Origin of the sequence: uncultured Kordia sp. (assembly GCF_947489565.1) — a bacterium.
In the GTDB taxonomy this organism is placed as follows: Bacteria; Bacteroidota; Bacteroidia; order Flavobacteriales; family Flavobacteriaceae; genus Kordia.
Genome location: NZ_CANLEA010000017.1, coordinates 57,672 through 115,342, shown reverse-complemented (window position 1 = coordinate 115,342; position 57,671 = coordinate 57,672). Strand labels below are relative to the sequence as shown.

54 protein-coding genes (2 of these 54 cut by a window edge) are annotated in these 57,671 nt (G+C 34.2%); 37 read left to right on the top strand and 17 right to left on the bottom strand.

Annotated elements, in window-relative coordinates; genetic code table 11:
- The 7 genes from Q0845_RS20830 to hemH form a co-directional block, all read right to left on the bottom strand.
- On the bottom strand, positions 1-35 hold the 5' portion of the coding sequence (locus tag Q0845_RS20830) for a T9SS type A sorting domain-containing protein (RefSeq protein WP_298517287.1). Its footprint begins 1,000 nt before the window's first position; only the first 35 of its 1,035 coding nucleotides appear in the window; it begins with the start codon at positions 33-35; its stop codon lies beyond the left edge, outside the window.
- Between the two features lie 218 nt (positions 36-253).
- Positions 254-1,036: an enoyl-CoA hydratase-related protein gene (locus tag Q0845_RS20825; protein ID WP_298517285.1), complete on the bottom strand. Its 783-nt coding sequence runs from the start codon at positions 1,034-1,036 to the stop codon at positions 254-256.
- An 8-nt stretch (positions 1,037-1,044) separates the two neighbouring features.
- Complete coding sequence (locus tag Q0845_RS20820) at positions 1,045-2,505, bottom strand: ATP-binding protein (RefSeq protein ID WP_298517284.1); 1,461 nt, start codon at positions 2,503-2,505, stop codon at positions 1,045-1,047.
- Between the two features lie 46 nt (positions 2,506-2,551).
- A complete protein-coding gene (locus tag Q0845_RS20815; RefSeq protein WP_298517282.1) occupies positions 2,552-3,106 on the bottom strand; it encodes a CopD family protein in 555 nt (184 codons plus the stop codon).
- Positions 3,107-6,193 carry a glycosyl hydrolase gene (locus Q0845_RS20810; protein WP_298517329.1) on the bottom strand — a complete coding sequence of 1,029 codons (3,087 nt, stop codon included), beginning with the start codon at positions 6,191-6,193 and terminating at the stop codon, positions 3,107-3,109.
- Between the two features lie 361 nt (positions 6,194-6,554).
- Positions 6,555-7,895: an MATE family efflux transporter gene (locus tag Q0845_RS20805; protein WP_298517280.1), complete on the bottom strand. Its 1,341-nt coding sequence runs from the start codon at positions 7,893-7,895 to the stop codon at positions 6,555-6,557.
- Entirely contained in the window at positions 7,895-8,932 is a 1,038-nt protein-coding gene (gene hemH / locus Q0845_RS20800; RefSeq protein ID WP_298517278.1) for a ferrochelatase, read from the bottom strand. Before hemH ends, Q0845_RS20805 begins: the two co-directional genes overlap by 1 nt.
- A 213-nt stretch (positions 8,933-9,145) precedes the next feature.
- Here hemH and Q0845_RS20795 point away from each other — a divergent pair, with 213 nt between their 5' ends.
- Both Q0845_RS20795 and Q0845_RS20790 read left to right on the top strand, forming a co-directional pair.
- Complete coding sequence (locus Q0845_RS20795; protein ID WP_298517276.1) at positions 9,146-12,595, top strand: TraB/GumN family protein; 3,450 nt, start codon at positions 9,146-9,148, stop codon at positions 12,593-12,595.
- A gap of 72 nt (positions 12,596-12,667) precedes the next feature.
- Positions 12,668-12,991 carry a hypothetical protein gene (locus Q0845_RS20790; RefSeq protein WP_298517274.1) on the top strand — a complete coding sequence of 108 codons (324 nt, stop codon included), beginning with the start codon at positions 12,668-12,670 and terminating at the stop codon, positions 12,989-12,991.
- A gap of 36 nt (positions 12,992-13,027) precedes the next feature.
- Here Q0845_RS20790 and Q0845_RS20785 read toward each other — a convergent pair whose 3' ends face one another.
- Positions 13,028-14,518, bottom strand: a complete 1,491-nt coding sequence (locus Q0845_RS20785; protein WP_298517272.1) for an aminotransferase class V-fold PLP-dependent enzyme — start codon at positions 14,516-14,518, stop codon at positions 13,028-13,030.
- A 626-nt stretch (positions 14,519-15,144) separates the two neighbouring features.
- Positions 15,145-16,029 (bottom strand): helix-turn-helix transcriptional regulator, encoded by an 885-nt coding sequence (locus tag Q0845_RS20780; RefSeq protein WP_298517270.1) that lies wholly within the window; start codon positions 16,027-16,029, stop codon positions 15,145-15,147.
- A 203-nt stretch (positions 16,030-16,232) separates the two neighbouring features.
- Here Q0845_RS20780 and hemA point away from each other — a divergent pair, with 203 nt between their 5' ends.
- The 4 genes from hemA to hemE all read left to right on the top strand — a co-directional run bounded on the left by hemA (position 16,233) and on the right by hemE (position 21,045).
- Positions 16,233-17,492 (top strand): glutamyl-tRNA reductase, encoded by a 1,260-nt coding sequence (gene hemA / locus Q0845_RS20775; protein ID WP_298517268.1) that lies wholly within the window; start codon positions 16,233-16,235, stop codon positions 17,490-17,492.
- On the top strand, positions 17,489-19,066 hold the full coding sequence (gene hemC / locus Q0845_RS20770; protein WP_298517266.1) for a hydroxymethylbilane synthase: 1,578 nt from the start codon (positions 17,489-17,491) through the stop codon (positions 19,064-19,066). Before hemA ends, hemC begins: the two co-directional genes overlap by 4 nt.
- A gap of 232 nt (positions 19,067-19,298) precedes the next feature.
- Entirely contained in the window at positions 19,299-19,811 is a 513-nt protein-coding gene (locus Q0845_RS20765; RefSeq protein ID WP_298517264.1) for an alpha-ketoglutarate-dependent dioxygenase AlkB, read from the top strand.
- A gap of 211 nt (positions 19,812-20,022) precedes the next feature.
- Positions 20,023-21,045: a uroporphyrinogen decarboxylase gene (hemE, locus tag Q0845_RS20760; RefSeq protein WP_298517262.1), complete on the top strand. Its 1,023-nt coding sequence runs from the start codon at positions 20,023-20,025 to the stop codon at positions 21,043-21,045.
- 200 nt (positions 21,046-21,245) lie between these two features.
- Here the strand turns inward: hemE and Q0845_RS20755 are convergent, their stop codons facing one another.
- A complete protein-coding gene (locus Q0845_RS20755) occupies positions 21,246-21,521 on the bottom strand; it encodes a beta/gamma crystallin-related protein (protein ID WP_298517260.1) in 276 nt (91 codons plus the stop codon).
- 275 nt (positions 21,522-21,796) lie between these two features.
- On the opposite strand from Q0845_RS20755, the gene Q0845_RS20750 reads away from it, so the two are divergent.
- The 11 genes from Q0845_RS20750 (at position 21,797) to Q0845_RS20700 (ending at position 28,206) form a co-directional block, all read left to right on the top strand.
- Positions 21,797-22,321, top strand: a complete 525-nt coding sequence (locus tag Q0845_RS20750; RefSeq protein WP_298517258.1) for a GNAT family N-acetyltransferase — start codon at positions 21,797-21,799, stop codon at positions 22,319-22,321.
- Positions 22,322-22,366: 45 nt separating this feature from the next.
- Complete coding sequence (locus Q0845_RS20745) at positions 22,367-22,909, top strand: GNAT family protein (RefSeq protein ID WP_298517256.1); 543 nt, start codon at positions 22,367-22,369, stop codon at positions 22,907-22,909.
- Between the two features lie 145 nt (positions 22,910-23,054).
- Positions 23,055-23,798 (top strand): EI24 domain-containing protein, encoded by a 744-nt coding sequence (locus Q0845_RS20740; protein WP_298517254.1) that lies wholly within the window; start codon positions 23,055-23,057, stop codon positions 23,796-23,798.
- A gap of 89 nt (positions 23,799-23,887) precedes the next feature.
- Positions 23,888-24,061, top strand: a complete 174-nt coding sequence (locus Q0845_RS20735; protein WP_298517252.1) for a hypothetical protein — start codon at positions 23,888-23,890, stop codon at positions 24,059-24,061.
- Between the two features lie 127 nt (positions 24,062-24,188).
- The gene (locus tag Q0845_RS20730) at positions 24,189-24,371 is read left to right on the top strand and encodes a hypothetical protein (RefSeq protein ID WP_298517250.1); all 183 of its coding nucleotides are present in this window, start codon (positions 24,189-24,191) and stop codon (positions 24,369-24,371) included.
- A gap of 77 nt (positions 24,372-24,448) precedes the next feature.
- Positions 24,449-24,649: a hypothetical protein gene (locus Q0845_RS20725; protein ID WP_298517248.1), complete on the top strand. Its 201-nt coding sequence runs from the start codon at positions 24,449-24,451 to the stop codon at positions 24,647-24,649.
- Positions 24,650-24,772: 123 nt separating this feature from the next.
- The gene (gene hemF / locus Q0845_RS20720; protein ID WP_298517246.1) at positions 24,773-25,675 is read left to right on the top strand and encodes an oxygen-dependent coproporphyrinogen oxidase; all 903 of its coding nucleotides are present in this window, start codon (positions 24,773-24,775) and stop codon (positions 25,673-25,675) included.
- Positions 25,666-26,463, top strand: coding sequence for a site-2 protease family protein (locus Q0845_RS20715; protein ID WP_298517244.1), 798 nt, complete (start codon positions 25,666-25,668; stop codon positions 26,461-26,463). The genes hemF and Q0845_RS20715 overlap by 10 nt, the downstream gene beginning before the upstream one ends.
- A gap of 54 nt (positions 26,464-26,517) precedes the next feature.
- Positions 26,518-27,513: a DUF4421 family protein gene (locus Q0845_RS20710; RefSeq protein WP_298517242.1), complete on the top strand. Its 996-nt coding sequence runs from the start codon at positions 26,518-26,520 to the stop codon at positions 27,511-27,513.
- A gap of 19 nt (positions 27,514-27,532) precedes the next feature.
- The gene (locus tag Q0845_RS20705; RefSeq protein WP_298517239.1) at positions 27,533-27,964 is read left to right on the top strand and encodes a PaaI family thioesterase; all 432 of its coding nucleotides are present in this window, start codon (positions 27,533-27,535) and stop codon (positions 27,962-27,964) included.
- 107 nt (positions 27,965-28,071) lie between these two features.
- Positions 28,072-28,206, top strand: coding sequence for a hypothetical protein (locus Q0845_RS20700; protein WP_298517237.1), 135 nt, complete (start codon positions 28,072-28,074; stop codon positions 28,204-28,206).
- Positions 28,207-28,416: 210 nt separating this feature from the next.
- Here Q0845_RS20700 and Q0845_RS20695 read toward each other — a convergent pair whose 3' ends face one another.
- Positions 28,417-28,677, bottom strand: coding sequence for a hypothetical protein (locus tag Q0845_RS20695; RefSeq protein ID WP_298517235.1), 261 nt, complete (start codon positions 28,675-28,677; stop codon positions 28,417-28,419).
- Between the two features lie 233 nt (positions 28,678-28,910).
- Here Q0845_RS20695 and Q0845_RS20690 point away from each other — a divergent pair, with 233 nt between their 5' ends.
- From Q0845_RS20690 to Q0845_RS20670, 5 genes are read left to right on the top strand one after another with little or no spacing between them, the layout of a single operon-like run.
- Positions 28,911-29,402 carry a hypothetical protein gene (locus tag Q0845_RS20690; protein WP_298517233.1) on the top strand — a complete coding sequence of 164 codons (492 nt, stop codon included), beginning with the start codon at positions 28,911-28,913 and terminating at the stop codon, positions 29,400-29,402.
- A gap of 8 nt (positions 29,403-29,410) precedes the next feature.
- Entirely contained in the window at positions 29,411-31,138 is a 1,728-nt protein-coding gene (locus tag Q0845_RS20685) for a tetratricopeptide repeat-containing sensor histidine kinase (protein WP_298517231.1), read from the top strand.
- 1 nt (position 31,139) lies between these two features.
- Positions 31,140-31,874: a LytTR family DNA-binding domain-containing protein gene (locus Q0845_RS20680; RefSeq protein ID WP_298517229.1), complete on the top strand. Its 735-nt coding sequence runs from the start codon at positions 31,140-31,142 to the stop codon at positions 31,872-31,874.
- A 30-nt stretch (positions 31,875-31,904) separates the two neighbouring features.
- Positions 31,905-33,197, top strand: coding sequence for an AAA family ATPase (locus tag Q0845_RS20675; RefSeq protein ID WP_298517227.1), 1,293 nt, complete (start codon positions 31,905-31,907; stop codon positions 33,195-33,197).
- Complete coding sequence (locus Q0845_RS20670; RefSeq protein ID WP_298517225.1) at positions 33,197-34,423, top strand: tetratricopeptide repeat protein; 1,227 nt, start codon at positions 33,197-33,199, stop codon at positions 34,421-34,423. The genes Q0845_RS20675 and Q0845_RS20670 overlap by 1 nt, the downstream gene beginning before the upstream one ends.
- A 13-nt stretch (positions 34,424-34,436) precedes the next feature.
- Here the strand turns inward: Q0845_RS20670 and Q0845_RS20665 are convergent, their stop codons facing one another.
- The 3 genes from Q0845_RS20665 to Q0845_RS20655 form a co-directional block, all read right to left on the bottom strand.
- The gene (locus Q0845_RS20665; protein ID WP_298517223.1) at positions 34,437-35,039 is read right to left on the bottom strand and encodes a DUF1877 family protein; all 603 of its coding nucleotides are present in this window, start codon (positions 35,037-35,039) and stop codon (positions 34,437-34,439) included.
- A 28-nt stretch (positions 35,040-35,067) separates the two neighbouring features.
- Positions 35,068-36,012, bottom strand: coding sequence for a hypothetical protein (locus tag Q0845_RS20660; RefSeq protein WP_298517221.1), 945 nt, complete (start codon positions 36,010-36,012; stop codon positions 35,068-35,070).
- A gap of 136 nt (positions 36,013-36,148) precedes the next feature.
- Entirely contained in the window at positions 36,149-38,803 is a 2,655-nt protein-coding gene (locus tag Q0845_RS20655; protein WP_298517219.1) for a DEAD/DEAH box helicase family protein, read from the bottom strand.
- A 121-nt stretch (positions 38,804-38,924) separates the two neighbouring features.
- On the opposite strand from Q0845_RS20655, the gene hemB reads away from it, so the two are divergent.
- Genes hemB through Q0845_RS20640 form a run of 3 tightly spaced genes read left to right on the top strand, consistent with a single transcriptional unit; the run spans position 38,925 to position 40,821 of the window.
- The gene (hemB, locus tag Q0845_RS20650) at positions 38,925-39,899 is read left to right on the top strand and encodes a porphobilinogen synthase (RefSeq protein WP_298517217.1); all 975 of its coding nucleotides are present in this window, start codon (positions 38,925-38,927) and stop codon (positions 39,897-39,899) included.
- Positions 39,868-40,308, top strand: coding sequence for a cytochrome c (locus tag Q0845_RS20645; protein ID WP_298517215.1), 441 nt, complete (start codon positions 39,868-39,870; stop codon positions 40,306-40,308). Before hemB ends, Q0845_RS20645 begins: the two co-directional genes overlap by 32 nt.
- Before the next feature lie 6 nt (positions 40,309-40,314).
- A complete protein-coding gene (locus Q0845_RS20640) occupies positions 40,315-40,821 on the top strand; it encodes a DinB family protein (RefSeq protein WP_298517213.1) in 507 nt (168 codons plus the stop codon).
- Positions 40,822-40,884: 63 nt separating this feature from the next.
- On the opposite strand, the gene Q0845_RS20635 is transcribed toward Q0845_RS20640, so the two are convergent.
- Positions 40,885-42,786 (bottom strand): T9SS type A sorting domain-containing protein, encoded by a 1,902-nt coding sequence (locus Q0845_RS20635; RefSeq protein WP_298517211.1) that lies wholly within the window; start codon positions 42,784-42,786, stop codon positions 40,885-40,887.
- Between the two features lie 248 nt (positions 42,787-43,034).
- Between Q0845_RS20635 and Q0845_RS20630 the strand changes: the two genes are divergently transcribed.
- From Q0845_RS20630 to Q0845_RS20595, 8 genes are all read left to right on the top strand, one after another.
- Positions 43,035-44,114: a CNNM domain-containing protein gene (locus Q0845_RS20630; RefSeq protein ID WP_298517209.1), complete on the top strand. Its 1,080-nt coding sequence runs from the start codon at positions 43,035-43,037 to the stop codon at positions 44,112-44,114.
- Between the two features lie 216 nt (positions 44,115-44,330).
- The gene (locus tag Q0845_RS20625; RefSeq protein WP_298517207.1) at positions 44,331-44,816 is read left to right on the top strand and encodes a methylated-DNA--[protein]-cysteine S-methyltransferase; all 486 of its coding nucleotides are present in this window, start codon (positions 44,331-44,333) and stop codon (positions 44,814-44,816) included.
- A 146-nt stretch (positions 44,817-44,962) separates the two neighbouring features.
- Positions 44,963-46,588: an AraC family transcriptional regulator gene (locus Q0845_RS20620; protein ID WP_298517205.1), complete on the top strand. Its 1,626-nt coding sequence runs from the start codon at positions 44,963-44,965 to the stop codon at positions 46,586-46,588.
- Positions 46,589-46,700: 112 nt separating this feature from the next.
- A complete protein-coding gene (locus Q0845_RS20615) occupies positions 46,701-46,859 on the top strand; it encodes a hypothetical protein (RefSeq protein WP_298517203.1) in 159 nt (52 codons plus the stop codon).
- A 134-nt stretch (positions 46,860-46,993) separates the two neighbouring features.
- A complete protein-coding gene (locus Q0845_RS20610; RefSeq protein ID WP_298517200.1) occupies positions 46,994-47,212 on the top strand; it encodes a hypothetical protein in 219 nt (72 codons plus the stop codon).
- Between the two features lie 87 nt (positions 47,213-47,299).
- Positions 47,300-47,827 (top strand): DUF4442 domain-containing protein, encoded by a 528-nt coding sequence (locus tag Q0845_RS20605; protein WP_298517198.1) that lies wholly within the window; start codon positions 47,300-47,302, stop codon positions 47,825-47,827.
- Positions 47,828-47,864: 37 nt separating this feature from the next.
- Positions 47,865-48,578, top strand: coding sequence for a 3'-5' exonuclease (locus tag Q0845_RS20600; protein WP_298517196.1), 714 nt, complete (start codon positions 47,865-47,867; stop codon positions 48,576-48,578).
- 94 nt (positions 48,579-48,672) lie between these two features.
- Positions 48,673-49,437, top strand: a complete 765-nt coding sequence (locus Q0845_RS20595; RefSeq protein ID WP_298517194.1) for a hypothetical protein — start codon at positions 48,673-48,675, stop codon at positions 49,435-49,437.
- Between the two features lie 4 nt (positions 49,438-49,441).
- Here the strand turns inward: Q0845_RS20595 and Q0845_RS20590 are convergent, their stop codons facing one another.
- Both Q0845_RS20590 and Q0845_RS20585 read right to left on the bottom strand, forming a co-directional pair.
- On the bottom strand, positions 49,442-49,795 hold the full coding sequence (locus tag Q0845_RS20590; RefSeq protein WP_298517192.1) for a hypothetical protein: 354 nt from the start codon (positions 49,793-49,795) through the stop codon (positions 49,442-49,444).
- 183 nt (positions 49,796-49,978) lie between these two features.
- Positions 49,979-53,839: a S8 family serine peptidase gene (locus Q0845_RS20585; protein ID WP_298517190.1), complete on the bottom strand. Its 3,861-nt coding sequence runs from the start codon at positions 53,837-53,839 to the stop codon at positions 49,979-49,981.
- Between the two features lie 357 nt (positions 53,840-54,196).
- Between Q0845_RS20585 and Q0845_RS20580 the strand changes: the two genes are divergently transcribed.
- The 4 genes from Q0845_RS20580 to Q0845_RS20565 form a co-directional block, all read left to right on the top strand.
- Positions 54,197-55,867 carry an ABC transporter ATP-binding protein gene (locus Q0845_RS20580; RefSeq protein ID WP_298517188.1) on the top strand — a complete coding sequence of 557 codons (1,671 nt, stop codon included), beginning with the start codon at positions 54,197-54,199 and terminating at the stop codon, positions 55,865-55,867.
- Between the two features lie 94 nt (positions 55,868-55,961).
- Positions 55,962-56,159 (top strand): hypothetical protein, encoded by a 198-nt coding sequence (locus Q0845_RS20575; protein WP_298517186.1) that lies wholly within the window; start codon positions 55,962-55,964, stop codon positions 56,157-56,159.
- 48 nt (positions 56,160-56,207) lie between these two features.
- Complete coding sequence (locus Q0845_RS20570) at positions 56,208-56,435, top strand: hypothetical protein (protein WP_298517184.1); 228 nt, start codon at positions 56,208-56,210, stop codon at positions 56,433-56,435.
- 105 nt (positions 56,436-56,540) lie between these two features.
- Positions 56,541-57,671 carry the 5' portion of a class I SAM-dependent methyltransferase gene (locus Q0845_RS20565; RefSeq protein ID WP_298517182.1) on the top strand. The gene runs 429 nt beyond the window's last position, so 1,131 of the gene's 1,560 nt are visible here — the first part of the coding sequence; the start codon lies at positions 56,541-56,543; the stop codon falls past the right edge of the window.

Here is a 57,671-nt window from a genome sequence, read left to right as displayed (position 1 = left end):
ATACAAAATGCAATCGTGAGTAGTAGTTTTTTCATATTGGTTGTTTTAGTAAATCGGTTTAGAGGGATATTATAATAACATCAAAGTCAGCATTTTACCCTACTGAAATTTAGTGTTTTTTATAGTTAGTATCAAAAAAATCGTATTTGTTAACCCAAAACACGAAGAAATACCTGTATAAAACTTAATTAGAAAACATAAAAAAAGTCGTGATTGTACAACCACGACTTTATCAGCTATCATTTTGTCTTATTTATTTTCCTGGAAAATCGGCTTTTCTTTTCTCTAAGAAAGCTGTCGTTCCTTCTTTGAAGTCTTCCGTTCCAAAACAGTTTCCAAATTCTTCAATTTCTGTTTCGTATCCATTCACTCCATCGGTATAATTTGCATTAATTGCTTTGATAGCTCCACGAATGGCTACTAAAGAGTTTCGCATTATTTTGCTTGCCAATTTATACGCTAATGGTAACAATTCTTCTTGCGTTGTTACATGATTTACCAATCCGCATTGTTTGGCTTCTTCGGCACCAATCATTCCTGCTGTCATCACCATTTCCATTGCTTTTCCTTTTCCAACCAATTGCGGCAAACGTTGCGTTCCGCCATATCCAGGAATTACACCAAGAGATACTTCTGGCAAGCCCATTTTTGCATTATCACTTGCTACTCTAAAGTGTGCAGCCATGGCCAATTCCAATCCGCCACCAAGCGCAAATCCATTTACAGCTGCAATTACGGGCGTAGTTAAGTTTTGTACAAAATCAAACAATAATTCTTGTCCTTTTGCCGCTAACTTTCCTCCATCTTCTACAGAAAAATGTGCAAACTCACTAATATCTGCTCCAGCAACAAAGGCTTTTTCACCACTTCCTGTCAATACAATTACTTTTGCATCAGCCGAAGCATCTAAGGCTTCAAAAGCAGTGTGCAATTCTTGAATAGTATCTTTGTTAAGTGCGTTTAATTTTTTTGGACGATTAATTGTAATCGTTGCAATTCCGTTATCTTCTTGTACTAATATGTTTTCGTAGCTCATGGTTTTATTTAGTTTTTTGGAAATGACACCCTAAATGTTGTGCCTTTATTTTCTTCGGATGTAAAAGTAATACTTCCTTCGTAAGTTTCTACAATATTTTTTACCATTCCGAGTCCTAATCCCATTCCACTGGTTTTTGTGGTAAATTTTGGCTCAAATATTTTTGGTTCATTTTCTTTGGTGATCCCAATTCCATTATCTTTTACCGTAATGGTCACCATATTATTTTCTTCAAACACACGAACATCAATGCGCGGCGGACGATCATTTGAAATGGCTTGTATGGCATTTTTCACCAAGTTGGTAATTACTCGAATCAGCTGTGTTCTATCAAATTTTGCAATGATTTCTGCTTCTTCGTACGAATAGTTGATATAGTTTTCATTAAAAATTTCCATTGCCAAACGTGTAATTTCAACCACATTCAACATTTCATTTTGCTGCGCTGGCATTTTGGCAAAGTTTGAAAACGCCGAAGCAATATTACTCATGGTATCAATTTGCTGAATGAGCGTTTTGGTGTATTCATTTACTTTTTCATGAATTTTTGGATCATTCGGATCAAATTTTCGTTGAAAACTTTGTACACTCAAACGCATTGGTGTCAACGGATTTTTGATTTCGTGGGCTACTTGTTTTGCCATTTCGCGCCACGCTTGTTCACGTTCGCTTTTTGCTAGTTTTACAGCACTTTCTTCCAACTCATCAATCATACTATTGTATGCCGTAATTAAGTTGTATATCTCTTCTCCCGCATTTTCTACTATAATCTTTTCATTGCGTTTGTTAAAGCGTGTTTGATCTAACTTTTCGCCTATTTTCTTCAATGATTTTGTAATGTATCTCGATATATAATATGCAAATACAATGGCGATCACAAACATAATGAGATACGCAAATGCCAAACGTCCTAAAAACTCGTTTAATTCTTTCTCAAATGAATCATCTACTTCAAATTGTAGATTGATAATTCCTAAAGGTTTAAATTTTGAATCTGTAATAATATTATACGAAGATTGGTATTCTTTATCATTTAGGACAATTTTACTATCAGCAAACTTTTTCTCAGGACTGTTTCGCAAACCATTCAAAACTTCTGCTGTCAAACATTCTAAAATGCTTTCACTTCGTATTGAAGTATCTGAAGTAATGATAAAATCACCTTCAAGACTGTATAAATTAATCTTTAATTTAAGGATATCTGCAATTTTATAGATTGCATCTCTATCTTTAAAGATAAGTCCCAAGTTCTCCGTATTTACAATATAAGTGGTTTCTTTATTGATTAAATATTCTACGTGCGATTGTACTTGTTCTTCTTTTCTATCTAATCTTCTATCATGATATTCCTTCGATTGTTCTCGATATTGATTAATGGTAACGATGGCAATCAAAATAGACGCAACAAGAATCAAAAGAATCATGTAAGCAAATATTCGAGAACGTAATGAAAGTCTAGCTGGTTTCATGAATGTGGGTTTATCTTCCTTGCGTTTGCACAATAATCAAGCCAAATTATGCCTCCGGATTTTTCTCGCGTATGCGTTTGTACAGCTTAAATCCTAACATCAATAAGATTCCTAATACAAAGATTCCGATGACGCCAAAAATCCAATTGATGGAGCTTTTCAAAATCACCAAGAAAATTACGGCAAATAGAATAAAAGTAGCACCTTCATTCCACAATCGCATAAAAGTAGAACTGTATCGCACATCATCATGCTGCAGCTGCTTGTACATTTGGTGTGTTTTTAGATGATATAAAATTAATAAAAACACAAATGCAAGTTTTACATGCATCCAACCCAATTGCAATAGTGCTGAATTGGCAATGAGCAATAAAACTGCAAAGAAAGTTGCCAAAACTGCTGACGGCCATCCAATGATAAACCACAATCGTTTTGCCATAAGTTTGAGTTGTTTTCCTAAAATTTCCTTTTCAGGAGATGGTTTATGAAAGGCTTCTATTTGATATACTAGCAAACGTGGCATGTAAAACAAAGCCGCAAACCATGAGACTACAAATATTAAATGCAGTGCTTTTATGTAACCGTAATATTCTAACAACATTTAGTCTTCTATAAATAAATAATTGAGTTTTTTCGCATTAAAAGCTTCGTTAAAGTTTTTGATTTCTGTATCTACCAAGTTATTGAATGCATTCAACTCTTTATTGATTTTTTGTGTCAACTCATTTTTTACCGCAATATCTTGTTCTGTTGGCGCAAAATCGCCCATACTTACCAGTGAATTTAAATGTCCTAATTTGTTAGTGAGACGAATTGGGAAATTCAACGGATCTTGTCCACTACGGTTTTTGGTTTGATACAAAGCTTCTTCAATAGTTGTGAATTGTTTTTTCAATTCTTTTGCCTTTTCCACCAAATCTTTTACGTTTTCATCATCTTTATACTGCGTTGCAAAAGAACTCAATTTTGCGTTAATTTTTCTAATTTTTTTGATGGATTTGTGTGCGTTGTCCATGGTTGCATTGACATCTTTGATGAAATCAAATTGCTTTTGCATATCTGCCAATGTACTTTCGGCTCTTTTATCTGCTAAAATGGTAAATGGTTTTGTAATTTCTACAGCATCAGCACCTTCTTTTTTTACGGTTAATTTCACTTTGTATTCACCTGGTACTGCTCTTGGACCTTGTAAACTTGCCCACCATAAAATCATACCTTTTAAACGCTCTGTTCCCGTATACGTCATGTTCCACACAAACTGATTGCCTCCTTTTTCAACTGTAAGCTTGTCTTTCTTTTTATTTTTTGTGCTGAATTTTTTAATCACATCACCATTAGCTTCCATATACGTTAACGAAACCTCATCTGCTGCATCGTAATCGTTCAAATAGAAATAGGTCATGACACCATTTGGATGGTTTGTCCCATCAGTTTTACTACCTTTTCGAGAACCGCCACGCATTCTATACGAATCTTTTGGTTGGTATAAAATGTTTTCATTTTTTGTGATGTTGTATTGTTGATGAATCACGGTTAAATCGTCAATAATCCAAACACTTCTTCCTTGTGTTGCTACGACTAAATTGTTGTCTTTTATCACTAAATCTGTGATAGGAACAATAGGGAGATTTAACTGAAACGATTGCCAGTTTTTCCCATCATTGAACGAAATATACATGCCTGTTTCCGTTCCTGCATATAGCAATCCTTTACGTTTTGGATCTTCACGAACCACACGTGTAAAGTGTTCTGAGTTGATTCCGTTGGTGATTTTTGTCCAGGTTTTTCCGTAATCGGTTGTTTTATAAATGTATGGATTAAAATCGCCTGTTTTGTATTTTGTTCCAGCTACATAACAAGTTCCAGCGTCAAAAACACTTGGTTCAATACTGTTGATCATCATCCATTCAGGCATTCCTTTTGGTGTTACATTTTCCCAGTTTTGTCCACTATCTTGTGTAATGTGAATCAATCCGTCATCACTTCCAACCCATAACAAACCTTCTTTCAAAGGTGATTCTTGGGCAGCAAATATGGTACAGTAATATTCCACGGAAGTGTTATCCTGCGTAATTGGTCCACCAGAAGATTTCAATTTTTCTGGATCATTTCTTGTTAAATCTGGACTGATAATATTCCATGATTGTCCTTCATTTTCCGTTACATGTACACGGTTTGAAAAAGTATACAATCGATTTGGATTGTGCTTTGAGAAAATGATAGGGAAATTCCACTGAAAACGATATTTCATGCCTTCTGCGCCATGTCCCATCGGATTATCTGGCCAAACATTGATAGCTCTTACGGTTCCTGTTCTGTGATTTTTTCGTGTGAGGAAACCATCATAGCTTCCACCATATACGATGTCATTATTTTTTGGATCTACCGCAATATGTGCTGATTCTCCACCAGCTGTGCTTTCCCAATCGTCATCTGAAATTGAAAAACCATCGGTTCTATGCGGAATTCGTATGGTAGAATTATCTTGTTGTGCTACATAAATTCGGTATGGAAAACTGTTGTCCGTTGTGACTCTATAAAACTGCGAAGTTGGTTGATTGTGATAGGTACTCCAAGTTTCGCCGCCATCATACGTCACTTGTGCGCCACCATCATCACCAATAATCATACGTTTTGGGTTTTCTGGTGCAATCCATAAATCGTGATGGTCACCATGAGGTGCATTGTACGTACTAAATGTTTTTCCTCCATCGGTACTTTTATGATAGCGTACATTTAATACGTATACAACATCTACATTTTCAGTATCTGCATACAAACGTGTGTAATACCATGCACGCTGACGCAATTTACGTTCGCTATTTACTTGTTTCCATGTTTCTCCGCCATCTTCACTTCGGTATAATCCACCTTTGTCTTTGTTTTCTATAATTGCCCAAACACGTTGGTTATTTAATGGTGAAACGGTAACTCCAATAATTCCTAACGTTCCTTTTGGAAATCCTTTTTTGGTAGAGATTTCTGTCCAAGTTTCACCACTATCTGTACTTTTCCACAACGCTGAACCGTCGCCACCAGAACTCAAACTATATGGAGTTCTTCGAACGCGCCAGGTAGAAGCGTATAAGATTCTTGGATTTGTTGGATCGATTAATAAATCAACAACTCCTGCATCGGCATTGGCAAAGAGTGTTTTTTTCCACGTTTTTCCGCCATCAATACTTTTATAAACACCTCTTTCATTGGAAGATTTGTAAATATTTCCCATGACACCAGCGTATACAATATCTGGATTTGTTGGATGTACCGCCATTCTTGGAATATGTCTTGAATTTTTTAATCCAGATGCTTTCCATGTTTTTCCTGCATCGACACTTTTCCAAACGCCATATCCTGAAGATACATTTCCGCGCACGGTTTTTTCTCCACCACCAACATAGATAACATTCGGATCACTTTTAGAAACTGTGATCGCTCCGATACTTCCTCCAAAGTATCCATCGGAAATATTTTCCCAAGCACGTCCGCCATTGGTTGTTTTCCAGATTCCGCCACCTGTTGCTCCAAAATAGAACAAATTTGGCTTGTTAGGAACGCCCGTTACAGCCGCACTTCTCCCACCACGAAATGGCCCGATAAGTCTGTATTCTAGGTTTTTATAATAGGTTTCGTCAAACGTTTGTGCTTGTGCTTCAAATTGGCTGGCTACGGTAAGAAATAGCGCCATTACAATGGTTAGGATTCGCATTTTTTAGGTTGGTTTGGTTTTAGCTACTAAAAATACGGATTATTCTTTTTATTGTATGATTGTTGGTTGTTAAATTGTTTGATAGCACGAGTTTGGAAACTTACGCTAGCTTTATTATTAAATTCTAATCGTCATATCGAGTGGCTTTTCGTAATGAAATGAAGAAAAATTGTATCGAGATATACTAAGAAAAAGAGAAGTTCCAAATCTATTTTTTGTTTGTTTGTTGGCACGAGTTTGGAAACTCGCGCTAGCGTTTTTAGAAACTGTATGAATATCAAAATATTCTCGACTGCGCTCGAATTGACATTTGAAACATCTCAATACTAATATCTCAAATCTATTTCAACGTACGTCTCACTTCTCGATTTAGATACCAACCTGTAACAATCGTAGCTAATAAATCGGCAATGGGAAAGGCAACCCAAACACCAAAGATTCCGTAGTATTTTGGTAAGATTAAAATTAATGGAATGAGGAAAAAACCTTGTTTTGTAAGCGTCAATAATAATGCAGGAATTGCTTTTCCAATGGCTTGAAAATATCCAGAACCAATCATTTGTACTGCAATTAATGGTGTGACTAAGAAAACCCAGCGCAATGCATTTGGCGTATCGCGAATGACTACATTATCATTTGTAAAAACGGCTGTAATTTGTTCTGGAAAAATCATGATGATTGCAAAAATGATCAGTGCTAAACCTGTTCCGTATTTTATAGAAATATTAATGCTTTCCCGCACACGTTCTAACTTTTTTGCACCATAATTGAATCCCGCAATTGGCAAAAATCCTTGCGAAATTCCCATCACAGGAAATAAAGCAAACATTAACATTCTACTGATAATTCCATAGATAGTTACCGACGTTTCTCCTCCATAAGCAAATAGTGTATGATTGAGAATGATCGATAATATACTCACCATTCCTTGTCTTGCTAAGGTTACGCCTCCTAATTCTGTAATTTCCCTCACAATGACACGTTCTAACCTAAAACAACGCAATCTGATTTTAAGCTCACTGTGTTTTGAAAGAAAGAACCAGTAAATAAATAGAAAGCAGATAAAGTATGAAATAGACGTTGCCCAAGCCGCGCCAGCCATGCCCATATCCAACACATTGATAAATAAATAATCGAAAAATATGTTTCCGATTGCAGGTAAAATAAGCGCTACCATAGCAAATTTTGGTTTGCCTTCTGCGCGTACCACGGGATTTCCTGTCATACATAAAGACAAAAACGGAATTCCATACATGACAATTACATAGTAGGTTTCCGCAGGAGCGAGAATTTCACCATTCGCACCAAAGAGTGCCAACGCTTCTTCTTTAAAAATTAATCCGATAATGACAAAGAAAACTGCCAAGCCAAACGACATGACAATTTGGTTTCCAAAGGTTCGTTGTGCTTTGTCATGATCTTCTGCTCCTAAAGCTCTGGAAATAATGGATGCACCACCAACTCCAATAGCCATTCCAATGGAAGCAATTAAAAAAGTAAGTGGTACCACTACCGTAATTGCTGCAATTGCCATAGCTCCGATCCATTGTCCTACAAAAATGGTATCGACTACCATATTTAAAGACATGACCAGAATTCCTATCGATGCAGGTAAGGCTTGCGCAATGAGAAGTTTTCCAATAGGCGCAATACCAAGTTCGGCAGATTTGTTAGTTGCCATTAGGCAGTTGCTTCCTCTTTAGAAGCTACACTCCATTCATTGATCCAACGTGTCATTACTTTAACCCATTCGTCATCGTCATTTAAACAAGGAACATGCTGATATTGTTCTCCGCCAGCTTCCTTGAATTCTTCTTCACCTTCCATAGCAATTTCTTCAAGCGTTTCTAAACAGTCTGCTACGAATGCTGGTGTGATGACAACTAAATTCTTTTTTCCTTCTTCCGGGAAACGTTCAAATTCTTTATCTGTATATGGTTTTAACCAAGGATCGCCGCCCAAACGAGATTGGAATGAGTTGCTGTATTTACCTTCTGGCAAATCCAAATATTCGCCCACTAACTTTGTGGTTTCAAAACATTGATGTCTGTAACAAAATTCATGTGCTTTAGATGGTGTATTGCAACAACTTCCATCTATTTTGCAATGTGATTTTGTTGGATCTGTTTTACGAATATGTCGTTCTGGAATTCCGTGATAGGAAAACAGAATGTGATCGTAATCAATGTCTTTGATGTGTGATTTTATTTTTTCAGATAATACGCGAATATAATCTGGATGATTGTAGAAAGATGGCACAAACGTCAACTTCATCTCTGGAAAATGCTTTTGTTGCTCTTCTTTTGTTTTTACAATTACGGTTTCCGAAGAAGACATCGCATAATGCGGATATAATGGCACCACCAATACTTCATCTACATCTTGATCATGCAATTCTTTCAATCCTTTTTGAATACTCATGGAACCGTAACGCATTCCTAGAGCTACAGGCACTTTAGCACGCGCTTGTATTTTTTCTTGAAAACGCTCCGAAATGATGATTAAAGGCGAACCTTCTTCCCACCAAATTTTTTGATATGCTTTTGCTGATTTTTTTGGACGCGTGTTTAAGATAATTCCTTTTACCAAAAATGTTCTGAGCCATTTTGGAACATCAATTACACGTTCATCCATCAGGAATTCTGCTAAATATTTTTTTACGTCTTTTGGGTTGGGACTATCTGGCGAACCAAGATTAATGAGTAATACACCTTTCATCTGTTTGTTTTATTTTTCAATCTTTTTCTTCAACACAAAAATACGACTCTATCTTCAATAATTACACAGACAAGCATAGGAAATCTTTATACACTCATTAAAAAGTCTTTTTTACGCATTATGATTCTGTTAACACGATAGAATTTATATCTTTAGTACATTAGTTGACATTTTACCGATGACGCGATTACCTTTAAATTTTCTACCCATTTTATGAGAATATATATATCACTCTTATTTCTGTGTTGCACATCCATTTTAATTGCTCAAGAAGAAAAGCAAAGTCTTCTTTGGGAAGTTTCTGGAAATGGTATGGAAAAACCTTCTTTTTTGTACGGAACCATGCATGTAAGCAAAAAAGTAGCCTTTCGCTTGGACGATGTTTTTTTTAAAGCCTTGGAAGAAGCGGAAACTGTTGCTTTAGAATCTGATCCAACAACATGGCTGGCGCACAATTATGAACAAATGTCTGATTCTGATGCTTCTCCTAGAAGTTATGGTGGCGAGAATTTTTACAATCGAAATTTTAATCCACAGTTTTCAGAAAAAGAAGCCGTACGACGTATTATTCGATTTGACAATAGAATCATTAATGGATATTTATACCGAAAACAAGCTGGCGCAGATGATTTTGAGGAAGAAACTTATTTAGACATGTTTATTTATCAGGCTGGAAAAAAGAATAACAAACCAATTATCAGCTTGGAAGACATCAAAGAGTCAAAATATCTTACTTCGCGCGCTGCTTATAATATTTTGAAGAAAAGACCTGATGAATGGGTTCAAAAAATGTTTAAAGATCAAAATCGATATACGGTTCAAGAAGATGCGTATAGAGATCGAAATATATACTTACTAGATTCTATTGGAGCTGCGGTAAATACCGATTTTTATCGCGAACACATGTTGTACAAACGCAACGAAAATATGGTGATTGTGATGGATTCTTTGATGCAACACAAAACTGTTTTTGCTGGTGTTGGTGCCGCTCATTTGGCGGGCGAAAAAGGCATGCTTCAAATGCTAGAAGATCGTGGATATAAGGTAAGACCGTTGACTTCAGAACAAACCGATTTTGCGCTAAAAGCCAAAGTGGAGTTAGAAGATTTGCATGTACAACCGTATTTGAATAGTTATAGTACTCCTGATGGTTTTATTACGATAAAAACCTTTGACGAACTCCGAGAATTCGTTTATAAAGAACAAAAATTTTATTTGGCACCTGACATGACAAATGGTGCGTATTTGACAATTACCCGATTGAATACCTACGATCAGTTTCCGAATGAAGAAAAAATTACTTTGGAAGAAATTGATCCGTTGTTGTATGAAGATATTCCTGGCGATATTATTTCAAAAGAACCATTGACAAGTCCGTTTCCAGGATTTAGTATTGTCAACAAAACCAAAAAAGGCGATTACCAAAAGTATCATATATACAAAACACCGCTGGAAATGATCATTATTAAGTTTGGCGGAAAGAAGGATTTTGTCTTGCAGTACGAAAAGGAAATTTTTGACTCTATTAAGTTTCGTGAACCTTCCAATGCATTGAACACATATACGTCTGAATATGGAAAATACGAGTTTTTATTTCCTGTGAATTACATTTCAGATAATACTAAAAATGTAGGGAATAAATTGCTACAAGCTGCGGTAAATGACGAATATTATTTCTTTAAAGAAGTGTTTAATAATGATGTTGGATATATTGAAGAAGATGCTTTTGAAGCTTCTTATATTCACGATAATTTCTACAAAAAGTTAGATGTAGAAAAGATGGATGGCAAGTTTGTAAATCACACATACAAAAGCTATGAATCGTCTGCTATTATTGATACAGCTTCGCAGAAAAAAATATACTTAAAATCCATCATAAAAGACGAAAGTTACTATGTGCTTGGTTTTATTGGCGATGATGAAAAAAAGGCGAAAACCTATTTCAATTCGTTCAAAATTAAAGCACCAAAATACAAGCGATTTAAAACGGTTATTGATACGTCCTTACACTTTTCTGTGCTGACAAATACAAAACAACCTTCTACAGGACCGTCGTACAGTTCGCGTTATAACTCCGATAAAAAAGCATACGATCAAGAAAAAAAATACATTGCATATACTTCCAAAAGCAATGAAAAAATCTTGGTGCGAAGAATTAAATATCACGACTTACAGATGTTTCATAATATTGATAGTTTATGGGATGGTATGGAGCGTTTTTACGAGTATAATTTTGTGATTGAAGATAAAAAATTGGAGCAAAAAGACGACGTATACTACAGTACTTATGTTTTAAAAGATACGGCAAGTGCGAAACGTGTGTATCGAAAAAACATCCTCAAAAAAGGAGTTTTATTTAGCCTGTCTACCTTAGAAGATTCTATCGCTGAACCTTCTGAGTTTGTGAAAAATTTCTATGAAACTTTTACTCCGCTCGACACCTTACTTGGAAAAGATGTGTTTGTCGATAAAACTAATATTTTCTTTGATGGAATAAAGAATAATGACAGTATTGTACTGAAATCATATGCGAAAATTAAGTTTATGGATAAGCATGCAAATCCAATTATTTCCATATTGAAAGAACATGAATTTCCAGAAGATCGCGAAAACATTAAAAACTATTTAATCTCTTCTTTAGGAAAGCTTGAAAATCCACGAATTTTTCCATTTTTAAAAGAATTATATGTGGAAGCATACGATAAACCAAAAACACAAACTGCCATATTAAGAACGTTGTTGAAACATAAAGAAGAGACTTCATACGAAATGATTCTTGAGTTGCTAGAAAAAGATTTTCCATTAGATTCTAGAGGCACAACACGACTGTTTAAAACAGGAAAAGACAACTTGGTGTTGAAAAAAGAATTGTTCCCTGAATTACTGAAATATTCAAGCATACAAGAATATAAAACTCCTATTTATGAGTTATTAACGCAATTAAACGATAGTAGTTTAATCAAACCAAAAATCTATAAAAGATATAAAAGTCAGTTGTTGAATGATGCCAAAATTGAAGTCAAACGAAACTTAGGAAAATCATCCTACAACTATAAAAGTGGATTAGCGTTAGAGCGTTATGTAAAGTTGTTATTTCCGTTTCGAAAAGATAAAAACATCAAAGATTTCTACAACAAATTGATCAAAACGGAAGCAAGATCGGCATTGACAACCTACGTGGCTTTGTTAGTAGAAAACAATGAGCAAATTCCGCAAGAACTCAAAGAAAAAACATTTTTTGAAGATAAAGCTTTAGCGCCTACATTGTGGAAATTAGCCCAAAAAGACTTGCTCGCTATTGTGCCCGATTCTTTAAAAACACAACAACGATATGCCAAAGCAGGATTGATCAGTCGTATCGGACTTGACAAGGAGAAAGACACGATTTCTTTTGTAAAAACGATCAAAGTCCATAACGAAGACGGCGACATTACTATTTACTTTTTTAAAGTACAAGAAGAAAGTCGTTACGGTGAATCGAACAAACTGTATCATGTTGCCTTTGTAGATAAACCAAAACTGAGTACAGAACCGTATCTTTTAACGAAAACAAGAGGCGAACGAATTTACGGTGACGAAATTGATGAAGAAATGTTTGAAAAAGCTGTAGACCAAGTAAAATACAAACGACGAAAACGCATCAGTGGACGATCGGGATATTGATTTTTTTCTAGACTTTCTTAGATTTTTAGACTTGGTTAGACTCTTTTAGACTTTTTCAATAATATAATATCAATGATCAACATATTCTCCAACATAGACTTTCGTGATGGAAAATTATCTACCAACAAAGCTATATTGCTTTCAGATACTCCTTTAGAAGATCAAAAACAGCATTTATTCGAAGATATTTTACAAATCACTTATAAAAAATGTACGCTTGATATTGGCTGGTATTTTGAGGATTTCGAAATCTCTAAAGACAGCTTTTTTTGGGTGAGAGTTATTGTAAATGAAGACTGGTCTAATTCAGTATTTGATAAAAAAACGAACAACGTAACTGAATTGAAAAAATTCATAGAAGAAGCTATTAATTTGATCACAAAACAGCTAGCGTGAGCTTGAAACTCACGCCATACCATCTATATCTTAAATTTAAAGCTCATACGCTTTCACACCTAAAGCATTTAATTCTTCAACCGTTATATCATGACTTTTGAAAATGAAATTTGCAATTTTAGTAACCACCGAAGAAATCTGCGTTGGTAAATTCATAATATGTGGACAAATTCTAAGTGCTTCAGGATGTGGATTATCACCTTTTCTTTCTGGAATAAAACCTACCGCAAAACGATTTCGCTCACCTTTTTTCCCGTATAAATAATTATACAAATCCTTATGATTTATTGTTCTATTGGGAGCAACAATTGTAAACACCGTAACTCCATTTGAAAATTTTCGAGAAATAGGTGTTGTATATATAATTTTTAAACCCAATCGTTCTGCCAAAAATTTCAGTTTCTTTCTTAAATCATCTTGAAGAAATTTAACTCTTGTTTCAACACGTTTAGGATCGTTTCCGTTAATTTTATTATGCTCTGCAATAGTTTGTCCAAGTGCATAAATATTGGCTTCATCTCGTTGTCCAAGCAATTCAAATCTCGATGTATCAGCAGGTAATTTATCTTCAAAACCTATTTTACCATCGTAGGCATGAATGCTGATATCAAAATTTTGAGCGCGTTCAGGTTTCATATAAAAAATACCTGTTTCAAAAGGTCCCATTAACCATTTGTGCGAACTCGAAGAAAAACTATCGCAATCCACTCCTTTGATTCCGTTTTTCTCGATCAGATTTATTTCCAAGCCGCCCCAACTTACAGCACCATCAACATGTATATGAATGTCTGGATATACGGCGCGTACTCTTTCTACAATTTCTTTGGAAGGCATACAAATTCCTGAAATATTAGAGACTTCCGAAAAACTTAGCATAACTGTTTTCCCTTCTATATTTTTGATGGTTTCTATGATTATATTGCAGATTCCGGCAACAATTCTTTCATCATTCCAGTTCTGAAAATCAATTGTTTTGAGCGAAAACATTTTCACTTTTTTCGTTGCTGTAGCTCTCAAATGCCAAACATTATTATTCGTTGGATGATTTTCGTCCCATAAAAGAACAGTATTGCCTTCCCAAAATTTATATCCTTTTGAAAGTTGATTATTTGCTTCACTCGTATTGCGCACCAAGGCAATATTTTTGATATCTGACTCAGAAACAGCACCAACATGTTGCGCAACCACTTTTCGGATGGCTTCTAAAATAAGTCCGTATCGTTCTTGTCGCGATTGCATAGAAATGTCTGCATTAAACTGAAAACGCAACGAATTAATGCTATTGATTACAGACACAAACGTAGGACATAAATTTGCGGAATTCATTGGTTCTACTTCAAAAACAGGATCAACACCTCTATTGAAAAATAATTTTCGAACCTCTAGCCAATCTACATGTGTTTTTCGAAATAGATTTGTATCAAAATCTTGTTGTAAGGTTTGGTATTGTTCGTTGGTGATTAATGATTTTTGCTCCAACTTTTCAATAAGTTCAAGCATTTCGTTTTGAATTGCACTAGTTTCCATCGTTCTACTATTTAATTGTGTTTCTTACTCGTTTAAGGTTTTTCAGATTTCACCTTTTTATTAAAACACAAATTTGAATGAAAATTAGTCTCAAAAACAGCCCATAAATACGGAAACTACCTTTGCGGATAGTACCCAAATAGTAGCGTATTTATACGGTAATAACTCATGAAAATTTCTTTATAGAAGAACAGATTACTTCGTCATACTTTCTTGTAATGACGTTTTTTATGATAATGGAAAAAATATTTCAACAGAAAGTATTTCAGAATTTCACTCGAAGTGACTTTTGTAGTATAAAAGAAGCATTACGAACCTACCAAAATACCAAAAGCGAAGCGATACCAAAGCGAAGCGTGTCTAACAATCTAAAAGCAAAGTTTCTAAAGTCGAACTTTTTGATTGAAGATTTGAAACAGATGAATTTGTTTGTTAGAGAACATTCTAACTTGTATAAGATACCTTTAAAGTAAAAACAAAGATGAGCTATTGCCAAAGAAACAGATTGCCACGTCGCTATGCTTCTCGCAATGACGTATCAATAAGTCTAAAATCTAGTAGCGAAGCGATCTAATATCTAACAGCGAAAGCGGTCTAACAATCTAAAAGAAAAGCAAGTCCAACAACTAACTAGCCGACAAAATATACTTCTTCGGCGTAGTTCCGTATTTCTTTTTAAAAGCAGCAATAAAATGGCTTGCAGTACTATAACCAACTTTATGACCAACTTCGTTTACATTATAACTTCCAGATTCTAACAACTTACGCGCGTATTCCATCTTGTAATCAAACAAAAAGCTAAACACAGAATCGCCATAAATTTGTTTGAAGCCTTCTTTCAATTTTTTAATATTCAGACCGACTTCATTTGCTAATTCTTGCAAGCTTGGTGGTTCGGCCATATTAGCAATGACAATATCTTTTGCACGACGAATTTTTAAGACATTATCTTCATCTACCAAAAACGGACATTGCTCAATATCGGCATCTTCACTTCTATTAAAATACAAACTCAACAATTCGTAAGCTTTTCCTTTTAAGTATAACTTTTTGATAGAATCGTGCATGTTATTATTCAACATTTGATTCAATACAACAGCCATCATCGGCGTTATTTTCTTATTGTCATAATACTTTTTGTCTTTCTTATCGGCATCTAAAAAGTGAATATAATTGGCTTCTGTAGAAAATAACGAGTGGAACTTTTTAATAGGAATCAACACAGAAATCAACCAAGTTTTTGGCTGTATATCTACATTAATAGGCAAATCTGTTTGCGGATTGTACAACAATAATGCATGTTCATCTAACACATCAAAAGAATACCTTCCGTTGTTAAAATTAAATTTGCATTCGCCCTTTACACAAAAATGAAACTGTATAAAACTACTGTCAATTTCACGTATAAGTTGTTGAGTATCATTACTATCATTTTGAAGCTTCAAAATATAAAAGCCATCTTCAACCTGAGTCTCTTTCAAAGTACCTTGAGCGTTATTTTTTTGTTCCATAAGTAGAAATACTTGTTTTTATCTTATTTAGAATGATTCTATGTTAGATGGTCTAAAAAGCCTTATTTTGCAGTAAAATTACAACATTTCGCAAGTTTTTTATAAGAAAAGCATCTAAAAAACTTATAGCGATATAAAAAGTCCTTTGAGCGTTATTTTTATTTCCTGTTGAATGATACTTTTGTTAACGATTTTGAATTCTTATGAAGCAATATAATATATCAAAACATAATTCTTTCTACTGTGTTGGACTTAGCTACCAAAAAGCAGAAGCTCACATTCGTGGTAAGTTTAGTTTATCTGATACTGCTCAAGCTTCTATACTTGAAACTGTAAAGGTTGAAAAGATTGGAGATGGCGCATTGATCATCTCAACTTGTAACCGAACAGAAATTTACGGTTTTGCTCCACATCCATGTGAATTTATCAAATTACTTTGCGATTATTCAAACGGAACGGCAGAAGAGTTTAGAGATGTTGCTTACATTTTTAAGAATAAAGACGCCATCGATCACTTGTTTAAAGTTGGTACTGGATTGGACAGTCAAATTTTAGGAGATTTCGAAATCATCTCGCAATTAAAGAAAGGATTCAAAGCTTCTCAAAAAGTAGGTCTGATCAACGGATTTATGGAACGTTTGGTTAATGCTGTAATTACGGCAAGCAAACGTATCAAAAACGAAACAGAAATATCTTCAGGAGCAACTTCAGTAGCATTTGCGTCGGTTCAATACATTTTAAAGAACGTTGAAAACATTTCTGAAAAGAATATTTTATTATTCGGAACTGGTAAAATAGGAAGAAATACCTGTGAAAACTTGGTGAAACATACCAAAAACAATCACATTACGCTTATCAACAGAACCAAAGATAAAGCGGAACGAATTGCTGGAAAGTTTAACTTAACGGTGAAAGATTACGCAGCACTTTCTGAAGAAATTCAAAAAACAGACGTATTAATTGTCGCTACAGGCGCAGAACGTCCAACAGTTTCTAAAGATGATATCTTAACCAACAAGGAATTGTTGATTTTAGATTTATCAATTCCAGAAAATGTATCGCGAAATGTTACGAAATTAGATAATGTAACTTTAGTTCATTTAGATGCTTTATCGCAAGTCACCGATGAAACATTAGAACGTAGAAAAGCACACATTCCAAAAGCAGAAGCAATAATTGACGAAGTAAAAACAGAATTTACGGCGTGGTTGGAAACACGAAAGTTTGCACCAACAATCAAAGCGTTAAAGCAAAAATTAACAGCTATCAAAAATGCTGAATTAGACTTTCAACGCAAAAAAATTAGTGATTTTGATGAATCTCAAGCAGAAATCATCACAAACAGAATTATTCAAAAAATAACTACACAATTCGCCAATCATCTTAAAGATGAGAATACGACTTCAGAAGAAAGTGTAGCCTTAATACAAAAAGTATTTCAATTGGAAAATAACTCATTATGAGTAAACGCATCAGAATCGGGACTAGAGATAGTGAACTCGCATTGTGGCAAGCTAAAGTTGTACAAGAACAACTCGAATTTTTAGGTCACAAAACAGAATTAGTTCCCGTAAAAGCTACAGGCGATTTAGTCTTAGACAAGCCTTTATACGAACTCGGAATTACAGGAATTTTTACACGAACACTCGATATTGCCATGCTCAATCATGACATCGATATTGCAGTGCATTCACTAAAAGATGTACCAACAGTATTGCCAAAAGGCATTGTACAAGCTGCCGTTTTAAAGCGTGGAAATGTTCGTGACACCTTGGTTTTTAAGAATAATGAAGAATTTTTATCGCAACGAAATGCCGTAATTGCTACGGGAAGCTTGCGCCGAAAAGCACAATGGCTCAACCGATATCCAACACATACGATTGAAGATTTACGTGGAAATGTAAACACGCGTTTGCAAAAACTAGAAGATACGGAACACTGGAATGGCGCTATTTTCGCTGCCGCTGGATTGGGACGAATTGGTTTACGACCAGAAGAATCTGTAAATCTCGAATGGATGATTCCTGCACCTGCGCAAGGAGCCATCATGATTACTGCTTTGGGAGAAGATACGGAAGTACTTGAAATTTGTGCACAAATCAATCATGAAGAAACGGAAATTTGCACATCTATTGAACGCAAATTTTTAAACTTACTAGAAGGTGGTTGTACAGCTCCTATTGGAGCAATTGCCTATATAAAAGATGAAGTTGTTACGCTAGAAGGTGTATTGTTAAGCACTGACGGAACGAAACGAATTTACACAAAGCGTTACGAGAAATTAGGCGAACATCACGAATTGGCAGAATACTGCTCAAATTATATCATTGAACGTGGCGGAAAGCGCTTGATGGACGACATCAAAAATACTGGAAAGCAAATCAATGTGTATTCTACCAAACTTTTGACAGAAGCACAACGTCAACTATTTAATGAAGGAATTGTATCTGAAAGTAGTGATTTCATTAAAATCAGCTTAAATAGAATCAAGCCACATGTAGTTCGTGAGCCTATTAAAAATGTAATTATTACCAGTAAAAATGCGGTAGAAGCTTTGACACAAAACTTTTCATCGGACGAATTACAATTTAAAAATATTTACTGTGTCGGACGAAGAACCAAAAAGCTCATTGAGCAAAAAATTGGTCCTGTTGTAAAATCGGCACGTAACTCAAAACTACTCGCAGAACACTTGGTAGATTATATTGAAGGAACTACGGCAACGTATTTTTGCAGTGACATTCGTTTGGATGCTTTGCCGACAATATTAGAAGAAAACCATATACAAGTAACCGAAGTACATGCGTACAAAACCATGTTAGATGCTGAAAAATTGCAAGATGGAATTGAAGGTGTCATGTTTTACAGTCCTTCCACTGTACAAAGTTACATTTCGGCAAACAAAGCCAAAGGAATTGCTTTTTGTATAGGCGAAACTACGGCAAAAGAAGCCAGACAGCATTTTGAAGATGTACGTATTGCAAAAGTTCCAACTGTGGAAAGTGTGATTGAGTTGGTGAATGAACATTATATTTAATTGGTATTAGGTTTTGGGTGTTTGGTATTGGTAAGATCTGAGATATTAGTAGTGAGTAATAAGATCTATCAAAGAAAATGCTGAACTTTAAAATAACCAAAACGTCACTTCGAGTGAAATTCTGAAAGAATTTTGTATCGAGAAGTACGCTGAAATATGAAAATAGACATGAGATACCAGTAACGAGTTATGAATTTCTCAATACTCAATACCAACATCTCAATACTTAAAAATGAACGGAATTACATACATAGAGAATTTCATCCAGCATCCAGAAGCATTATTTGATTATTTAAAAAACAATGTTTCTTGGGACGAACGTATGTCTGCACGAAAAACAGCGAGTTTTGGTAAAGCGTACAATTATTCTCAAATCAGTTATCCGTACCAACCATTTAGTAAAGAAATACAAGAAATTGTAGATTTGATTGAAAAGACACTCAAATTTGCACCTAACAATTGTTTGATTAACTATTATTTAGATGGCAAATCTCGTATGGGATTTCATTCAGATCAAACAGATATATTAGTAGAAAATACTGGTGTCGGAATCGTTTCAGTAGGAGAAACACGTACATTGCGATTTCGAAATATTAAAAATAAAGAGGTCATAAAAGATTTTGAATTACCATCAGGCTCTTTCATTTATATGACCAACGAAGTACAAGACGAATGGCAACACGCAATTCCAAAATCAGATACTGAAAACGGAAGAATGAGTTTGACCTTTCGCAAAATGAAGTAAAAATTAGTTATGAGGTTTGAGTAGTGAGTATTGAGACTTTATCAATGTAAACGCTGAACTCTAAAATAACCAAAAACGTCACTTCGAGTGAAATTCTGAAAGAATTTTGTATCGAGAAGTACGCTGAAATACAAAAATAGACATGAGATACCAGTAACGAGTTATGAATTTCTCAATACTCAATACCAACATCTCAATACTTAGAAAAGACATGATAAAAAACGATTTATTTTTAAGAGCGTTAAAAGGAGAAACGGTAGAACGTCCACCAGTTTGGATGATGCGCCAAGCAGGAAGATATTTACCTGAATTCATGGAAATAAAAAAGAAGTACGACTTCTTTACACGTTGTCAAACTCCAGAATTGGCAAGTGAAATTACGGTGCAACCTATTCGTCGTTACGGAATGGACGCAGCGATTTTATTCTCAGACATCTTGGTCATTCCGCAAGCTATGAATATTGAGGTACAAATGAAGCCTAATTTTGGTCCATATTTGCCAAATCCTGTGCGTTCTCAAAAAGATGTAGACAATGTTATTGTTCCGGATCCAGAAGCGTTAGACTATGTATACAAAGCCATCAAAGCAACAAAAGAGTTGTTAAATGATGAAATTCCACTAATTGGCTTTGCAGGTTCACCATGGACTATTTTATGTTATTGCGTACAAGGTCAAGGAAGTAAAAACTTTGACAAAGCCAAAAAATTCTGCTTTACAAATCCGGTAGCGGCACATCAATTATTACAAAAAATCACAGATACTACGATTGCTTATTTGAAAGAAAAAGTAAAAGCAGGTGTCAACGCACTACAAGTATTTGATTCTTGGGGCGGCATGTTATCGCCAACAGATTATCAAGAATTTTCTTGGCAATACATCAACCAAATTATTGAAGCTTTAAAAGATGATGCGCCAGTCATTGCCTACGGAAAAGGATGTTGGTTTGCGTTTCAAGAAATGGCAAAATCTAATGCGGCGGCTTTAGGTGTCGATTGGACATGTTCGGCACGAAATGCACGTTATTTAACAGGTGGAAACATTACGCTTCAAGGAAACTTTGATCCAACACGTTTGTATTCGCCACCAGCGGAAATCAAAAAAATGGTGCATCAAATGATCAACGAATTCGGAAAAGACAAATACATTGTCAACTTAGGTCACGGAATCCTTCCAGACATTCCTTTAGACAATGCCAAAGCCTTTATTGATGCGGTAAAAGAGTATAAAGCATAAATTCATTTGAGCGTTTCCACAAAAGTACACTTCGACTCCGTTCAGTGTACTTTTGCGGTCGGGCTTTCAGTAGTCGCTCTCTACGAGGAGCTCCAACAAAACTTCTATCCCTAACGCGAAGTTTCAATGATAAAATATTGCCGATCTGAAGTTGTATTTACTGCTTCAAAACGGCAATAACATTTGTTAAGTTTTAAATCTTAAGTACATCGAATTGATGAAATAGAATCATTTGTTCCTCCCCAATCGCTCCAATCCGGATAAACACCATCTCCATTAGGACCGCCTGAATCAGAAACACTCCAAGATGAACCACCATATTTAGTATTTTGATACAATTCCCAAGTGCCACTTACTACAATTAACGACGAGATCTTATCATTCCAACCTTGAGGAACTAAGTTAGGATCTGATGCTGTTAGCGTTAATGAAGATCCGCTTATATTTGAATTTTGAAATACAATTATCTTACTCATAATATTTACTTTTTTATCTTCCTACTCTATTTAAATAGGTTTTTCGGATTACACCTTTGTAATAAAAACGAATAGCAGCTACTCAATCGAATAATTTGTTTCTATTACAATTCAAAATTGTCCAAAAAATTCTTTGAGCTCTAAAAAAAATCCCTAAGCGTTTGATATTCAATTATAAGATTGAGAATTCTAGACATGAAAAGAAAAAGTTATAAAACCTTAAAAAATTTATAGCATACGATATCATTTAAAATTTATAGTACATTTACAGGTGTATGCAAACACAATTCTCCATAGCACTTCTAGAAAAAAAAGATAAAATTCCACTGTTTGAATTGGTTCAATCCAATGCCAAACGTTTACATCAATACTTTCCTATTACAGTTAGAGGAGTCTGCTCATTAACAGCAACTGAAGATTATATCAATAAAAAAATACGTGCTGTCGCGGCAAAAGAAAACTTTACTTTCAAAATTATTGCGCATGATTCTCAAAGTATGATTGGTTTATTAATTATCAAAAAAATTGATTGGCAAACGAAGGAATGTGAATTCGCATATTTTATTGATGAAACTTATGAAGGAAAAGGCATTACCTCAGCAGGAATTTCAAAACTCATCTCCTACGCTAAAGAAGAATTAACCTTAAAAAAAGCGATTGTCAGAATTGGAAAAGACAATCCAGGAAGTCTTCGTATTGCAGAAAAACATAATTTTATACTCACCAAGCGTGTAAAAGATGGCCACAAGGATTTTCACGGGAATATCATGGATGTATTGCATTTTGAACGTGTTTTATAATCAACAACATTTTTTATACTTCATACAATTTGACATTATAAACTCATGAAAGCAACAGTAAGGGAATTTATAGCATCTGATATTGAAAAAATAGTCGCCTATTTTATGGATGCAGAAAAGGATTATCTTAAAGGAATGGGCGCTGACAAAAGTAAATTACCGAATCGAGAAAAGTGGACTCAAAATCTTCAATCAGAATTAGCTAAACCATACAAAGAAAAAAGCAACTATTATATAATATGGTTGATAGACAATACACCTGTTGGACATTCAAATGTAAATCATATCTCGTTTGGAGCATCCGCCAATATGCATTTACATTTATGGAAAAGCGACACACGAAAAAGTGGATTGGGACTGGAATTCTTAAAAATGACAATTCCTCTTTATTTTGAAAAGTTCGAATTAAAAAAGTTAATCTGCGAACCCTATGCTGAGAATATTGCTCCCAACAAAACTTTGAAAAAGTTAGGTTTTGATTTCATTCGCACCTATGAAACAATTCCGGGCATGATTAATTTCCAACAAAATGTCAATCGTTACGAACTGACAAAAGTGCACTTAGACGAAATAATCAAAGACCTCTGATAAAATGTAAAAAAATAATAAACAAATGAAGTAACTTTATATCAGTTGTTCATACAAATCAACACAAGCATAAAACTTATGAAACAAAACAATTAATTAAGATCGTTTTGTTTACGATTTTTAAGATTAATTGTACATTTAAGCTATGGTAAAAGAAGTATTCAACGGAATTCAAGATTACTTTACAGCATTTAGATTGCTGAATGAACTCAATCTATGGAAATATTTTAAAATTCCAATTGTCATTAGTTTTCTATTAGGAATGGCAGTCATTTTTTCGTCTTGGAGTTTTGCCGACGATGTTGGCGGTTTTATTGCGAGCGCTTGGGGATTTTCCTGGGGAAAACAAACTGTAATTGCCATTAGTAATTTTATTGGTGGCATACTTGTTTTTGCGGTAGGAATTGTCATTTTCAAGCATGCACTAATGATTATTACAGCGCCGTTTATGAGTCCAATTTCAGAAAAAATAGAACGACATATTTACGGAATTGTCAAAAAACCAGGAACAGGTTTTAGAGCACAAACTTCTGCTTTAGCAAGAGCCTTTCAACTTGGCATACGTAACTTTGTTGTAGAACTCTTATGGATTACTCCATTTTTTATCTTTAGCTTCATTCCTGTAATTGGTTCTGTTTTTCTATTACTTATCTTTTTAGTACAATCCTATTATGCAGGATTTGGAAATATGGATTATACCCTAGAACGCTATTTTCCATACAAAAGAAGCCTTGAATATGTACGCAATCATCGTGGAATTGCTATTGGGAACGGAATTGTATTTATGTTAATTCTACTCATTCCTATCGTAGGAATTCTTGTTGTATTGCCATTATCCGCTGTAGCAGGAACCATTACTACTTTACGAGAATTACACACAAAAAAATAAAAAACCTGTTTCCTATAGGAAGCCTAAAACATTACCTATTGATTCTAATTATTTTTTACTACTTTAATTGCTTAATTTAAATTTTTAACATGAAAAAAAGTAAAACAAAATTATCAATTAGTAAAAAAACAGTTGCTTCATTAGAAAACATCTATGGTGGACGCTCTGTAACTTCGGAGAGTTGTCCAGGTGACCAATGTCCTACCAAAGCAAAAACATGTGCTCATAATGGTCCATGTGAAGACACTATTCAACGTGCGTAAAATACAATTTTGAAGAGTTTATAAGATGCTTTTTTTAGCATCGTTTTAAAACTACTTTAAAAATATTTTTACTAAAAAAGGAGTCCGAAACGACTTCTTTTTTCACTCCAAACAAAAAACAAAAACAATGAAAAAAAGTAAAGCAACATTAGCAATTAGTAAAAAAACAATTGCTTCATTAGAGAACATTTTAGGTGGATTTGAACGCGCTGAGACTTCTTATCAAAGTTGTCCTGGACCAGGAGGAAATTGCCCAACAAAAAGAAAAACATGTGCTGCAGAAGGACCTTGTCCAATTTCGCATAACTAGTTTCTTACGTTAACAATAAAGAGAACCAAAAGAAGTCAGCAATGACTTCTTTTTACTTCAACCAAAAAAACAAAACAATGAAAAAAAGTAAAACAACATTAAGTTTAGGAAAAAACACCATTGTCTCTCTTGAGAAAAAAGTTCAACAGATGATTGTTGGTGGTTTTGATTCACCTCAAGCGCCAACCGACAGCTGCCCAGGTGGAGGCGGAAATTGTGCAAGTGAAAGAAATAGCTGTAACTTATCATGTAATGGCTATCCAAAATGTTTTAACTAAGACCATAGTAAAAATATAGTTTACGGAAGAGAAGTCAGTAATGGCTTCTTTTTTTGTTAAATTTCTAATATAAAAAGTACCTTTGTTGTGCTTAAAAAGAGTGCGATTTTAAATCAAAAAACAATGAAAGACCTTTTTCTAAACTACATTCATCAATTACAAGATACCATTACCTCAACCTTAGAAAAAATTGATGGAAAAGCTACATTTCAAGAAGATTTATGGAAACGCCCAGAAGGTGGCGGCGGACGTACACGTGTGATTGAAAATGGAGCTATTTTTGAAAAAGGCGGCGTAAATATTTCGGCAGTTCATGGTGAACTTCCAGAAGCATTGCGTAAAAATTTCAAGGTAGAACAAGGTGATTTTTTTGCTTGTGGATTGAGCTTGGTATTGCATCCAAAAAATCCATTCATTCCTACAGTTCATGCCAATTGGCGCTATTTTGAAATGTATGATGAACAAGGAAATATTGTAACACAATGGTTTGGTGGCGGACAAGATTTGACACCTTATTATTTGTTTGAAGAAGATGCAACGCACTTTCACACGGTTTGCAAAGAAGCTTGTGACAAACATCATCCAGAATTTTATCCAAAATTTAAAGAAACCTGCGACAATTATTTTTGGAATGCACACCGTAATGAAGCACGTGGTGTTGGCGGATTGTTCTTTGATTATTTAAAAGAAACCGAAGAATTCTCAATGCAAGATCGCTTTGACTTTGTGACAGAAGTCGGAAATAGCTTTTTAAATAGTTATGTTCCTATTTTAGAACGTCGCAAAGAAATGGAATACACACAAACTCAAAAAGATTGGCAAGAAGTACGTCGCGGACGTTACGTAGAATTCAATTTAGTACACGATCGTGGAACTTTGTTTGGACTCAAAACCAACGGGCGTATTGAAAGTATTTTGATGAGTTTACCACCAATAGTGCAATGGAAATACAATCATCATCCAGCAGCAGGAAGTGAAGAAGCAAAATTGATTGAAGTCTTGAAAAATCCGAAAGCATGGATTTAAACACAGCTGCGATATACTTTGGAGTTTCTGCCGTAATCATTATGTTTTTGTTTAACATATTTCATTGCATGCTAGCAAGTATTTTTGGTGTGCGTATCGAAAGATTTGGAATGCTAACATCATTTGGTGATAAACATATTTTAAAATTTAAACGTCATCAAACCGAATACTGTCTAGGTTGGATTCCAACAGGCGGTTTTGTCAAAATATCAGGAATGATTGACGAAAGATTGGATACTAGTGAACCATTTCAGATTGAAGATTATATGCTGCTGTCCAAACCACCAATAGTGCGTATTATCTGTACCATTGGCGCTCCAATATTATTATTGATTCCGTTTTTAATTAGCATTAATTTTATTGCTCCAAGTGGCTCATTGAGTGAAGGTTTTCAAATAATAATAGATATACTTCATAATATATACCAATACATTTCAGGAACAATAGATGTTACTCAAACAGAAAGCAATTGGAATACCATAACCAATACCGCCAATTTATTTCCGATTATTTTAGCCTTATTAACACTTATCATTGCTATTAGCTCAACCATTTCAATGATTGTTGCTTTTATGGGTCAAAAAGCAGAAAAAGCATTAATATTCCTATACATAGTTATGCTTGTATGCTACATATATTTATTATATAAATTGGGCGCGCTTTATTTTTCAATGTATAGTTTTTCAGACTTTTTAGTGAGTCTATTAAAATTTGTAGTACCGATTTATATTTTTTGTACACTGATTATGTTATTCATTAAGATTCTGCCAAAGAATAAGTATATTTAATAACTTATGAAATTGTTTCTTTCCATATGTTTATGCTTAGGGATGCTATTCAGTATGGAAGCACAAACATCTGATGCTCCTAAAACAAAAGATACCATTTCTCTAGAAAATGAATACTTTGACAAACTGAAAGAAAAAATTAGTATCCGCACCAATTTTAGTGGTGATGTGCGATCGTACCAAATACAAGATTCCGAAACTTCTTTGGAATTGGTCCCAAATAGTGAATACAGACTTTCTCTAACGATTGATTATCGTTTTTTAGGAATCACGCTTGGGTTTAGTCCGCAATTTTTACCAGGAAATGATGATGAAAATCTAAAAGGGAAAACAGAATTGAGCAATTTTGGCCTTCAATTTTACTTTGATAAATGGTTGCAGCGTATAAGTTATGAACGTATCAAAGGTTTTTATATAAATAATACTGGAGATTTTATAGAAAATTGGCAACAAGGAATTGACCCATACATTCAACTCTCAGGATTGCGTACCACAACGTATGCTGGTAATACAGCTTATAAATTCAACGACAATTTCTCACTTCCAGCAATCAATGGATATATACATTGGCAGAAAAAATCTGCAGGAAGTTTTATTCCTTCTTTAGACTACAATTATATCAATGCTGAATTAAAAGATATCGGAGAAACAGATATCAAATCAAATGAAATAAATATTACACTCAAACCTTCCTATTTTTACACATTTATATATCAACATCATTGGTTTTTATCTGTAGAAATTTCTCCAGGAATTGGAATTAACTTCACTAAAGATAAAGAAATTAACATCCTGAGTAATACTAGTACTTCTGGTAATAGTAATGGATTGCATTATGTATACGATTCAACATTACTTTTAGGATACAATTCAAATTCGCTTTATGGAGGTGCAAAATACAACGTTAAAAATCTTTCAAACTTCGATAAATCAGAAGAAAATTTTCTACAAACAGAAAACTTTTTTGAGTTCTTTATTGGATATCGATTTGATGCACCAAAACTTATAAAAAAACCATTTGATTGGGTTGAAAAAAAGACTGGACTATAAAATTCACTAATTTTAAATCATGGAACACTACCGAAAATTAGAACGTATGTATTTGTCTGCAAATATGAATACGCAGATATATCAAACTACTGAAATGACTGTTGGTGACGAAACCGCAACGATTTCAATGACCATTGATCCGAAGTATTTTCATGCGTTGGGCGCCATTCATGGTTCGGTATATTTCAAACTCTTAGACGATGCCGCTTTTTTTGCCGTAAATTCTATTGTAAAAGATGCTTTTGTACTAACGACTTCTTTCAATATTAACATTACACGACCTATCAGCGAAGGAAAAATTACTGCGACAGGAAAACTCAAATTCAAATCGCGCAATTTATTTGTGGCAGAAAGTACATTGGTGGATGAAAAAGGAAGAGAAATTGCCTTTGGCACTGGAAATTTCGCCAAAAGTAGAATCGCCTTAACGGAAGAAATAGGTTACAAATAAAAATCGCCAACGTATTAATGCACATTGGTGATTTTTAAAATAATATTTGACCATCTTATTTTTTATAATTTAATAAAAAAACGTAACTTCTATAAAATTATAATTTTATGAAAAAACAAGAAAAGCAAAAACAAATAAATGCATTTTTCAATGCTATTGTCAAAAAACCTGAAATTATTAAAGGTGGTGGTACAAAATTATCCAGAGGAACGGTAACAACTAGTGGGATTCCTCCTTCTTAATATTGTTCAAACTAAAAAATAAGAGCAGAGAACTATTAGAGTTTTTCTGCTTTTTTTTAAATAAAACTAGCACAAACTACTCAAGGCAACCGCATCTAAAAAGTTTAAGCTATTAATAAAGGAAAAATTACTGCGATGGAAAAACTCAAATAAAAATCGCCAATACGTTTAGTAATTAAAAGCATTGACGATTTTTAGGAATGTTTTTTACTATCCTACGGTCTTAGAAATTGTAAGAACACAGGTTTGATTTGCTGTAAAAGTCTGCCCGACTCTAGGATCTGAAACCCATCTTCCACCTTCTTGTGTTTGTGCACCCACACCAACTTCTTTAAAATTTCCTATTTCCATAGAATGTGAACTTTTTGGATCAATCCACTGTGTAGAAAAAGGAATTCCTGCATCTCCTTTTTTGAAAACTGAAAATAATACTTTTACGTCTGAGTTGTTTTGTACTTGAATACTTGCCATAATGGTTGATTTTTAAAATGTATCGCTACTCTATTTTAGGCTTTTCGCTTCCGCCTTTTGTTGATACAAAGATGGCTTGCACAGCGTCGGATTTGAGAAAAACTTATACGAAAGGTAATTTTTATATCACAAGACGTTTGTAACAGAGTACAAGATGTATTTTCCAATGAAAAAGTAAAAACAAGCTCTTTTTTAGCTAAATTGTGATACTAATGTTAACTAACCATATGAAAATGAAAACAGGAGAAAACAACTATGTATCATATACATACGATGCTGAAAATGTATCCTCTTTTATATTAAGAGACTTTGGTGTTCGACCAGAAAATCCATTGGTAGAGTTTTTTAAAGATGGAAAAAGAAACTTGTATTTTGTACGCATTATTGCTATCATTCCAAGTGGTATTGAAAAAATTACTATTGTTCCACCAGAAGCTAGAAATAAAGTTAAAACGCATGCGGGTATTATACAAGCAAGAACAATAAGTATTCAATGGGAAGAAGATATTCCACCGAATGCAGCTTCTACCTTCCAACTTTGGTCTATTGATATTCAGTACGACATTCTCAATGAAGATGATGATGATACTGCCATACATGTTGTTTTTGAATATGATATGAAACCATATGGCAACGGAAATATTGGTAAAAAACTCTCCAGAGGAACCGTAACTACATCCGTACCTCCACCAGCTTCAGGTTCAGGTTCAGGTTCAGGTTCATAAATTACATCATGAAATCATACTACAAAGGTCCATATATTTTATATTTCAGTCTTTTATTCATAAGCTTCTCGACAGCACAGAAACAGCAACATACCGAAAGTTTTAAAAAAGAAATATTGGAAAGTTGTCCTGTTTGCAATACAGATGCTTCTTATTTTGATAAATTTAATAAAGATGATTTTCATCAATTACATTATTACTTTTCTCAAAAAAATATAGATTCGTCTTATATATTTATCACAAAATTAATATCGAAAAATCAAATTCAAGATAAAAAACAACTGTATATTCTGCATACCATTAAAGCACGTATTTTGTATCAGAAAAAGCTGTTAAATGATGCTTCAATAAGCGCTCAAAAAGCCATTGAAATTGGACATACATTTCAAAGTTCTTCTTTAGAGAATCAGTATGGTTTATTAGGTGTAATTTATAAAGACAAAGAAGAATTCTCAAAAGGTATTGAAGTTTTAGAAAAATCAAAATCCATAAGTTCTGAAAACCAAAGAAGCAAGCGAATCAACCTTCATAACTTAGGCTTGTGTTATTTACATGAAGAAAAGTATGAAAAAGCACAGGAAAACCTATTAGAAAGTTATCGCTTGAATCAACAGTATAAAGATACCTTAGGTTTAGCACAATCGAGTTTGGATATTGCCAATTTGTATTATCAGCAATATAAAGACGATTTGGCAATTCCCTTTTTTGAAAAAGGATTAGCCTATGCAAAACGCGCCAATAATTTGACCGTATTGCAAGATGCTTTGTTGAATCTCTCTGTAGTAGAAGAAAATCGAAAAGACGTTGCAAAAGCATTGCGCTATCGAAAAGAATATGAAAAAATTAAGGATAGCATTTGGAACAGAGATCAAATCTGGGAAACCGCACAAAATGACAAAAAAGTTGCGCAACAAGTAAACGAAGAGAAATTAAAAGCCGAACAACAGGAAAAATTCTTCTATATTATTATTGCAATTTTAGCAACAGTTTTACTCGCATTCTTAAGCTATTTTTATATCAGAATGCGCAAGCAAAATAAAATCATCAAAGAGTTAAATGCCACCAAAAACAAACTGTTTTCCATTGTAACACACGATCTTAAAACACCTGTGCATACGTTAAAGTCTAAACTATATCACATTCTTCAACGCAAAGAAAAATCTGCACAAGATCAAAAAGAACTTGTAACACTTACAGAAGGATATGATTTGGCAAAAAACACTGCTTTACTAATCGATAATACGCTGCATTGGACATTACAACATCAAGATAAATTACTTTTCCATCCACAAAAACTACCTTTATCTTCTATCATTGAACAAGTGTTGTACGATTATTTACCAATTATTGAAGAACATAAACTTGAGATCAATACAACTATTGACGAAGCAACTTTTATATACGCAGACGCAAATTCCTTAAAAATTGTATTGCGAAATGTATTGGACAATGCTATCAAATTTTCATCTTCAGAAGGAAAAATCAATATCAAAGCTATAGAAGATTCTACCACATGCACACTGCAAATCATAGATCATGGGTGTGGATTTGACACGGCATTTTTCAACCAAAACAAAACGACTTCCACCAAAGATCGTACAGGAAAAACAAGTACAGGCTTGGGACTACAACTCAGTAAAGAACTCACAGAAAAAAATAGTGGAATTTTTTCAATTTCAAGCGCTAAAGATAAAGGCACAACTGTTTCAATAACATTACAAACAACCATGAAATGATATGACAAATGAGGTAAAAGTGTTGGTTTTTGAAGACCAAGAAAAAGACTTGCAGATACTAAAAGAAACACTGTTGTTGCAAAATATGGAAATTGTGGGTGTAGCTTCCTCTCTGCAAGAAGGTATCGCATTGCTAGATCGTGTCGATTTTGACATTGCTTTGCTTGATATTTTTGTGGAAGGCGAACCAAAAGGAATTGCGTTTGCCAACGAAATTGGCAGTGACAAACCTTTTATTTTTATTACAAGTTCACTCGAAGCTTCTATTTTTAAAAGTGCTAAAAACACCAATCCACATAACTATTTGATTAAACCTTACAATCCATTAGAATTACTATTTGCGATTGAATTGGCCATCGAAAAAACGGCAGCGCAAGAAGGTGCATTTTCTCAAAAAATTCCTGTGCATTACAACGAAGCCATCTTTGTGAAAAAGAACAAAGCTTTGATCAAAATCAACCGAAAAGACATCTATGCGATTTCGGTAGATGGACAATATTGTAATTTGAAAACAGACGAAGAAACGTTTCTCTTACATACTTCCTTAACACAATTGATGAAAGAATTTCCAGAAAATCAATTCATCAGAGTGCATCGAAATATGATTGTCAGTCTTGAAAAAATAAAAATGGTATATCCGGAAGACAACCTAATACTGCTCACAAATGGCGAAAAAGTAATATTAAGCCGAAAATACAAAGCTACTTTTCTCAAAAACTATCGTATTTTTAGATAATATTAAAAAAGTACCGAAAAAGACTTACGAATGTTAGAAACTTTATTAGAAGCATTACAATTTTCCCCCAATAATATTCCACTCAAATTTCAAATTGCAAAACTATACATGCAACAAGGAAGTTTTGATGAAGCCGCGCAACAATTCATTGAAATTATTGATTTGGATAAAAATCATTTGGAAGCCAAATACGAATTGGCAAGTTGTTTCTATAAACAGCAAAAAGTTACTGCTGCCGAAGTGTTGCTAGAAGAAATTATCAAACTAAACTCAGAACAGAAATATTTAGAATTACTATGTTACTGTCAAATCAACCAAGAAAATTATAGCGATGCGCAAGAAACCTACAAAGAGTTGCTTGAATTGGATGCAAACTATGAAAATGAAGATTTTGACAATGCTTTAAAAGTAAATACCAGGCGCGAACCTGATTTTATCGATGAAGACGGTTTGTCTTTCCTAAAAAAGCCAACGACTAATTTTGCCAGTATTGGCGGCATGGAGGATATTAAAAAGGAAATTGATTTAAAAATTATCAAACCTTTGGAACATCGAGATTTGTACAAAGCGTATGGTAAAAAAATTGGTGGCGGAATTCTATTATATGGTCCGCCAGGTTGTGGAAAAACACATATTGCACGTGCGACTGCTGGAGAAATTAATGCGAATTTTATCAGTGTAGGTATCAATGATATTTTGGATATGTGGATTGGAAATTCGGAGAAAAACTTGCACGAAATCTTTGAAACAGCTCGAAAAAATACGCCGTGTGTCATTTTTATAGATGAAATTGATGCGCTTGGCGCGAATAGAAACGATGTCAATAAAACCTCAGGAAGAACCGTAATCAATCAGTTTTTGGCAGAATTGGACGGAATTGACGCAGATAACGATGGAATTTTAATCTTAGGTGCTACCAATGCGCCGTGGCATTTAGATCCTGCATTTCGCCGTCCAGGACGTTTTGATCGTATCATTTTTGTATCGCCGCCCGATGTAGAAGCCAAAGCCGCTATATTTAATATTCATCTCAAAGAAAAACCTACAGAAACCATTGATTATATGGCATTGGCCAAAGCCGCCAAAGAATTTTCTGGAGCCGATATTCAAGCGGCTATTGATGTTGCTATTGAGAAAAAACTAGAAGCTTCTTTTAAAGATGGCATTCCAAAACCATTAAGCACAAAAGATATTTTAAAAGCTGTAAAAAAGATAAAACCAAGCACCAAAGAATGGTTTGTTTCTTCTAAAAACTATGCTTTGTATGCAAATGATAGCGGATTGTACGATGATATTTTAGCCTATTTAAACATCAAGAAGTAATGGAGTCAAAAAACCATTTGCGAGGTGTACAATTGTTTGAATTAGGACGTTTTCAAGAAGCTATTACCTATTTGAGTGAAGCGGTTTCGGAAAGTGCTTATAATTATCCTAGCAAATACTATTTGGCGCTGTGTTTTTTTAATATAAATAATTATGAGAGAGCTACTCAAATAATTGACGAATTACTTCAAGAAACCCCTAATGAAGGGAATTTATTCTTTTTAAAAGGACAAATTGCATCTCGTTTAGGCAAGCTTCAAGATGCTATTGATTTGGCAGATAAAAGTATAGAACTTGATCCGTATCAAGCAGTTTATTTTGGTTTTAAAGGTGCGTTGTTGATGGATAAAAAGAAGTTTGAAGAAGCGTTGCATTTTGTCAACGAAGGTTTGCAACTCGATCCTAAAAATTCAACTTGTTTAAATATGCGTGCACGTTTGTTAACCAGGCTCAATCGCAAAGAAGAAGCCAATCAAACAGTAGAACATATTTTATATGACAATCCAGAAGATGATTATGCACATGCTAATGTTGGTTGGGTTTCATTGGAAAATGGCGATACTAAAAAAGCCTTGCATCATTTCAAACAAGCCTTGCAACTCAATCCAAATGCGCAATACGCACGCGAAGGTATGGCAACAGCTATAAAATCCAAGAATTTATTATACAAATGGTATTTAAAATATGCCTTTTGGATTAGCAAACAATCATCGCGAAATCAGTGGGTTTTTATTATTGGTTTGTATATAACCTATCGTTTGGGTATAAAAGTATTAGAAGCTTCAGATTTAACCTTTTTAATCATTCCGTTAGTGATTTTATATTTAATTTTTGTCCTTGGCGGATGGATTATGGAAGCCTTATCCAATACTATTTTATTGGGCGATTCGTATGGGAAATATTTACTCACAGAGAATCAAAAATATAGTGGTTACGCTTTTGGCGGATTGACCTTAGCGGGAATTTTAGCCGTGATTGCATTTCTTACATTCAACAATCCAATGTATAAATTGTGGGGATTTACCTGTTTTTGTACTATTTTACCATTACCAGGTTCTTTTTTACGAAGTTCCAAAAAAACACGCATGATTGGACTTTGCTACGGAATTGCCATGCTTTGTGTAGGTTTCTTTGGCATATTATTTACACCAGATATCATGTTGGTTGGCGGCATCGTGTTAGGAATGATGGTGCTATATACATGGTTGTTCAATTTTATTTCTTGAGTGTATTACAGTGTTAACATTTTATGATCAACACATAACCTTTTAGTGTGAGCGCATGTTCCAAAAACTGTTTAATTTTAGTAAACATAGTCCGTAATTCTTCTGTTTTTCCTTGTAACTGCTCAATTTTATATACACCTTCAGCTATCATATTTTCAGCATCATACACTTCATAGAATTCTTCGAAAGAAACAGCATCTAAAAGTGATTTCTTTTTTCGTAAAATATCTAAATCCCAATACAGTAAACCAAATCCTTGACCAGATATACAAGTAGCATGTTTTATTCCATCATAAAAAAAAGGAATAGCATCTTTAAAATGTCTAACGGAATCTTCCCTTTTAGCAATTAAATAATCAAACATTTGAAATGTTCTATTGGTATCAAGATAAAATTTCGAATTGAATTTCTCTTCAGGATAATATTTCAATACATCTTGTGCATCTTTCTTAAGTTCAATCCAATCTGGATGACCAAAGTCAGTAAAGTTATTTTCCAAAGCACTAGAAAGTGCAAAAACAGCATCCGGATATTCAGAATCTTGATGAACTATTGCTTTTGTTAAGATATTTTCAACTTCTTTTGGCGCTGCTAGTAAACACAAATCAATGGCCATGATAGATATATTTTAACCGAACTGAAAACTATTTTTTTGTCTTATCCACTAAAATAAACAAACCAGCTTCTGCCCCTTTTCCATAAATAGCAACCGCTGCTTCCGATTCAAAATAGAGATAATCTTTGTTTTCTAAATCACAGCTCGTTTTCTTTCCGTATTGAGCATCTACAAAGTCTTTATAATTGATTTTTTTCTGATTTTCGATCACTATTGGATGCTTTCTAGTCACATGACCAATTCCACCCAAAATTAAAATTAATGGATACGCTTTTATAGTATATGCTGAACTCATTTCTTCTTTGGATAAAATATGGTCTTTGTCATCATATCCAAAGTCGTTTCTTTTTCCGCTTTTTGTGGTAACTTCTCTGTAAGAAACTCGAATCACATTGTCGTCATCAATTAATTCTGAAGGAATTTCTAGCGAAAATGTTCCATCGGCTAAACTATAGGTAGTGAGTATTTTTTGAATCGTTACAAACGTAATTTTAACATTTTCAACAGGCTTTCCTCCTTCATCTGTATTTACTTTTCCTTTAAAAGTAACAAAACTATCTGCTGCGGTTGGAGTCTGTTTTGTTTGAGGTCGTTTGATATTTGATTTTGAAGATAAGCTCGATGCTGTCTGTACAAATTCAGTCGGCGCTTTTTCGTTTTGAGCACACGAAGTTGTACAGACAGCTAAGGTTGAAGCCAATAATACACTGGCTGCAATATTTGAATACGGCAACTTATACACTTTCTGTTCATGCAAATCAATTAGCGGAGTTGCCAATTGCTGTTTGGTCAATCGGGCACAAATTTCTCCTTTTGAGTTTTTGATTTTTTCTGAAATTTCTAACGGAGATAATTGCGTAAAATCGATGACATTTTTGGCGCAGACATCACAGAAACTCCCTTTTTCATTCGGTGTCATGTTGCCCCATTGTTCACTACATGCTTTGTTAAGTTTTAGAAATTTGCCTTTCATGGTTCGGTTGTTTTTAATGTTATGATTTGAAGCTAGTTATTTCTCCGTTGAAATCAAAAGCTATTAAGAAAGCTTTTACTATTTCTAACAAAAAATTAGCTTTTAATTATAATACATCGCATCAAAAACAATACCATTACTTCCAAATCACTTCTTTCTTCGTGGTATTTTTAAAGACATTGGTCACATGAAACAAACGCGCTTTTATCAATAATTTTCTTCCTTCAACTGTTCGGGTATAATGTAAATGTGCTCCATTCACATACATTCGCCAATTTCCAAGAAAGACCTCAACATCTTTCTTTTTTCCACCAAAAATTGCAGGTACTGCATAATAGTTTTGTAATTCTGTGAGCTCTTTAAATACGCTTGATTTTTCAAGTATATACCGTGGATTTTCTATAGGATTCAATATTTCTTGAAACGCTTTTACAAAAAGTGCACTTTCCACACGTGTAGTGCCATCAATATTACAAATGGTCCCTTTCAAATATATTTGTTCTGACTTAATTTTAATTTCATCCAATGGCGTTGTAATATATCCTAAGTCATGAAGTGAATGCAATATCGCTTTTCCTATATTGTCTATATTTTTATATACAAATTGCGATTGTGAATAGATACTGATCTTTTTAAAAATCTTATATCCTAAAAATATTCCTAAGAGTCCAATAATACTGTACAAAGAGTATAAAAATCCAGAAGAAACTGTTGCCAAAACCTTGTGTATGTATATCTCAGATATTGCAACAAAACTTACCATTATACATTCAGCAGCAATATAACTTGACATTTCGCGCTGATATACTTTTTTACGTTTAATTTCCAGTTTTGGTTGCTCCGTAAAGTATTGAATTTCGGTCGTGAGCGAATTTCCTTTTTTTATTGCAGTTTCCCATCTGTTTTTTATGGTTTTTCGATTCGCGGCATTTTCAAAAGTGCGAATGTTTATGTTCTGAATAATTTCATCATCATAATTCATAGGCAAAGCCAAACGCCCAATTCCTGTGGTAATATAAATTGGATCTATGTTTGAAACGCCTACAAATGCATGGAAACGTCTTTGTAGTTTTGCCAAATCGTCTCCGCCATCATCCGCAGTTGGATCAATACAGGCTAAATGCCAAATGTTACTAATTTTGTTTGGATTTCCTTCTTGGGAACGAATCGCACGACCACGCATTTGATTGGAAGAAACGTACGATCCTACAAACGAAGCCAATACCAAACTGTTGATGGCTGGCGAATCCCAACCTTCACCCAATAATGATTTGGTACCAATCAACACATTGATATGTCCCAATTCAAAAAGTTTGGTAATATCTGCAACTAAACCAGATTTTACTTTGGAGCTAATTGATATGTTTACAAATTCATCATCGTAATCCAACAATGAATAATTATAGCTTTTATCTGGATGAAATGAATCTAAAATTGGCAAGCATTTTTTGGGAATAATCACCATTGTTCCCGAAAGTACTCCAATGGATCGGACACGTTTCAAAGAAGTGCGTAAATGTTGAAAAATTGGCAAAACACCCAATTGATTTACAGCTTCAATGTTGGTAAATTTTAAAAATTCTTTCCGAATATAATCAGTCAAAATGACCGCACGTAATTCAGTATTCAAGTTTCGATATTCTTGTTGAATAATATCAACAATACTTTGCAGTTTGCTCGGACTGTTTGCCAAAGTTTTATACAATTGATCATCGCCAAAAATACGCACACGTTTCTTTTGAAGCATTCCGTTGCGACGCAAACGATTTTCTAATTTTTGCAACAATTCTTCATGTTTTACCAATTGTTCACGATCTGTAAATAATATATTTTGCAGTAAAATTTCAATCCAATTATAGTCCAATTTAGGCAAACTCACTTCTTGGTGCACATCAAAACCTAACACTTCATACAAATACGGATTAATGGTTTCTCCAAGTGCATTCAAAAAGATTAAAATACTCGAAAGGTAGCTTGGTTCTTTGTAAATTTCTTCCAAATGATCGTCCGTACTTGTCAAAAAACGATGGGTTTCTAGCAAAAAAAGAAACTGTTCATCCGCTTCCAAGTTGTCTGCAAAGTCTGCCACTTTCTCACGATATTCTACTATAGATTCTACTTGTTCTTCTGTTGGTGTCGAAAAATGAATATAATCTTGATGCGGACACAAATCACCTTCTTTTACCAAATCGGGCACGGCAATTTCTTCATCAATTGGACCACATAATTCAAAATAGCGTGACAATTCTTGATCTGTGCTGTCAATTGGTGGCGTTGCGGTCAAGGCAATGGTTGTCAACTTTCGATCATTCTTCAAAGCAAACAAACATTTCCACCATTCATTTTTTAAATGATGTGCTTCATCTAGTACAATAGCTTCGATTCCGTAGTTTTCAAAATGGGCTAAAAATTCTGCTTGCGTTTCAAACGATTTGTAAAACGAATGCAAGGATTGATAGGTTGTAAACGTGAGTAAAGCAGGTTGTTTCAAATCAAATGAATACTCCAAAAAAGAACCATCTGTAGTAAAAAAAGACTGCAATCTATCTTTCCATTGATTCCGAATGGTCAAGGTTGGTGCAAATACAATCGTTTTCTTTTGCACTCGGCGCAGCATTTCCAATCCTAAAATCGTTTTTCCAGAACCTGGCGGCGCAACTACATGCAAATGATTGTCGTTTAAATGTAAATCAAAAAATGCTAAAAACTTTTCTTGATAATTTCGCCAAGTCAACTGAAACTGTAGCGATTCAAAAGGCGTTTTTGATATGAGTTTAGGCGTTTTATTCATTATCTTTGCAGAGAATTCATTTTGTTTTTTCTATTTCTTGAAAAATAATAGTAGCAACGAATTCAAGTCTAAAATAGAAAAGATATTTTAGATGTTATCATTTATCTTTAAATAAGAATTTATGTTTCCACTTCGACGCAACAGACGTTTACGTACCAATGCTACCGTTCGCGGTTTGGTAAGAGAAAATATCATCACTGCCAACGATTTTTTAGTACCACTTTTTGTCGTAGAAGGCAAAGGTGTGAAGGAAGAAATTCCGTCTATGCCCAATTATTACCGACATAGTTTAGATACTTTAGTTGATGAGCTAAAATTGTTGTGGAGTTTAGGTTTGCGATCTGTATTGTTGTTTGTAAAAGTGCCTGACAATTTAAAAGATAATAAAGGAACAGAAGCGTTAAATCCAGATGGTTTGATGCAACGTGCTATCAAAGTGATTAAAAATACTTGTCCAGATATGATTGTCATGACTGACGTAGCATTGGATCCATATTCTTCTTTTGGTCATGATGGTATTGTGGAAGAAGGAAAAATTATCAATGACGATACGGTTGAAGTATTGGCAGAAATGAGCATTTCGCATGCAGAAGCTGGAGCTGATTTTGTAGCGCCAAGCGATATGATGGACGGACGTATTTTGAGCATTCGTGAAGCCTTGGAAGATGAAAACTTTACCGATGTTGGTATTATGAGTTATAGTGCCAAATATGCTTCGGCTTTTTACGGACCTTTCCGTGATGCGTTGGATTCTGCTCCTGGATTTGGTGATAAAAAAACCTATCAAATGGATCCTGCCAATCGTCATGAAGCGATGCGCGAAACCGAAATGGATATTGATGAAGGCGCTGATATTGTGATGGTAAAACCTGGAATGCCATATTTGGATATTGTACGAGAAGTCAAAAATGAATTTGATGTGCCAGTTGCTGTGTATCAAGTAAGTGGTGAATATGCAATGTTGAAAGCGGCAGCCGCGAAAGGTTGGCTAGATCATGATCAGGTGATGTTGGAATCGATTATGGCATTTAAACGTGCTGGCGCCGATATGATTGCAAGTTATTTTGCCAAAGACGTCATTAAATTATTATCTTAATACCAAAATGAAAGCTGCGATTTCCATATTTATATTTTTAATTTCTGCGGGAATGGCGGTGTTGTATCTTGTTAATGTAAAAGAATTACAAGTTGTTTCAACTATTGAGAAACAGCCACAATTTATTTGCGGTACGTACTCAATTTCTCCTCCATTAGATGAGAAAGCAACAGTTGGCAAACAATTATTTAAGGTGAATTGTGCTGCGTGTCATAAGTTACATTCAAAATCTACAGGTCCAGCATTGCGTGGTATTCATCAGCGTTACACTACTGTAGATATTATCAAATTTATGCGAAATGATTTTTCGAGCACTATAAAATATACTGATGAAAGAGGTTATAAGTGCACTTCATTTCCTAATTTATCAGACCAAGACATTCAATCTATTTTACTATATACTCACTAAAAACTTATGAAAAAATACATTTTACTTCTTACACTATTCGCGTCGTTTATCGCGAAAGCACAAGATACACCAATTACAGCGTTTCTTGAAAAATGGGAGAATTCTAAAAACTATTTAGTAGAAATGGCAGAAGCTATGCCAGAAGATAAGTATAGTTTTAAACCTACGGAACGTCAAAAAACGTTTCAGGAGCAATTATTACATATCAAACAAAATATGGATTGGTTGAGTTCTACGTATTTTTCAAAGGAAGAGAAAGATGCTAAAAAAGTAAGCTATACTACCAAAGCAGCAGTCATCAAAGCTATTACAGAAGCTTTTGACAATACCGCAGCAATTATCAAAAAAGCATCTCCTGAAGAATTGAAAGAAGTTGTCAAGTTTTTTGCAGGTCCAAAAACCAAGCTTCAAATTTTAAATTTATTGCAAGATCACGTTACACATCACCGAGGGCAACTCATTGTATACTTGAACCTAAATGATGTAAAACCACCGAGATATCGCGGTTGGTAGAAAGAGATAAAAAAAGAGTCTATATTGCTATAGACTCTTTTTCATTTACATAACTATTGCCAACTATTCTTTCAATAATTGTTTTACCGTAGTTTGGTTATCATCTGTAGTAATTTTACAAAAATAGATTCCGGTATTCCATCTTTGAATATTTATGTTGTGCACACCATCTTTAATTTGTGCTTTGTAATATGGAAGTCCTCTTACATCCGTAATTTCTAGGGCTACTGTTTTGAAATCTTTATAATTTTCTACTTTAATTTCTACTTTCGCTTTCCCTGGATTTGGAGACATTTTTACACGTACTGGATCTCCATGTGCATGTAATGATTGTACTGTAAATGGATGAGATCCTGAAGTTGCTGAAGTTCCATTTTCACAAAAAGCACGTACTGAAAAGCTATAATCTCCTGGTGCTAAATTTATAGTAAAGTTCGTATTTGTGGTGCTAAATGAATGTAATAATACACCTGTACTACTATACACTCTAATTTGATAATAACTTACACCTGCTTGTCCGTCCCATGATAAATGTGCTGGTCGTGTATTGGTTGGAATATGTATTCCTGTTGCACGTACATCCAATCCAGTAACTGGATCTATTCCGCAAACATCACATTGATCTGCTTGATACGCATATCCAATTCCTGTATTAATATCTACATTTCCATCACCATTAGCATCTGATAAATTATCCCAAGGTCCCCATAATGTTTGATGTGCAGAAATTGTATTTTGCAATCCAGTTGATCCTTGCGCTCCTAAAGATCCTGAAACCCACTTTCCGTATTTTTCCATACAACATTCAGGATTTGAATCATCGAAAGGTAAAATTGCCGACATTAAATAAGCACTTTTATGCTCTGAATCACTTACAAATTTCCCTTTTCCTTTTCCATAAATATATCCTTTAGAAATCATAGATACCGTTAAAATATGGTTTGGTTCTAAGGTAACTCCGCCATCATAACTCATGGAAAAGCTTCCATTTTCAGATCCATCTTGCTCTTCTTGATGGTGAATGTCTATAGGTGTTTGAAAAACTGTAATAATTTGATCTCCTACTTCAGAAATAGTATCACTCCAATCAATTCCGCTATCAAAATCCTCAACAACACCTGCAATTGATGAAGCTAAATCTACTACATTCATCCAAAATTCAGGATTCCATGTATCGTCTTGCGCTCTTGATAATTGGTATTGTCTTCCTCCAAGTACGGTAACTTCGGTATCTGTTAAATACTGATCAATGGCAAACAACGCTACATCGTCTTCTACAGCTGCAAAACAAGCATGATTTCCCCAACCTCCAGATGCAGTGGTAGAAACCCATGATTCTCCATAATACTTAGCTCTTAAGTAGATATTTTTAGAACATCCGCAATCTTCTGGGAACAAACCTCCATTGGTACAGATATAGTTAAATGACATACGTGCATAACTATTGGAAGAAACCTCATCACCTGTTATAGATTTTCCATATTCATACTCATTGTTTGTCGAAGGTGAGTTCAATCTCAATCGCTGACGTGTTGCTGTTCCTCTAATAGATTCTGCATACCAAGTAGTCAATCCACCTTGATTTTCTGGTGGCGAAAATTGATTGTAATAATTTGGCGCTACATCGTATGAAGAATTTACCGTAAGCATCGCACAATTACAATCGGTATCTCTCGATCCTCCACGTAACTCCTTTAAAAGTGCTTCTACTTTTGGTTGCATTTCCCTTGAAATGTTTTTCGTTTGTAAATACTTGTCTAAAGAAAGTTGTCCATCTCTTTTATTTTGCCAATCTTTTATTTGGTCAAATAATTCTTGAGAGATTTCAATATGATCTCCTTCAACTTTCACTTCTCGGTTTTCTTGTGCTTTTAGTTTAAATGTGGAAAGATTTACCACCGTTAAAATAAAAAACATTACATAACACTTTTGTAATAGTGTACGTTTAAAAATACTTTTTTTCATGATTAAATTGTTTTTTGGTTTGAAGCAAACTTAGCACGTGAAATCATTGAAAAAAAGTGGATATAATGATGTTTTATAAAGGAGTAACTTACGTTTTATAAAATGTCACCACTATTTTTTTACGCTAAAAAAGAGCTCTTAACGATAAAAACCTCCCAAAAAACAGAAACTTTATAGATTCGGACAGCATATCTAAAAAATTGAGAAAAATATTATCTAAATTCGCTATATACAATTTTTGAAATCCCATGACACTATTAATTTTATACGCAGTAATTTCTATTTTCTTTTCATTTTTATGTTCCATTTTAGAAGCTGTGCTGTTGAGCGTTACGCCAACTTTTGTTAATATCCAGAAGAAAGACGGAAAAGCATATGCCGATAATTTGAAAGCTTTAAAAGAAGATGTTGACAAACCTTTGATCGCCATTTTAACGCTAAATACTATTGCACATACTGTTGGAGCAATTTTAGTAGGAACAGAAGCAAAAAAACTATATGGCGAAGGTGATAACTACGGTGTTTTTATCATCTCTGTGATCATGACCATTCTCATTTTAGTGGCTTCGGAAATTATTCCGAAAACCATTGGCGCTATGTACTGGAAACAGTTGGCAAGTTTTACGACCAGAACGCTAGATTTTATGGTATTGATTTTAAAATACACAGGGATTTTGTGGATTTTACAATTGTTTACCAAAATTATTGGAAGTAAAGGTCATGGCGAAAGTGTATTGAGTCGTGAGGATTTTAGTGCTATGGCAGAAATTGCAACCGATAAAGGTGTTTTTCAAGAATCGGAAAGTAAAGTGATTCGTAACCTTTTAGGTTTTAAAGATATTTTAGTGAAAGATATCATGACGCCACGATCGGTACTAAAGATTGATACTTCCGACAAAACAATTCAACAATTTTATGATGAAAATCCAGATTTAAAGTTTTCACGTATTCCAATTCACGGAGAAAAATCGGATGATATTACAGGATACATTTTAAAAGATACGATGATGGAAGCCATTATTAATGGAAAAGGTGAAGAAACGCTGGCATCTATTAAACGTGAAATGTTGGTTACAAATAGAAATTTACCTATTCCGGAATTGTTTGAAAAATTAATTGAGCATCGCGAACATATTGCTTTGGTTGTAGATGAATACGGTTCTGTTAGCGGATTGGTAAGTCAAGAAGATGTCATTGAAACGCTGCTTGGTTTAGAAATTATGGATGAAAGTGATAATGTGGCCGATTTACAACAGCTAGCTAGAAAAAGCTGGGAAAAAAGAGCGAAGAAGCTAGGTTTGATAGAAAAAAACAACCCAGAAGAATAAATTCGACTGGGTATATTTATCATTGGTAAATTTTTTACTCAAATCACCAACTACTAACAACTTTCTTTTTTGTGTATTAATACATTATAAATTTACGAATTTTTTTTATAAATTATTGTTAATATATTAATTATTCATGCATAGCAAATCTATAAAAAAAATGCAGTTAATCTATAAATTTAGTAGTTTTATCGATGAATCATACATTTAAGTTCGATGAATACACATACAGCACATATTCAAACTCCTTTAGGCATTGCGAAAGTCGTTTCAAACGAAATTGGTATTCTCGAAATTTCGGTATTGGATGAAAAGATAAATATTGAAAATTCTGAGAGTTTTCCGCAAATTCTTAAAGATTGTATTCATCAATTAGAAGAATATTTTGCAGGAAAACGCACCGAATTTGATTTACATCTAACTCCAAAAGGAACCGATTTTCAACAAAAAGTTTGGAGTGAATTGAACAAGATTCCATTTGGAAAAACCTATTCTTATTTAGAGCTTTCAAAAAAGTTAGGAGACGTCAAGGCAATTCGTGCTGTGGCTTCGGCTAATGGAAAAAATCCGTTATGGATTGTAACACCTTGCCATAGAGTTATTGGAAGTGATGGATCGCTTACTGGATATGCTGGCGGATTGTGGCGTAAAAAATGGTTGCTAGAACATGAAAGCCCTGTAAAGCAACAATCTCTTTTTTAAAAATTATAATGATATTATTCTTTAAAAAACTTCCTTTTCTCCTGTTAGGAATCTTTTTATCTTTTTCTCACATAAGCAATTCTCAAAATCTTGTTTCGGATTTTAAATTGGATACGATTTCAACATCAAATCTGAAAAAAAGTATCGTGACTAATATTGAAAAAAATGCGTTGACCATAGAGCCTCATGCTTTGGCTTATTTAAATAGAGTGCTGCCACAGAAAAATGCTTATTCAATATCAGAAGCTTATAAATATTTAGGAAGAATTAATTACCATCTTAAAAAGTATTCAAAAGCGAATCAGTATTATGATCAAGCTATAAAAGCCATCAAAAAACAACATGCAATATATCCTAAAGAGCTGGTATTTCTTTTGAAACAAAAAGGACAAAGTTTTTTAGACACACAACAAATAGATTCTTCATATCATTATTATTCAAGAGCGCTAGACACTATCCATAAATATCGTTTAAATGACTTAAAAGTATCTATTCAAGCAAATATTGCGATGATCAAATCTGAAATTTCAGATTTTAAAGAAGCGTTGAAATTACATCAAAACAATTTACAGTTCTTAAAAAATATTAATCCCGAGAATTACACTTCATATAATAAATATGATGTAGAATATATAGCCACTTTATTGAATATTGCTACTGCACACAGAAGATTAAAAAACCTTGATAGTGCTAATATTTATAATGCAGCCGCATTACAACGCAATCAACAGGTATTAAATCAAACGTTAGCTCCACAAGTAAAAAGTATTCAGCATAAACTTAAAGGGCATTTATTAACAAATCAAGGTATTATTGCTTTTCATCAAAAATTATTTGACGAATCTTTACAATATTTTAGTCGCGCAAAAGCGATACAAGATTCTCTAAATATTCATAGTTTTTCTTTAGAGTGCGACCTTTTTAAAGGGAAAAATTATTTAATGAAGAAAGAATATGATACTGCCATCTATTTTGGAAAGAAAGCCATTAAAGGTTTTGAAAAAAAGTATCAATTTTCTTCCACAAGAAATCTATTAGATGCCTACTTATTGTTGAGTAATTGTTATGAAAAAATAGAAGATTATAAGCATGCTAATTTTTATTATGAGAAATATCGTCAACGATATGAACAAGTCTTAGATCCGCAAAAAATTCATGTACTGAATACTATAGAGAATGAATATAAGTCTAGTTTTTTAAGAAAGAGCAATAAGATTCTTGAAAAAAAGTCTTCCCTTTTATTGGGCATTGCTTTACTGTTGATATTGCTATTATTGGGAGGTTATTTGTTTCACAGAAGAAAAATTATTAAAAACAAAAGAGTCTTCGAAGAATTAATGCTAAAAATAAAGAATTTAGAAGCTCATAAAGAACAAAAAACAGTTCCTAAAACACATTCATCATTGCAAATTGATGAAAAAACAGTCCAAATTATTTTAGATAAATTGACTCGTTTAGAAGAAAATCATTTCTTCTTAGACAAATCGTATGATTTAAGCACAACCGCACAAAAAATAGGAACAAATACATCGTATTTATCTGCTATTATAAATCACTATAAGGCTAAAAACTTTAAAGAGTACATGAATGTATTAAAAATTAATCATGCCTTATTGACCTTAAAAGAAAATACAACCTACAGAAAATATGCAATTAACGCGCTCGCCACAGAATTTGGATATAATAGTACCTTAACTTTCTCTAGAGCATTTAAAAAATATTCAGGGCTTAATCCTTCCGAGTACATTCAAAGTTTAAATAAAAGCATTTAAAAACACTTCCCTAAAAGCATACATCATTTTATAAAATGATGCATATCCTATTTGGAAAAAATCAATGATCACCTTTAATTTATAATTATTATTAACATTAAAATGAAAGATCATGAAACACACGAAAAACACTAAGCTCACATTAAAAAAGCTATCATTAAACAAACATGTAATTATACAATTTGATGCCGTAAAAGGAGGATCAGAATTCAACACGCTTCTCCAAGGTCATCAAAGCTTGGATCAGTATACTTGTCCTCAAGACCTATAAGTTTTCATTTTATAAAATGATAGAGACAGTTCTTTTTTCATGCTATTTTTTAGTTTCAATACGAGTAAGTTTGAATCAAGCTTCACTCAAAATGAGGCGCTTATATTAATTACTAATTATTAAATTTTTAAATCATGAAAAAAAAGAATCTAAAAAAATTATTTCTTATTAAGACATCTATTTCTGAGATTGGTAAAAACAATTCAAGTAAAGTAAAAGGTGGAAGTGCTTTTGTATGCTCTAATGATTGTGATACAACGAGCGACACGGATACTTTAGGAATTCCAAAATCATTGATTATGTGTCCTGGAAATCCAAGTTTTTACCCTTGTCCTAATGAAAATCAAAATTAGGCTCAAACACACTTGATTTGACTTAAAAAGACTGCTTCTAGTTGAAGCAGTTTTTTTATCTTTATTTTTGTATAAAATTACACTGTAATGTACAAAACAGCGACCAATTTCTTAAAAAAATTCATGTCTACTGCGGCAATTTTCAAATACGGGTTCAATTTGTCGCCTATGTATCGTCGTACCACGGCACGTGTTATTGAAATTAGTGACGATTTGAAAGATGTAAAAATCAAAGTTCCCTTAAGTTATAAAAACAAAAATTATGTAGGCGCTATTTTTGGTGGAAGCATGTTTTCGGCAACCGATCCTATTTATATGATTCAATTGGTGCAAATTTTAGGAGAAGACTATGTAGTATGGGACAAATCGGCAACTATCAATTATAAACGTCCTGCGAAAGAGCATCTGTATTGTAAATTTAGTTTTACTGATGAAGAAATTGAAGCTATTAAAAAGCAAGTGGCGGAAACACACGAAATGACTATTGAAAAAACAACTTATCTTACCAATATCAAAGAGCAGGTTTTTGCAGAAGTCATTAAAACGCTTTACATTGCTGAAAAGTCTTTTTATAAAGAAAAGCTTAAAAAACGAAAACAGGCAAAGTCTTCCTAGTACAATTTTTCCTCATGAACGTGCTAAATAAAGACCTATGTTACAGAAAATTAATTTAGAAAACGTATTGTTTCTAGACATAGAAACAGTTCCTGAGTATCCGAATTATGACGATTTGGATGCGGAAGAAAAAACGCTTTGGGAACAAAAAACTACCTATCAACGCAAAGATGAATTTACAGCGGATGAATTTTACGATCGTGCCGGAATTTGGGCAGAATTTGGTAAAATCATCTGTATTTCGGTGGGTTATTTTGCCAATAAAGGTGATGTTCGACAATTTAGAACAACTTCATTTCACGGAGAAGAAGAACAATTGTTACGTGAGTTTAAAGCTCTATTGGAAACCCATTTTAACAGACCGCATCACTTGCTCTGTGCACACAATGGAAAAGAATTTGACTTTCCATATATAGCGCGTCGTATGATTATTAATAGAATTACCTTGCCTTTTAAATTGAATTTATTTGGTAAAAAGCCTTGGGAAATTGCACATTTAGATACCATGGAGTTGTGGAAATTTGGCGATTATAAACATTATACTTCGTTGCGTTTAATGACCAAAATATTGGGTATTCCTTCTCCAAAAGATGATATTGATGGCAGTCAAGTACGCAATGTTTTTTATGAAGAAGGCGATATTGATCGTATTATTACTTATTGTGAAAAAGATGTTATCGCTGTTGCGCAGATTCTTCTCAGATTGCGAAATGAACCCTTATTAGAAGCTGATGAAATGCTGCATGTTTGATGATTAGAGTTTTAAAACAACTTTACGAGAAAACCTGAATTATCTATTAAAAATCAATGATTTAACTATATTCGTTCTATTCAAAACTATTTCTATGAATTCGAAAACGTCCTTTATTTGTATACTATTTTTATGTATTGCAGCCTGTTCTTTGCAAAAATCAATATATAAAAACGAAACAACTATTGAAGAACTACGCAAAAACTCTAATGCAACTGTTGACAACTGGGAAAATACGGTAACGTCTGTAGATTTTTACAAAGAAGTACCAGAAACATATATTCCTGAAAGCGGTGTTCGTGGAAGATATGCTTTATATGACCAATTTTTTAGTATTTCTGCATTAGAAACCATTGTTGGCGAACGTGTATTTCTAAAAAGTCCACATACGGATACTCCAAACTATAAAAGTAAAACCACGTTTGGTTATTACAATCCTCTATTTATCAAAAAACTTGAAGGCAACCTTCGATTTGTATTCGAAAATGAAAGCTTTGTTAAAAGTATGCAAGCACATTACGATAAAGAGCTAAAACAATACCTGCGCACTTATTACCTTTCATACAAAGTAGCCGCAAATAATGAAGAAATTATGGCTGGTTATTTGGCTGCTATTTCAGATCCTAAAAAACACGAATATATGGATGGGCGCATTAAAGGACCATCATTCTATTTGCAAGAAACATTTCGCGATTTTGCAAATTCTTTGGAAAAAGATGGTTATGATGTATATGAAGCATTTACATGTCCTGGCTTTTGGGTCAGAAGATCTATTGATGGTACCGCTGATGAGTTTTATGCACTATTAAATCTTACACTACAAACCTTTGACCCAACATTTATAAATGCGCAAAAGTAAGTTTTTATACTGCCAATTCTGGCTTGTGTAAACTAACTACAGTAAGTACCGCAGCTCCATTAATCCAATAGTAATACGCGTCTATTCCTTCAAAAGAAAAAATAAAAGGCGCTGTAATGAATACGATGGCAACTGCAAAATCTACAACCAGATGCATTTTGTAAGAAACGATACGAAATACACCTAAGTGATGATTTGTCAACAATGTTAAAATAAATGCTGCAACACCTGTTGTTACTGATAAATAGAATGCAATGTTATTGGAGCTTCCTAAGTTTAATAAAAATGGTAAAACTATTAAAGCGATTGCTACTGGGTAATCTAAGAACGCGTGAATTCTTTTTGTTATAAATTTCATGTTATTTAATTTGAGCGATTATTAGATTACAAAGATCAGAGAAGAAGCAGCTTTGTATGCTACAAAAAAAGGACTAAGAATTGTACTTTTTTAAGTTTGATGGATTCGGGGAAAGACAAGAAATAAAAAAGCCCAAACAGTTACGTTTGGGCTTTTAAGCACTCTAAATTTATTTACTAGTTATTATTGCTTAATAAATTTCTTAGTTACGGTCTGCGATCCTGCATTGATTTGAATCATATACACACCAGCTTGTAATTTTTGAACATTGATAGTTCCAGAATTTACATTTCCTTTTGCAACTTGCTGTCCTACCATATTTGTAATAGTATAACTTGCGTCATCTTGTGTGGTGATTACATTTAATGTTCCTCCTTTTACAGGGTTTGGATATATACGAACTTCAAAAGAAGATCCGAATCTATCATCACTTGTAGTGGTTACATAATTACTTGTAGCTGTTGTTCCAGGAGCTGTCAAACAGAAGTTTGTAGTATCTGATGATGCAAACGATCCTCCAGAAGCTAAGGTTGCTCCACTATCACTATTTGTAAGTGTAAACGAACCATTTCCGAAGCTACAGCAAATTCCGTCACCATAGGTATCATTGATCGTAAAGTCATAACATCCGTCGTCTAAACATCCAACATCAATATTTAAAGTTGATCCATCTGCTTGAGAAGCATACGTTCCTCCTGAAGCTACTACTGTTCCACCACTATTTGTGATTTGCCAGCTAGTTTCTTCTGGGTAATTATCAAATGTGATTGATAATGAAACATTCGAACAAGAAGGTCCGCTTCCGCCACCAGTAGAAAGACTTACATCGTCAATAGCAATATCTGCTTGCCATGTAGATCCTGTAACTCTGTTGAATCGTAATTGAACTGTTCCACCTACATACGCAGCTAAATCTACACTTGCAGTTTGCCAAGAATTTCCTTTATTCCCTGTCTCACTCCATAAAGATGTCCAAGTAGCTCCATCATCATTACTTGCTTCTAAAGCAATACTTCCCATATCTGTAGCTCCAAACATGTGGTAACCAAATGCAAAAGTAGCTTGTGTTTCTCCACTTAAATCAAAACAAGGAGAATTTAAAATTGCTTGCTTCGTAGGATATCCTGTTCCATTTCCAGATGCTTCTACAAAAGTATAGTATGTTCCTTGCGTAGCACTTGATGGACCTGTATTGTTTGATGGTGTTGTTCCTGAAGTTATACTCCAATCAATATCATCTGCTGTAGACTGCGTCCATGCACCAAACGTATTTTCAAATCCTTCACTATATGGGAACGATGATACTTGACCTGCACAACTTCCAGTACTCGCTGCATTTACATTTACAGTTCTTGAAACTTGTGTTGCTGCATTTCCTGCCGCATCACTTACGTTGTAATTTAATGTATATGTTCCTTCAACCGAAGTATTTACAGAACCTGTTACTACAATACTTGAAGTTAAGTTTCCATCTACATTATCTGTTGCTGTTGCTCCTGGATCTGTAAAAGAGTCTCCTACAGTTAAGGTAATCGTAGCTGCTCCAGTTAATGTAATTACGGGTGCTTCTGTATCTGCTGAAGCGTCTACTGCAGTTACTGATAAATCATCTACAGCAATATCACTAGACCATCCATCTCCAGTAACTCCTACAATTCTTAGTTTTACACTCTGACCTAAATAAGCACTTAAGTTTACTGAAATTGTATTCCATTGGTTTCCTTTATTTCCTGAATCAGTCCATAAGTTAGTCCAAGTAGATCCATCTGTAGATCCTTGTACTGTTAATGATCCTACAGCAGTTCCATACATGTGATTTTTAAAGTCAAATGAAGCTGAAGATTTTCCTGCAAGGTTGAAACAATCACTTTCTAAAATTGCAGTAGCATTTGCTCCAATTTGTCCTGTACTTCCGTTTGTAGAAGCTTCAAGGAATAAATAGTTTGATCCTTGTGCTGCACTTGTTGGTCCTGTGTTTGAAGATGGTGTACTTCCGCTTGTTCGTACCCAATCTCCATCATCTCCGCCAACTTGCGTCCAACCATCATTAGATTCAAATCCTTCACTATACGGGAATGAATTTACGGTTGTTGTACAAAGCGGTGGCACATCTGCTGTGGTAAACGTTACAGACGAACTGTACGAAGAATTTCCACTAGAACACTTGCTACGTACTTGTACTTCATATGATGTAGAAGCTGTTAATCCGCTTAATGTTGTAGAATTTGAAGTAACTGCATTTGTTGTCCAAGAAGAAGTTCCTGTTGCTCTGTAGCGTACATCATAAGTTGCTCCTGCAACTTCCGTCCAATTTACATCTGCTCCTGAAGTTGTAATTCCTGAAGTAGCTACTCCTGTTGGTGTAGTTGCATTACACACTACTGGCGTTCCTGTTAATCCAGTTACAATTAGTGAGAAGTCTTGACTTCCACCTACTAAAGATCCTTTGTTTGTTACCGTAATTATATAGGTTCCAGAAGCTCCAGATACATCTACTCTTTCAAACGGATCTACATTGTTATCTTGTTGTGCACTTGTCGTTGCACCTGTTAGCTCATAAGGTAAATATGTTGTTCCACCTTTAGTTACTCTAATATCTAAGTCATTTACTAATACAGGAGTCGTAGAGTTTACCGTAGTATTAGACGTTCCTGCACGATCTGTCCAAGAAATCGATGCTAATAATGGATTTGTCCCATCCGAATCAACTGTAATTGTATACGTTTGTCCAGAAGTTAAGGTTAACTCTTCTATTTTAGATTCGCTTCCATTATTTGAAATTGCTTCTGCTGCACGTTTTGAATTCATTAATCCCCATCCAAAAACAGCGTCAGGTCCTGAAGCTCCTGCGTCATCCGCAGTATGTAAAACAACTCCTTTGATAGTAGCTGCTCTTGCAAAAGAACTATTTGTGTTATTGTAATGTTGTTGTAATAACAATACAGAACCCGCTACATTTGGTGATGCCATCGATGTTCCTGAAATAGAGTTATACGCAGTATCACTATTATCATACGTAGAATATACACCTGTTCCATTTCCAGTAATATCTGGTTTGATACGGAAATCATCTGTTGGACCTTCACTACTAGAACTGTTGATAGATACCGAAATTAAATTTCCATTGGCATCAATATTAGCATCTTGTGCATTGGCAACTACTAAATTGTTTTTAGATGTTGAATGTCCTGTTAGTTTATCAAATCCTGATCCACCAGTAGGATTGTTATTTGCTGTGTTATCATTTCCATCATTTCCAGCTGCTACAACCATTAAATAATTTGGTGCATTAAACAAGATTTCATCCCAATCGCGAGATTCATCAATATATCCACCAAAATAGTGTTGTGGTAATTGTACTTGTCCTGTATTTGGGTTTCTAAAGCCAAATCCATACGAGTGATTTGAAACTATCATTCCACTAGAAGCTTCATTTGTAGCTTCTGCTTTATCATTATTCCAATCGGCTGTTCTAGCATTTGCATGCGGAGCCATTCCTTTTGCATTTGCTTGTACTCCAGAAGCAACTATAGTTCCTGTAACGTGTTGTGCATGGAAACTATTTCCATTTAATGTAGAACCATCAATAATAGAGACTCTATTATTTCCTCCTGCTCCATCAAATTCTTGGTGAGTGATTCTGGTTCCACCACCATCCCAAACATTCGCAGTCATATTTTGTCCCATAAGGTTCAATCCTAATGATCCTCCTGAGTTTAAGTGATCTGTTCTTGTTGATCTAGCTGCATCAACATTAAATGTTGTGTAGTAAATTGGTCTTCCATCAACTACTTTTTGTAGCTCTAAAAACTTTCCATTTGGTGTTTGGATTTTTACATCCCATCCTTGTTGAGCTGCAATTCTATAAGCTTCTTCTTTTTCAGCTTGCGCTTTGTTTTGTAAAGAAGTTTCAATAGAAGTAAGTTTTTGTTTGTCGTAAGACTGGGTTAGTTTTTGCCTTTCTGCATTCGTTTGTGCAAAAGAAGATTGCGCAAAAAACATCCCAAAAGCTAGTAGGCCTAGCGAAAGGTACTTGTTCTTCATGTTTATTTTGGTTGTTATTAGGTTAATATTTTTTAATGAGGTAACTCTATCGACTCTATATACTATTAGGTGTGTTAAGTATATTTTTGACATTATAAATGTTGAATCTTTGAGTTATTTTCATTAAAACGTTGCGAAAGTGTTAATTTTTTGTCAATTATTTAAACTATTTTCTAATTTTTCGACGAAATGCTTATTTTTTTAAGAAATTCTTACACACTTAATATTTTAAGTACAAGAGCTATGCTAAAACCTTACTTAATTTATAGAAAAATAAAAATTTAAGCCCTTTTTTCAACCTATATTACAAACTTATTTTATTTAGTAAAACTCACTTTGTTTGTGTATTTTTGAATAATGCATACGCTACTAGATATACAAAATCTCACTATTTCTTTTAAAGACAATGAAGTAATTCATGGAATTTCATATACGGTTTCTTCTAATGAAATTTTAGGAATTGTTGGAGAATCTGGTAGTGGAAAATCGGTTTCTTCTTTGGCCGTTTTAGGTTTATTACCTACTAAAAATGTGACCATTACAGGTGATATTTTATATAAAGATCAAAACTTAACTTCGCTTTCTAATAAAGACTTTCAACGCTTGCGCGGGAATGAAATTTCAATGATTTTTCAAGAACCTATGAGCTCTTTGAATCCATCGATGACTTGTGGAAAACAGGTAGAAGAAGTTTTATTACAACATAAATTCTGCACAAAGAAAGAAGTAAAAGCAACGGTATTATCACTTTTTGAAAAGGTAAAGTTGCCACGAGTTGATCAAATGTACCGATCGTATCCACATCAATTGAGTGGTGGACAAAAACAACGCGTCATGATTGCCATGGCTATTGCTTGCAAACCCAAGTTGCTTATTGCAGATGAACCAACAACTGCGCTTGATGTAACGGTTCAGAAGGAAATTATTTTGCTGTTGAAAGAATTGCAGCAAGAAACTGAAATGGGCATTATTTTTATTTCACACGATTTGTCTTTGGTCAGTGAAATTGCCGATCAGATTGTAGTGATGTATCAAGGTGATATTGTAGAACGTGGAAAAACAACCACTTTATTTTCCAATCCTACACATGAATATACCAAAGCATTATTAAAGTCAAAACCTTCTTTAGAGGTTCGTTTGAAAAAATTGCCAACCATTCAAGATGTCTTAGCAGGTACCGTTTCGGATACTATTGTTTCTGCTACAGAACGAAAACGTCATCACGAGTCCATTTACGCAAAAGCGCCAATTTTGGAAGTCAAAAACGTATCAAAGTCGTTTTTTAGCAAAGCTGGCATCTTTGGCAAATCTACGGAAGTGAAAGCTGTAGACGACGTTAGTTTTTCATTATACGAAGGTGAAACCCTTGGTTTGGTGGGCGAATCTGGTTGTGGAAAATCGACTTTAGGAAATACCATTTTGCAATTGCATCAAGCAACAGAAGGTGAGATATTATATAAAGGACAAGATATTACCAAATTGTCTGCAAGTGAAATTCGAAGTTTGCGCAAAGAGATTCAGATCATTTTTCAAGATCCTTTTGCTTCACTGAATCCACGAATTCCTGTAGGATCTGCTATTTTAGAACCTATGAAAGTGCATGGTTTGTATGCCAACGATGCAGAGCGAAAAGAAAAAGTATTGGAATTGCTAAAACGTGTTGGTTTAGACGCTTCGTATTACGGAAGATATCCGCATGAGTTTTCGGGCGGACAACGGCAACGTATTGGAATTGCAAGAACTATTGCCTTACAACCAAAGTTGATTATTTGTGACGAATCGGTTTCAGCTTTAGACATTTCGGTACAGGCACAAGTGCTGAATTTACTGAATGAACTGAAAGATAATTTTGGCTTTACTTATATTTTTATTTCACATGATTTGGCTGTTGTCAAGTATATTTCCGATCAGTTATTGGTGATGAATGCTGGACAAATTGAAGAATTGGGCGAAGCCGATGCCATCTACGCCAATCCGAAATCTTCCTACACACAAAAGTTAATTGACGCTATTCCAAAGGGAATTTAAACCCGTCTTTTTCCTCTTATTAATTCCGTTTTTTCACGCTACCTCACATTTTTCTATTGATGAATCTTTGCATCGAACAAAAAATAGATACATCATGAAGAAAAAATCTTTAAAAAATTTAGCATTACGCAAAAACACAATTTCACAACTAGACAAACAGGCAAATATTAAAGGTGGAATTACAGGAACTTGGTTTTCTTGGATTTTTACAGATTGCCAACAAGAACCAGAACCACTTCCAGACTCTGTGTTTCCTCGTTGCAATAGTAATCATGGAGCTTGCCCAATGTAAGTTTCTATAAAAAACAGTCTAAAACAAAATTCATTAAAACTAATTATCATGAAAAAACAAACTTTAAAAAGTTTAGCCTTACACAAAAAAACGGTTTCTAATTTAGATCGTCTTAATGAGGTAAAAGGCGGAGCATCTGGAACTACAAGTTATTTGACAGATTTTCTTAAAACTTTAGTAATCGCTTGTCCAAAGCCACAAGAACCAGAACCGTTACCAGCATCCAATCCTGAAATTTGCACAGGACCTTATGGAAATTGTCCTATTAATATATAGGGATTTAATCTTATTAGAAAGCTATTTTATTACGACAATAATTTAGCTTTCTTTTAACTACGTTTCCTCTCGGCTACATTTGAAAATTCTGTATCTTTAAGAGATATGAGCTTAACTAGAGAACAAAAACGCACTTTTCGATCCCTTTTATTTAAACATCAAGATGGACTTGCCATTACTGCAACCATTGCCGTATTGGAACAACAGTTGGTTTTTGATTTTTTAGCAACCGCACAGACTACTTCTGTAGCAGCTATCTTGGAAAAGTTTCCGCAATTTCACGCAGGTTATTTGAATGTTTCCTTACGGAGTTTGGCTTCTCAGGGAATTTTAAAATATGAAGTCACAGCTGAAGAAGTTCGCATTGAAACGACTCCAAAGTTCACCAATTTTCAACGTCATATTGCTCATTACACAAATTTTAATACACTGTTTGCATATTATTATGACTTGTTAAAACAGCCGTATCAATTTCCATTACCAGATATGGATACCTTAATTTCATTTGCTACATATTGGTCAATCACCAAAGAAGCGATGAAAGCAGATAGTTATTTTCAAGAAGAAGTTGCGCTACATTTAGAAGGTGTTTTGTTAGCACCGTTACTTGTGTATTTGGGATATCATGCAGATTTAGAAACTATAGAAACCGCTACTTTTTTGGAAGATACTCCGCTTCAAAAAGTGTTACAGTTGTTAGAATTACATGACGGCACTTCCTTAACTACAAAAGGTTCATTTTTATTCGCCAAGAGTTACGCATATGGTGTTACCACTTCTTATATGCCAATTATGCGACATAAGGAAACTTATTTGACAGGTGATTTTCTACCTTTTTTCCAGCAAGATCATTTAGGCAATGAACAACATGTATTTAGAGGCATTAATGTTTGGGGAAGCGGCGGAAGTCATGCCACCTATTTTAATAAGTTTGATGCCGTTTTGGTCGATATTTTTAATAAGCCTTTGGACGAGCAACCTAAAGGAATTATAGATGTAGGTTGTGGAAATGGTGCTTTGTTAGAGCATATTTTTGATTTGATTTGGAACAAAACGCAACGCAAAGACGATTTAAGTGCCAATAAACTTATTCTGATTGGTGCCGATTATAATAAAGAAGCCTTGTTGAGTACCAAACGAAATTTAGAAAAAGCCAATGTTTGGGCAGAAGTCGTTTGGGGCGATATTGGAAATCCTGCAGAGATCGATCAGAAGTTACAAGAGTTGTATAATGTA

Coding starts and splice junctions, on each gene's coding strand:
- Q0845_RS20825 (WP_298517285.1), bottom strand. CDS start 1,036: ATGAGCTACGAAAACATATTAGTACAAGAAGATAACGGAATTGCAACG.
- Q0845_RS20820 (WP_298517284.1), bottom strand. CDS start 2,505: ATGAAACCAGCTAGACTTTCATTACGTTCTCGAATATTTGCTTACATG.
- Q0845_RS20815 (WP_298517282.1), bottom strand. CDS start 3,106: ATGTTGTTAGAATATTACGGTTACATAAAAGCACTGCATTTAATATTT.
- Q0845_RS20810 (WP_298517329.1), bottom strand. CDS start 6,193: ATGGCGCTATTTCTTACCGTAGCCAGCCAATTTGAAGCACAAGCACAA.
- Q0845_RS20805 (WP_298517280.1), bottom strand. CDS start 7,895: ATGGCAACTAACAAATCTGCCGAACTTGGTATTGCGCCTATTGGAAAA.
- hemH (WP_298517278.1), bottom strand. CDS start 8,932: ATGAAAGGTGTATTACTCATTAATCTTGGTTCGCCAGATAGTCCCAAC.
- Q0845_RS20795 (WP_298517276.1), top strand. CDS start 9,146: ATGAGAATATATATATCACTCTTATTTCTGTGTTGCACATCCATTTTA.
- Q0845_RS20790 (WP_298517274.1), top strand. CDS start 12,668: ATGATCAACATATTCTCCAACATAGACTTTCGTGATGGAAAATTATCT.
- Q0845_RS20785 (WP_298517272.1), bottom strand. CDS start 14,518: ATGGAAACTAGTGCAATTCAAAACGAAATGCTTGAACTTATTGAAAAG.
- Q0845_RS20780 (WP_298517270.1), bottom strand. CDS start 16,029: ATGGAACAAAAAAATAACGCTCAAGGTACTTTGAAAGAGACTCAGGTT.
- hemA (WP_298517268.1), top strand. CDS start 16,233: ATGAAGCAATATAATATATCAAAACATAATTCTTTCTACTGTGTTGGA.
- hemC (WP_298517266.1), top strand. CDS start 17,489: ATGAGTAAACGCATCAGAATCGGGACTAGAGATAGTGAACTCGCATTG.
- Q0845_RS20765 (WP_298517264.1), top strand. CDS start 19,299: ATGAACGGAATTACATACATAGAGAATTTCATCCAGCATCCAGAAGCA.
- hemE (WP_298517262.1), top strand. CDS start 20,023: ATGATAAAAAACGATTTATTTTTAAGAGCGTTAAAAGGAGAAACGGTA.
- Q0845_RS20755 (WP_298517260.1), bottom strand. CDS start 21,521: ATGAGTAAGATAATTGTATTTCAAAATTCAAATATAAGCGGATCTTCA.
- Q0845_RS20750 (WP_298517258.1), top strand. CDS start 21,797: ATGCAAACACAATTCTCCATAGCACTTCTAGAAAAAAAAGATAAAATT.
- Q0845_RS20745 (WP_298517256.1), top strand. CDS start 22,367: ATGAAAGCAACAGTAAGGGAATTTATAGCATCTGATATTGAAAAAATA.
- Q0845_RS20740 (WP_298517254.1), top strand. CDS start 23,055: ATGGTAAAAGAAGTATTCAACGGAATTCAAGATTACTTTACAGCATTT.
- Q0845_RS20735 (WP_298517252.1), top strand. CDS start 23,888: ATGAAAAAAAGTAAAACAAAATTATCAATTAGTAAAAAAACAGTTGCT.
- Q0845_RS20730 (WP_298517250.1), top strand. CDS start 24,189: ATGAAAAAAAGTAAAGCAACATTAGCAATTAGTAAAAAAACAATTGCT.
- Q0845_RS20725 (WP_298517248.1), top strand. CDS start 24,449: ATGAAAAAAAGTAAAACAACATTAAGTTTAGGAAAAAACACCATTGTC.
- hemF (WP_298517246.1), top strand. CDS start 24,773: ATGAAAGACCTTTTTCTAAACTACATTCATCAATTACAAGATACCATT.
- Q0845_RS20715 (WP_298517244.1), top strand. CDS start 25,666: ATGGATTTAAACACAGCTGCGATATACTTTGGAGTTTCTGCCGTAATC.
- Q0845_RS20710 (WP_298517242.1), top strand. CDS start 26,518: ATGGAAGCACAAACATCTGATGCTCCTAAAACAAAAGATACCATTTCT.
- Q0845_RS20705 (WP_298517239.1), top strand. CDS start 27,533: ATGGAACACTACCGAAAATTAGAACGTATGTATTTGTCTGCAAATATG.
- Q0845_RS20700 (WP_298517237.1), top strand. CDS start 28,072: ATGAAAAAACAAGAAAAGCAAAAACAAATAAATGCATTTTTCAATGCT.
- Q0845_RS20695 (WP_298517235.1), bottom strand. CDS start 28,677: ATGGCAAGTATTCAAGTACAAAACAACTCAGACGTAAAAGTATTATTT.
- Q0845_RS20690 (WP_298517233.1), top strand. CDS start 28,911: ATGAAAACAGGAGAAAACAACTATGTATCATATACATACGATGCTGAA.
- Q0845_RS20685 (WP_298517231.1), top strand. CDS start 29,411: ATGAAATCATACTACAAAGGTCCATATATTTTATATTTCAGTCTTTTA.
- Q0845_RS20680 (WP_298517229.1), top strand. CDS start 31,140: ATGACAAATGAGGTAAAAGTGTTGGTTTTTGAAGACCAAGAAAAAGAC.
- Q0845_RS20675 (WP_298517227.1), top strand. CDS start 31,905: ATGTTAGAAACTTTATTAGAAGCATTACAATTTTCCCCCAATAATATT.
- Q0845_RS20670 (WP_298517225.1), top strand. CDS start 33,197: ATGGAGTCAAAAAACCATTTGCGAGGTGTACAATTGTTTGAATTAGGA.
- Q0845_RS20665 (WP_298517223.1), bottom strand. CDS start 35,039: ATGGCCATTGATTTGTGTTTACTAGCAGCGCCAAAAGAAGTTGAAAAT.
- Q0845_RS20660 (WP_298517221.1), bottom strand. CDS start 36,012: ATGAAAGGCAAATTTCTAAAACTTAACAAAGCATGTAGTGAACAATGG.
- Q0845_RS20655 (WP_298517219.1), bottom strand. CDS start 38,803: ATGAATAAAACGCCTAAACTCATATCAAAAACGCCTTTTGAATCGCTA.
- hemB (WP_298517217.1), top strand. CDS start 38,925: ATGTTTCCACTTCGACGCAACAGACGTTTACGTACCAATGCTACCGTT.
- Q0845_RS20640 (WP_298517213.1), top strand. CDS start 40,315: ATGAAAAAATACATTTTACTTCTTACACTATTCGCGTCGTTTATCGCG.
- Q0845_RS20635 (WP_298517211.1), bottom strand. CDS start 42,786: ATGAAAAAAAGTATTTTTAAACGTACACTATTACAAAAGTGTTATGTA.
- Q0845_RS20630 (WP_298517209.1), top strand. CDS start 43,035: ATGACACTATTAATTTTATACGCAGTAATTTCTATTTTCTTTTCATTT.
- Q0845_RS20625 (WP_298517207.1), top strand. CDS start 44,331: ATGAATACACATACAGCACATATTCAAACTCCTTTAGGCATTGCGAAA.
- Q0845_RS20615 (WP_298517203.1), top strand. CDS start 46,701: ATGAAACACACGAAAAACACTAAGCTCACATTAAAAAAGCTATCATTA.
- Q0845_RS20610 (WP_298517200.1), top strand. CDS start 46,994: ATGAAAAAAAAGAATCTAAAAAAATTATTTCTTATTAAGACATCTATT.
- Q0845_RS20605 (WP_298517198.1), top strand. CDS start 47,300: ATGTACAAAACAGCGACCAATTTCTTAAAAAAATTCATGTCTACTGCG.
- Q0845_RS20600 (WP_298517196.1), top strand. CDS start 47,865: ATGTTACAGAAAATTAATTTAGAAAACGTATTGTTTCTAGACATAGAA.
- Q0845_RS20595 (WP_298517194.1), top strand. CDS start 48,673: ATGAATTCGAAAACGTCCTTTATTTGTATACTATTTTTATGTATTGCA.
- Q0845_RS20590 (WP_298517192.1), bottom strand. CDS start 49,795: ATGAAATTTATAACAAAAAGAATTCACGCGTTCTTAGATTACCCAGTA.
- Q0845_RS20585 (WP_298517190.1), bottom strand. CDS start 53,839: ATGAAGAACAAGTACCTTTCGCTAGGCCTACTAGCTTTTGGGATGTTT.
- Q0845_RS20580 (WP_298517188.1), top strand. CDS start 54,197: ATGCATACGCTACTAGATATACAAAATCTCACTATTTCTTTTAAAGAC.
- Q0845_RS20575 (WP_298517186.1), top strand. CDS start 55,962: ATGAAGAAAAAATCTTTAAAAAATTTAGCATTACGCAAAAACACAATT.
- Q0845_RS20570 (WP_298517184.1), top strand. CDS start 56,208: ATGAAAAAACAAACTTTAAAAAGTTTAGCCTTACACAAAAAAACGGTT.